The organism is Novosphingobium resinovorum (assembly GCF_036352595.1).
Taxonomy (GTDB): Bacteria; Pseudomonadota; Alphaproteobacteria; order Sphingomonadales; family Sphingomonadaceae; genus Novosphingobium; species Novosphingobium resinovorum_B.
This window is the reverse complement of record NZ_JAZFAX010000019.1, coordinates 57672-109753: the sequence shown is the minus strand read 5'-3', so window position 1 is coordinate 109753 and position 52082 is coordinate 57672. Positions and strand designations below refer to the sequence as shown.

Below are 52082 nucleotides of genomic sequence, written 5' to 3'. Positions count from 1 at the left end.
AGGGCCATTCTGTCCTCGGTCATCGTCTTCTTCTCCAGGTTCGAGTTCGCATCCGAACCCTACCAGAAGATCGACGGTGGCCACCCTCTCAGGGAAACCTTCCTACACCACCCCGCGGGACACGACCCGTTTGCCTTTGAGAATCGCAAGCAAGGCCCGAAAATCATCCGGCCTGACCTGCCCCCCGGCGGTCCCCCGGTCATAACGAGAGTCTTGCGGTTGAATATTCCGGCACGCTCGCCTGCACAAGCGCGTCGGGCGTGATGCTATCGTCCTGCACGAACGTCCGACGCGCTTGTGCAGGCGTTCGATTTCCCAACGATGAGTGGGGCCGAACATGGTTGTAATCGTAGCGCCAGATGGCCAGCTTCCGACGGGCATCAGCCAGGCTGTCGAACAGTTCCTCGTTGAGCAGCTCATCGCGCAATGAGCCGTTGAAGCTCTCGATCAAGCCATTCTGCTGGGGCTTTCCGGGGTCGATGTAATGCCACTCGACCTTGTTCTTGCTGGCCCACTGCAGGATCGCCCGGCTCGTAAATTCAGTGCCATTGTCACTGACAATGCAAGCAGGTTTCCCATGCAGGCGAACCAGCGCATCCAGTTCGCGCGCCACTCGAGCTCCCGAGATGCTGGTGTCCGCTGCCAAGCAAAGGTTCTCCCGGCAGCAATCATCGTTGATCGCCAGAATCCTGAACTTACGCGACGCGCCAAACGTATCGGCGACAAAGTCCATCGACCAGCGGTCACCAGGGCGAAGTGCCCCCGGCACCGGTGTCCGACTACCCCGGGCGCGCTTGCGGCCGCGGCGTCGGCATACAGACAAGCCTTCTTCCCGATATAGCCGGTAGAGCTTCTTGTGGTTCATGCTCATGCCCTTGCGCTTCAGCATGACGCCGATCCGACGATAGCCGAACCGACGGCGCTGCCCTGCGATTTCTCGCATCGCTTCGCGGATGGCTCCGTGGTCCGGCGGGCGTTCGCGCCTGACCGTCTTGGGATCGACGCCAATCAGCACGCAGGCCCGGCGCTGTGAGACTTGGTAGTCCCGCATCACACCGAGCGCCACGTCGCGCCGCTGGCCTGGCGTCGTCAGCCTTTTCCCAGCAGGTCTTTCAGGATCGCGTTGTCCAGCATGCTGTCGGCCAGGAGCCGCTTCAGCTTGCCGTTCTCGTCCTCCAACTGCCGCAACCGATGGGCATCGGAAACCTCCATGCCGCCGTATTTCGCCTTCAGCTTGTAAAAGGTCGCCGTGCTCAGGCCGTGCTTCCGGCAAACCTCGACCGTTGGAAGCCCTGCCTCCTGTTCCTTGATCATCCCGATGATCTGCGCCTCGGTGAAACGGCTCTTCCTCATGCGTCTGCTCCTTCCTCGTGGACAGACTCTACATCAGAATGAGGGACCTTTCGGGGGGCAGGTCAGGCCGTATGACCCGTTCCAGTTGAAAGCCGGATCGGCCTCGATGCGTCCAAATCAAATGGGCTTCGATCAGTCCGATCACCGGCAGTCGGATGAGCACGCGTTCTCCGCGATCGATGGCAACTTCGCCAAGGCACATGAAGCCCTGATCCGAAATGTTGGCGATGTTCAGCGTCATCTCGCCAAGACGGCGATGCTCGGCGACAACGGAATGCGTGACATCGTGGCGCAGACCACGACGTGTCTCGATCATATAGTGTCCACTCCAAAACCGGGGACACAATGCGCCTGCATCCGTCACCTGGTTAACAACAGGAGACAGGGATTCGGTAAATATTTTATTAATTCAGCGTCTGCCGCACACGCTTTGCTCCGACACGTTTATCGTGTCGAATTGGGTCGGCCTGCTGCCCACCGCATGATGAAGCAGCGAATTTGAGGTCAATTACACGATTGAAAAGGATTAGCAAATCGCGCTCGTCCTCGGGCCAACGACTTGAAGGTAAGGATAGCAGTGCTTGTGCAATGTCGTCTTCGCTTATTCCTTCAAGGATTACCATGATTTTCCTGAATCCTTACTTAAGGTGCAGTCCCAACGACTTTACCTCGTTCGGCATGGCGTGGCCAAATTACAAACCTGAAATACCGGGCGATCGATCGCTGCTTGAGTCCGGGGAACTGCCCGCAGGCTTCCACTCATTTTCGGAGATCTCGCATACCAGCGGCATGCTGCACCGTTCACAGATACCTATCCACTGACCGTCTTTGGCATACGTATGCTTCCAGTCAGATTGATGACCAAACAGCTTGCAAAGCCGACTCATGCAAGAGTCTCCTTTTCAGGAACGGATCGCTACAACCAATATCATGATCGAGATCGCTGATATGGTCGCAAAAGGCTGAAACGATCAGGGGTTCCAGATTGGATCTGCGATTGGCCATATTCATGAGACGAACGAAGCACTTGTCAGACAAAGCGTAATCGCCGGAAACTTGCGCAAAACAAATCAGATCTATGCGATCACAGCGCCAATTCACTTTATCCCTTGTCGGCCAGCCAGTCTATACGCCATGACCGGCGAGCCCTTCTACGGATCTGAGCGCCACAATGACGGCAAGTGCCAACATAGTTCAAACCGTCCCAGGTCACGCCCGAACGAACAGGTGTATGTCGGTTGATCCAGCAAAGGGGGAAAGCAAGTCGCATTGAACGGTCCACGCTGTGGTGACAGTCACGCGTCAGCACCATCTCCCACGCAATGTCAGGCTATCCGTTCTGGAATTCATCATAGCACGCAAACAGCCCATTGCACCATGTCACACGAAGAGGGGCCTATTGCGGGGGCGAACCGCCATTAAGCTTGCTGGCAAAAGCCTGAATGCGCTGCTGAAGGGCTGGGTTCGATTGTGAGTCAGTTGCAATTTGGTTGAACTTTTCCGGCGTTAATCCCGCAGCTTTTACGGCAGTTACCATTCTGGCCTGCTTATCGCCGTCGGGCGTCGCGGTATCCTGCTGGATCTCCTGCACGGCGAGCGCGGCTTTTACATATTGTTCAAGCTCCGCGTCACTGAAGCCTCCCGCCTCTCCCGGAACCGGAGGCGTCGCCGGCGCGGCAGGAGGCGGGGCGCCAGGACTGACTGCGTCCTGGGCTCGGGCAGCACCAGTCGTTGCAAGGAGGTACAGCGCGCAGGATGTCGCGACCGGCATGACTGATTTGGTGAGCATTATCTCGTTCTCTCCGCCTAAGCTCGCCATGAGAAGGTCATGCAGGAGGAGCGCTTTTCCAACCCCTTCATGGACCCGCGGTGCCGTGAATGGGGTGAAACGACACTCAAGTTGCAAAAACGACGAGAAGCGGCCGGATCGTTTTAACGCTTGGCTGCGGGCCGGCACCTTCAATCACGAGGCAGAACCTTTGCCCATGACATGGGCGGCCGGATCGATGATCGTGACGGCATCTCGCGAACTGTTGCAAATGGCATCCGCCATGCCAAAAAGCTCCACCTTGCCGCCACCATTGTAGATACGGCCAGCCACTGTCCCGCGCACGATGGCGTGTGCACCTTTTTCCACCTTCAGATCACCGGCGATCGTGCCATGGAGGATGAGCTTAATGCTACTGCATAAAGTAGCGCCGCCCGTCACAGTCCCATAGAGGGCAATATCCTCTTCGATTTCAACGGGACCATCCAGATTTTTGTGAACTGCCTTCACATCCTTATCTCCCTGCGATTCTACGCTGCACCATCCGCCGCAAAACGACGAAATGCCTCCCAAACCCGGCACGCCTTGAAGTTCTGCTATGTGCTCTCCAGACGCCGAGCCCATGGTAAACTGTGGTCAGCCCCTATATCGTAGTTCACGCGGATTTTCCGCCATCGCCTAACTCATCTCGCCGTTGCCCTGACCCGCCATCGCGCATTTCCGCCCTGCCAATCGACCAATCGCTTGCTCCTTGGCTATTTGCCTGCTGGTCGATTTCAAGGTGCCTCTTCTGAAGGCTTGCCCTGCTTCGCCGTGTGCTCCTCATGGAGTTCGCGGGCCATCTGACGCCCAAGAAGGCGTGCCAGACGAAGGATGGCGGCATCTGCCTCCGGAGAGAGCGCAGGCTTTTCGATCGGTGAGCCCGTCTTGTTTTTCATGGCCTCAGGGCAACCTGGCCCAAGACCCTGACAGGTGTCGGGCGGGAGAACCGAAAGAGACGCAGAGGAGCAAGATGGGAGTGGAGGGAAGGAGAAAGAGAACGGCGGAATGACAGAAAACTCATATCGCCGCGCTCGCAATCCGTGCTATTCTTCGCGCCGAAAAGGCTTCGCACATGCAGCAAGTTGATCAATTCGAGCAGATCGATCGGGAAATCCACCAGGAACCATCGCCACGGGCTGCGGATTGGTTCTGGCGCCCATGGTATGCGAAACTCACGTGGGCGCTGACGCTGCTCTACTGGATCGGCCTCGAGGGTTTGCTCACAGTACCTTTCGACCAGTTGAATATCTATTTGGTCAACACAATGGTCCTGCTGATTTTCGTTTTCAATCCAATCACTGTCGTTGCGGTGCTCGGATATGGATTTCTCAAGGCCAAGGTTGCATGCGGGGAATCGGTGATAACGCCGGGACCGCCTTCGCGAAGACCGGCCATTGATCCCTACACAGACCCGTCCGATCCCCGCTCGGGTCTCCGCCACCTTCGGCACATCGGCGTGATTAAGGATTAGCATCATGGATCCCGCCGCTCCTTGAAGCTCGGATCGCCGTCGGCCATTCCGTTGTCACGGTCGAATAGTAGTCGACCATTACCAAGGATCGACGATTGCTCCATTGATATGACTGGACCCGTGACATCAAGCGTACCTCGCCCAGCGTCTGCCTCTCTCAGGTATCGATTTCGCAGCCCGTAGTTGCCAAGCACCTGCTCACTGAGTTCCCGGGCAAAAGTCTGCTCAGGACGACTAGAACGGGCGGCCGTTTTCTCGGCTGAAGCAATTGCCTCCCGAACATCGTAATTCACGGTATCGATTGATGAATGAGCGACAACCGCTGCAACACCTCGATCGGAAATGTCGGCACTCAAGCTACCGCTCAACGAGCCCGTAACGCTGTTGCCTTTGGCGCCTTCTTTTTCGTCGCTGCCCTTGCCGCCAGAGCCAGCGCCGCGCGAGGCTGATGCGGTGAGATCGCCGGAGATGCTCTGGCTATCCGCGGTTGAGTGCTCAGCCGATCGCGCAAGCGACCGCTGCCATCCGGTCTGAACCATGATCGCCGTAACATCGCGCTCCAGCGTATCGGCGACCTGCGGCTTCAGCCGCCAATTGCCGCGCCGATCCATCTCGAATCCGCCACGCAGCCAGCTGGCCATGGCTGCTTCACCTTGCGGCCCGCTCCCCAGGAAATGCTCGATCGTATCAGGCCCCGCCTGCTTACCGGCCTCAAACCGCGTGCTGGTGTCGTTGCGGGCCGACTGACTGAACCCGGTGCTGCTGGACACGAGCAGGTCATTGTGCGCGAAGCTAAGCCGCGCATGCCCGCCGTTGGCGATGGCGCCGAGCTGGCCCTCGTTGATGAGGCCGCCACGCCACATCTGCGCTGCAAGCTCTGGCGTCAGGTTGAGACTGACATCGCCATTCTGGCTCATTGCGATCTGTCGCTTCGACATCTCGACGCCATGCTCGCGCAGAAGCGCCTGCGTGCGGGTGAGACGCTCCTTGTCGACGATCCCTGTCAGCCGCTCGTTGCGGGCGCGATCAGCGATGCCTTCCGCGCCGCCTTCGGCCATATCGACCTGGTTCCCGGCCGTGCCGGCCAGCGCGCGAATAAAGGAATCGAGCCGCGCTGCCTCGCGCACGGAAACGCCCGCGGCCGCTGCCCCTTCAGCAAATCCCGCATTGTCCGCTTGCCGCCGCTGCTCGCCGATCCGGGCGGAACTGCGCGCGCCGTCAGCACCGACCTCCCGCTGCGCATCGAGCTTGCCCGAACGTTCGGCAAAGTCGTAGCCTGCGGCCTCGCGGGTACGTCCATAGACACTCGTACCTTCACGCGCCGCCTCCGCGCTCGCGCCATCGGCCGTGCCAACCTGGACTGCGGCATTGTAGCTTTCCAGCGCGCGCAGCACCTGCGCCTCGTTGCGTCCGGTCGCGCGCGAGAGTTGGCTGATCGCCGTCGATCGCGCCTCGCCCGACAAAGCGTTGATAAACCCGATCCGCCGGCTGGTTTCGGTAACAGACAGGCCGAGCATGGAAGCGGCCTGCCTCTCCCCCTCGTTATGCCCTGTGCGGCGCGCCTGCTCAGTGGCGACATTACCGCGCTCGACCGCGGTGACCCTCTCGCCGGCATAATCACGCCGCCCTTCCATTGCGCCGACCTGCGTTTGTGCCGCGGTCAGATCATTGCGCAACATCTGCTCCTGATCGAAGGCATTGGCCGTCAGCTTGGCGAAGGTCGGATCAGCACTTGCCTGCCCGATCACCGTGGACGCCTTGAGCGCGGCATCCCTGGGATCATAGCCGTTCCGCTCAAAATGGCGCCGGGCGCCCGCTTGCATCATCTCATAGGCACGTTGGTCGCCGAACGCCTTCCACTGCACCATGTTCTGCGCAAAGGCGGCAAAGGCCCGCTCTCCGGACTGGCCTTCCCCGAAATAGCTGGTCCCGAGCTGGCGCAGCGCATCGCTCTGCGCGAAACCATGGATCGCCGACGTCGCGGCGTTGCTGCGTATCGCGCGCGCCGTGGCAGGATCGCTCAGATCCCGTCCGACGAGGGCAGGGGATAGCCCGCCCAGTTCCCGCGCGGCATCGGTCCGCCCCAACCCGAACGCCGCTGTCCCTGCCGGGCCGCCGCCATGCTCGCCCATGACGGTTCCCGCAGCGCCGAAAGCCCGGTCGAGGCCAAAGCTGCTGCGCTCGCCAAAATCGCCGAACCCGGACGATGTCGAGCGGCGAGAGAGCGTGCCGCCGGCCGAAGCCTGCGCTTCCAGCGCCGAGGCATAGCCCTCGCTGGTTCCCACCGTCGCCGCCGCCATGCTCCCCTGTCCCTGCACGCCGAGCATGCCCGACGTGAAAGCAGTGAACATGTTGCCCGAAAAGCGGAACACGGTGAACACAAAGGCGCCGGCAAGACCCGCTGCGGCGGTCCGGAACGAACCGAAAATGGCAAGCGCCTTCATCGCTGCCGATGGCGCGAGAATCCAGCTGTCGGCCGCGACATTGGTGGCACGCAGTTCCGCCAGCACGTCCATCGCCCGGCCAAGCGTAAGCTGATAGATGCCCGCATCGATGACACTCCACAGCGCCACGAACACGAACAGCCCCAGCGCAAAGCTGGCTACCCTGAGATTGATCGGCGTGAGAATGAAGAGCAGCGCGATCGGCATCATCATAAGCATGATCGCGAAGACGGACGCGCGGATCGTCGGCATCCACTCATTGGCGGTAGAAAGCGTCGCCAGGCCGTTGGACTCGATCGCCCGGTTCGCCATCACCCGAGCTGTCGCTGCCGGGGAATCCTCGAACAGGACATCGCCCACCGTCTGTCCGAGCAGGATGTTGGCGAGGAATTTCTGCCGGTTCATCGCTTGCCCCAGCATCATGTCGCCCAGGCCGTCGATCTGCTGGCGGCAGCGATCGCGCTGGGCCGTCTGGGTCACGTCGAAGCCGGTGCGCGCGCAGACCTGGTCGCTGTAGGCATCGAATAGAGTAGAATCCGACAGCCGCTCGGAAATGTGGCTCCACGCCGCCTCGCAGCTCACCGTCGTTCCCGCCTTGTCGCTCGCCGTGAACACGGTCGAGAAGGTTGCCGGTCCCGCCATCGCCGCGAAAGAGGAGGGAAGGTCGGTCGAGGTCCGAAAGAGCTGATCGTCATCGACGCCATAGGCCGGCGAGACACGCGCGACCGGGTAACATTGCCGAACATAGTCCTTCACCGTCGCATCGAGGAAGGTATCGACGATCGGACTGCGCGGGGACACCGCGTTCAGGAAAAGGTCGAACGCATGTCCGCCGGCTCCAAATTCCAGCTTCGCATTGGGATCGGTTGTGTTGTCGTCGATCGTTTCGGCAAGCGCCCGCTCCATGAGATTGGTGACACCCGCGACCAGAACGATCAGATTGGGCACGTCTCCAACCGGCTGGTAGGCATTGCGTACCCGGTCATAGATGTGGACCGTTCCCGTTGTGGCGATCATTCCCACAAACAGCCCGATGCCGACCAACATCTGAAAACCAAACGCGACAAGACCCATTCCGGAACCCCGAATACTGGCCAGCACCGCGCCAAGAGCTATGCCGGCTACCGCGATGATCACGACCAGCGTTTCGTAGCGGGGGTCGCCAAAGATCATTGCAACGAGATGGAACGCATCGACCGTTTCCGCGAAACCGCCCCAGGTGTGATAGCTGGCATCGATCGCCAGCGCGGGCGTCGCGATAAGAGAGCCGGCGAGGGCAATCAGCAGGCGAAGAAAGGAGCGCATGGCGGGCCTCACCGGTTACGATTGGCGTTGGCGCCCGCGGCATCGCGGGCGTCGCGGTCACGCTGGCGCACGACACCGGCATAGCTGGCGGAGAGGTTCGCCTGGTTCATCGCGGCCATGTAGGACTGGCGCATCTGCGCGCGCTGGCGCAGCACCTCGTCACGCAGTTCGCGAAGCTGCTCGATGCCCTTGGTGAGGATGCGCGTCTGGCACACGTTCGTATTCGCCGCGTCCGCCGCGCCCGCCGTAGTGACGCCGCGCTCGGCGTTCTGGAGGGCGAAGTCGATCGAACGGGTCAGGTCGTTGAGCATCTGGTAAGCGAGGGTGAGGGCGACCAGTTCGTCGGTGTCGGCGATCACGCTGTCGGTCAGGCCCTGGCGCACGCCCCATTCGAGCAGGCGATAGACCGGCAGGGTCCGCACGTTGGCGACGAACTGCTTCTCCTCGCTCGTCAGTGCCGAGCGGGTGCGGATCTTGGCCGCGACCGATTCCATCTTCTCGCGCGCCAGTACCAGCGCGCCGCGCCCGGCGCCGTTCACCGAGCAGTCCGAGGCGGTGGCGGGAATGTTGAGCGCACGGGTCGGCACGCGGCCGGTCAGGAAATCGTCGGCGCTTTCGGTGTCCTGGTGCGGGCAGGCGGGGATGGCCGAGAAGATCGGCACCTTGTCATTCGTATCCCAGCGCATGTAGACATCGCCGACCCGCGCCCGCATGACGCCCGCCCAGTCCGAAGCGCCGACCCGGGCGGCGGCATGCGCAAGGAGCGAGCCGGTCTTGAAGATCTCGGTGACCTCGGCGGGGCAATTCTCGAGCGCGTCCTTCAGATCCTCGGTCGGATTGCCCTTGTTCGCCTGGATCTTCTCGCGGCTCTGCTGCCAGCTATTGGCATAACCTTCGCGGATCGACTTGTAACCGGTCATCTCCTCGAGGATCCCCGACATGTTGTCGTCGCCCTTGGCGATCTGGACCATGCGGTTGGCGAGGCGGCAATCGTTCACCTGGATCGAGTTCAGGTAATTGGTCGCCGCCTCCATCTTTGAAATTATATTCCCCATCTTCTCGTCAAGGGTTTCCAGGAGATACTGGAAGGCGACCGCGGGGGCCGCCTGAAGGATCGTCTCCAGCTTCTCGACGAGGTATTCCGGATCGAGGAACGACATTCCGCCCAGGAACATGTCGATGCCGCCGCAGCCCGCCTTCACCTTGGGCAGCGTCAGGCTCATGAGATAGTCGTCATGGACGTCGACCCGGCCCGACATCCCGCCCGCGGTCACGTAGCCGCGGGTCTGGTCCTCGAAGCTTCCGGGCGAAGTGTAGGTGACATTGTCGAACCAGCTCTCCGCCCAGCTCTGCGCATGGGCGGGGACCGCGTGGCCGCACGATGCGACCACCAGGAAGAGCACGAGGGCCGCAGCGCGACGGTTCAGACGGTGTGGATTACATTCCATGGCGGGCATCCCGGTGAAGTGGAAAGGTGACGCGGCCCCGCCATGATCAGCGTCCCTTCGGGTTGGAGGAGGCCGGCGCCCTCACGCCGACGATCCCGGTGAATTTGGACATGGCGCGCACGCCGACGGCGGTTCGCGCCCCGGTCAGCATCCGGGCCGCGAGCCAGGCATTGCGCGCGATGTTCGGTCCGTGGTCCGTACCGATCGCGATCGGGACCATGCGGTTCGGATCCGTGGCCGCGCGAACCCACGCGACCGGGCTGCCGACCCAGGGGAGCCCCAGGCGCCCCGAGCGCAGCATCGCCTCCTCGGCGCCGATGGTGCGCACCTGCCAGCCATAGCGGGCGCGGAATGCGAGTAGCTTCGACCACAGATCGGCGCAGGGCAGGCAGTCGGGCGCGGTGCTCATCTCGATCACATAGAGCGAGGCCTGGCCACGTAGCATGGTCTCGAAGTCGGGGGGAAAGGCGCGCGTCACCGGAACGCGCGATAGCCACAGTCGCATGTCGGGGGCGGTCGATACCGGGTGAATGGCGGCCCGCCTGGCGATGTCCCTGTTCGCCTGCTGCGCGGCAGCTTGGTTCGCCGCGCACAACCCTACGCCAATAAGCAGGGCGTATCCAAGGCGGACACTCCGCAAGCAAGTCATGGCCGCGGTTCCCGTGTATCGACGAGATCGCCGCCGCTCACGCGCGGATCGGTCGAGGAGACCGGGCCATTGGCGAGCGCATCGAAGAAGCCGTCTTCCTCGCCCGCGGCGGTCAGCCACTGCTCGGGCCGGATATCGCCGCTGAGCAGCCGCACGGCCTGGTAGGCCATCTGCGCGATGTTGGGGTAGGTCTCGACCCCGGCGGCGATGACCATGCGCTGGGCGCTGTTCCGGCGGATCACCATGGTGGTGGGCGTCACCTCCACCCCGAAACGTTGCCCGAGCTCAGGCTTGCGGTCGAGATCCATGAGGCTCACCTGCCAGCCCATCTCGTCCTGGAAGCGCTGCAAGATCGGCCATTGCACTCGGCAGTAGCCGCAGGATGCGCGCGCGAACATGACCAGCGCGAATTCGCTCGCTTTCGAGCGCAGATACTGGCGGCGCAGTTGATCCTTGTGCGCGCCGAGCACATCGCGCGCCTCGCCGACCATCGGGTTCGCCGCCCTCGCATTGAGCTCGGGATGCGTGAGCAGGGCGAGTTGGGTGACCCCTGCGAAAGCGCGGGCCTTGCGACGCGCGAAGTCCTGCAGCCGCCAGAAGTCCGATACGGCCTCGACGGTAAGTACGGTGGCGGCATAGTCGCGCTGCTGTTCGATCAGCATGCGGATCTTCGGCGGGGTCCAGGTCGCCAGTTCCGCCATCGGCGGGATCACCGGTTTCACCAGTGCGTCGGGATCGGACTTCTCCTCTTCCACCTTGGCCGGCGCCTGATACCACCAGTAGCCGCGGGTGCCGCTTTGCGGGCCGGTGCGCCCGGACGCTTGCGCCAGCGCTGTCTGGGTAGGCAGCAACAGGGCTGCGGCAAGGGCAAGCCGCCGCCTCACAGCAGCTTCTCCATCCGCGTAAGCCGCTCGATCGCGACCAGCCCGTAATAGCGGCTGTCATATCCATCGGGATGCGTCGAGCCGACGAAGATCATGCCCTCCGGAATGCGCGTGACGCCCGGGCGCCAGTGCGTCAGCGCCTTGCCGTCGCGGCCGACCGGCTTGCTGACGCCCATCAGGCGGCCGTGGCAATAGTACCAGCCATTGCCGGGCTGGCCCAGGCGAACGGCCTTCTCGATCATGACGATCGGCTCGCCCGGCATGCACAGCGCATATTTGGTGACGTTGACGGGCCTCGGACCCGCCACCGAGTCCGACAGCATGAACGATACGAGATCGCCGCGCCCGATCGGGCCGGGAGCGCGATGCACCACCCAGGCGTCGATCGACGGGGTCATCACCAGCGTCGTGTGCGGCATCGCCCACCAGGCAAAGAGACCGATCGGGAGTACGATACCGTAAGCCTTGAACAGCTGCGCGGGGCGCGCCGGCTTGCCAAGGCCCCTGGCGCCGAGCGCCACGGCGGCGCGCAGCGGTAGGTCCTTGCCTTCACGGTAAAGCCGTCTACCGGCGCGCCAGGCGAGTGAGAGCATCCCGCACCTCCTCTCCGCCGCCGAGGCGGCCATATTCCTCGAGCAGCCCGGTAAGCGCCGCGTCGCCGAACACGAGATGCGCAGGCCGCAGGGGCACCTCGTCACGCTCGCAATAGGGCCGGGTGGGATCGCCGGGAACCATCGCCAGTGCCGGTACCCGGGTGACGCCATGCTGGCGGAAGACCAGCGGATCGACGATCAGCTGCACGTTACGCATGGCGCAGGCGGGGCCTTCGCACCCCGGATCAATGCGCAGGATCGCCGCCGACAGCTTCGCCATCGGCGCGACCTGTCGCATTCCGCCGGGCATTCCCCGAAACGCCATGACGCCGCCGGCACGCTCGAGTTGGCCCGCGTAGGTTCGCAGTGTCGCGACCGGCATCGCGGACGACACGAACAGCACCGGCACCCAGCGTTTCTCACCACCAGCGGAGACCACGCCGGCCAGCGCCGCGGCTTCGGGCTGTTTCACTCCCAGCGCCTGCGCGACCCGGCGACTGGCAGCTTCCCGCTCGGCGGCGAGCGCTTCGCGCGCGGCCGCGACGTCTCCTTCCGCGCGTTTGACCATGGCAGGATCCGTCTTGCGGCGGCGCATCCCCTCGAACGCACGGCGCTGGGTGGCGGTGTCCGACTTCGTCGGCAGAACGGGCGAGGGGACCTTTGTGGCCTTCGCCTTGTCGGCGGCGCGCTTGACGCGCTCCATGGCGTCCGCACCCTGGTCCTCGATCCGCGTGCGGGCGCTCTCCGGCTGCGCCTGCCCGAACGCGGGCGGCGGCGCACTTGCGCCTGCCCCCATCGGTGTACAGGCAAGGCAAGCCACGAGCAGGGCGTCCCTAGTTGCTGATCGTCTGCATATAGGCATCGATCTTGTCCTTCATGTCGATCTGGATTTCGCTCTGGGCGCGCGCTTCGATCTCCTCGTAGTACTCCGAGAGATCCATCCTGCTGAAATCGAGCGCCTGGAACTCTTCCGCAGTGAACCCGCGGCAATAGGGCTTCTTCGCCGTGCCCCAGCCCTTCTCGGCGAAGCTCTTGAGCTGCGGGCGCCCCTGTTCCTGGATGATGCGGCCGAGCTTGGTGTTGAAGCAGCAGTGGCCTTTCGCCTTCTGCACGCAGATGCCCAGGATCTTCGACGAGCAATAGCTGCCCACCTCGTGGCACATTCCCGAGCCGCGCAGCATGCCCACTTCCATGTCCTCCTGGTCGCAGCCCTGCAGCAGCACCTCGATCATGAAATTGACGGCAAGGCTGATCGCGATCGAGGTGGGATCGATGCCGACGATGATCGCATTGGCGCCCGCGCTTGCCGCCTGGCTCGCCGTCGCGCCCGCCTTGAAGGCGGTGTAGGCCGCCTTGAGACCCGTGAAGACGCCCTTGGCGACAGCGATCTTGGTCGAGATCGACGAGATCGAACCGCCCATGCCGTCCTTGACGATCTTGCCCTTGTCCTTGCAGCAGTTCTGGAATGTGGTGCTGAGACCTGCGGGACGACAGCGCGCGGCGCGGCCCGAGAATATCTCGATCGTGCCCAGGCAATTGCCATCGGCATCGACGTCGCCGTCGGCCTCGACCCCGGGATCGTCGAGCGCCGCTTCCTCGACGACGGGATTGGCGCTGGTGTCGATGCAGGTGTTGGCCGAGCAGGCGGCCGCGCCGCCGCTCGCGGGAACCTCGCAGGCGTATTGATCGCCGAGCGGGCAGTGCAGCGCGCCTGCCGTGTCCGCCTCGCACGTCGCCTGGCCGATCGGGCACATCCAATCACCCGAAGCGGTCAGATGGCAGGTCGCCGTCTCGCCTTCGTCGGCCGCATCGCCATTGCCGTCGAGATCAACGGCGCAAAGCTGCTGCGCGGCTGCGCCTGCGGGAAACACCAGAACGCCGGAGATGAGCAGCATCGCCGCTGCAAGGTGGGACCGCACGGCACTCATCGCACGCTGCTCGTGCAGACCATGTCCGCCCCGCCGAGGCGTACCGTCTGCATCATCACTGCCGCCTCGGGAAAATCATCGAGACAGCCGCAGCCCTCCACGAGTTCCTCGCCTTCCCCGGCCGGGCAGACGTTGCTGTCCTGGCAGGTGCGGTAGTAATAGTCCCAGCCTGTCGGATCGGTCTGCTTCGAACCGGTCACGCCATCGGGCGCGACGGCCGTGTTCGCCTGGGCCTTGCGGGTCTTGCAGATCGGCTCGCAGGCGCTGACGCTGCCCCGATCGGGCATGGAGAAGCTGCGGGTGGTGAGGCTGTAGCTGCCGTCGGCGTTCGTCACCCGGTCGGCAAGCAGGGTCTCGGCCGAGTGATCGATGATATAGGCGCCGCGCGAGAGATCGGGCTCGGCCGCGGCTCCCAGATCGACGTTGCACCGGTAGGTCCGCTCGCGCAGGAAGAAGTCGCGGGCGATCTGCGCGGTGCAGGCGCCGGTTCCGAATACCCGCGTCTGGGGCAGCGGCGAGAGGCCGGTGTTGACGCCGCTGCGGAAGGTCGTGACCCCGTCGACTACTTCATCCTGCAGCCGGCAGGCATCGTTTGCTTCGTAGCCGGAACAGGTATCGACGAGTTGCTCGCTCGTCTTGCAGCCGGCATCGACGCTGGCATCGATCGCGGCATAGGCTTCGCCGCCCTCGGCGATTGCGACGCGCAGCCAGATGTCATGATCGCCCTGTGTCATCCGCGAAGTCAGATCGAGCGCGGGGTTCAGGTAGAACGCGCCCTTCTTCTCGCACTTGCCCGGCGGCAATCCGGTTCCGGTCCAGGTCTGCGGCCCGGAACCCAATAGTTCACCGTCGACCCGGATCTGGGCCCAGTCATCGGCGCCGAAGCGGGTGAGCAGAACTTGTCGCAGGCGATCCGTGTCCTTGGCCCGCAGCGTCATGTGAAAATCGAAGATCGAGCAGGATCCGCCCGAAAGACTGTTGTCGGACGGCGAGCCCATGGGGAAGGTGACGTTCCCGGTGTCGGTGACGGACGTAGCATAGCCACCCGCGACCCGGTCGATGACCTTCTCGGTTGTGATTTCCTCCTGGGTGATCTGCCGGGTCACGGTGCAGCTGCGGCTGACCTCGGAAGTGCCGGTGCCGGTCGAGGAGGCGGCGAGTGCCTGGAATACGCTGCTCGCCTGGGCGGCGGCGGAGGCGTCGCTCGAGATGGCGCCCGGATTGCTCTTGTACGCGGCGGCGCCGACGTCGGACTGCGCTGTGCACGAGGTCGTCTGGGCGCCGGTGTAGCGGATGACCGGCCCATCGATCGCCGCCTGCGAAATGGCGATGCGCGCGTCCGACGTGGTGAGCGCGCCGACGACGCCGCCCCCGAGGTCTTTCAGCACCGAGGCGATGTTGCCCCACACCAGGTTGTTGCCGCAGCTGTTGTTGACGCAGTAACAGCCGGCAAGCTCGGTTAGCTCGACCTCGCTGAGCTTGAGCGCTCCCGAGGTCGCGGTATCCCAGCGGAAGAACCGGCAGGCGTCCCACGTCCCCGGGTTGCAGGAGATGATCCCGTTCGCGCAGATGCCCGAGGTCACGACGGGCACCGTCAGCCCCTCGTCGAAGCTGCCATCGAGATCCCTGTCCCGCGAAATGCTGAGTGTGCCGATATCGCCGGTGGCATTCGGCTGCGCGAGCAGTTCCAGATAGGTCGCGGTCTTCTGGCAGGAAAGATCAGGCGTGAACGCTCTGGATGAGTCTACCGTGGTGATGCTCCGGCCCGCCATCCCCGGCGTCACGTAGTTATCGAGCAGCGCATCGCTGTCCGCGCTTTTGGCGCGCGCGGCGGCGGCGGCGGCGCGGGCGCGGTCCTCCGGCGTCTGCGCGTACAGCGGCACGGACAGGCCGAGCACCATGGCGAGGGAGAGGGCACGCGTCTTCATGGCCGGATCTCGCCCGGAATCACGCCGCGCGAGCCGCGACACAAACGAAACAGCAGAACGCCGCCATCGCAGTGCGGCCTTTCGGCCCTGAACACGGCCTGCCCCTCGAAGACGGTCAGCGTGGCCACGACGACAGACGGCGAGGAGGGGCGCACCGCCTGTTCATCGTCTGTGTTGAAGGCCACGCCGACCGCCCGGCCGACACCGCAGGGGGGAAACGGCGCCGGTCTGACCGCGATGGAAACGCCCGGGCTGATGGGCTGACGGGCAGGCCACCGGCTGATCCCGGGCGCTTTCACGCGGTTGTCGGAAGGCGAGCTGCTCACGGCGTCGATACTCCGGCGCAGCAGATCGTCTTTTCGAAGAGCATGAACTGGGCGTTGTCCTTGCCGGGCGCATGCTTCGCGCTGGTCCACAGCGCACCGGGCCGGCCGACATTGACGCAGCTGCCGCCCTTGACCGGCTCCATCAGCTGGAACTTGTAGCGGCTCTTGGTCCACACCGGTTGGGGGATGAAGGAGCAGCCGTCGGCCGAACTGACGGTGAGCGCGCCGAGCCGCCCCATCATGAACAGGCCGCGCGCGGCAAGACCCGCCCAGGCCTCGACGCTGTCCCCGAAATGAATGTCGCCCGCCACCGGATAGGTCGCGCCCCACGAGCCCATGCACCAGAACAGGGGATCGACGACCTTGCCCGCTGCCGCGGCGGCGCTGTCGGACATGCAGGCAAGGCCTGCCGCCGGATTGCCGAAGAGGATCGCCTCGGGCTGGATGATCGCGCCGAGCGTCGCCGATTGCCAGGTCGGCAACACCTCGGTGATGAGGGCGACGTCGAAACCGTCGTCCTCGATGCATGGCAGGTCGGTGAACATGTCGAGCATCTTCCAGACCGGCGAGATATAGTAGTGCATCTGCGCGAACATCTTGCGCGTATTGGTGCCGTCGGCGAGGCTGCTCTGGCTCCCCTGCAGCTTGCCGCCGGTCGGCATGATGTCAGCGCCGAGCGCCATCATGCAGCCCGGTTCGGTCACGACATCGACCATGCGATTGGGCGACCAGAAGCTGACCTTCACCCCAAACCAGAAGGTCACGCCCTTGCGGCAGGCGCAAAGCGGCTTGGAGGCCGACTGGGCGTCGAGCGCCTTGCCGAGCGGTTCGCTGGGGCCGACCTTCACCCCGCCGATGGTGATCGGGAATATGCAGTTCCAGCGCACTTTGGTGATCGGGTTGAACACCGTGCCCGCTTCGCATTTGGACGCATGGGCGGGAGCAGCGACCGCCAGTGCGGCAAAGCCGCAACCCAGCGCCAGCAATCTGCCAAGCGACAATAGTTTCATCGCACTGCCCTCCGGTCGGTTTTGCGCCTGTCGACTTCGGTGAGCACGAGCTTCTGGCCGTCCTGCGCGACGATCACCGGCGCGACGGTCAGGCCGAGCCGCGCCTTGACGCGCTCCTCGAGCAGGAACAGAGCGCGGCCGTGCCGTTCGCCAAGCGTGATCGCATCGGCATCACCGGGGCTGCCGGCTGCGAGCAGGATGAAGTCGGCAGGCCTTGCGGTGCGCAGCGCCCAGTCGAGTTCGCGCGGATGCACGACGATCAGCCGCTGGGGCAGTGACACATAGGCGAGCGGGTTGAAGCTGTAGCCCTTGGCATAGAGCAGCTTGCCCTCTGGCAGGCGGATATCCTGGTCGAGCGTATAGAAAGGGACCACCGTGCGGGTCCGATCCGCGCGGGCAACTCCGAGCGCCGCCGCCTTCATCGCCGACCAGCGCTCGCGCGGCCCGAAGGCCTTCGTCATATCGGGAACGCGCGCGGCTCGGCCCTCGATCTCGCTCAGCGCGTCGGGCTCGGCGATCGGCCACGTGCGACCGATGGTGCTGGTCGCTGCTAGGGCAGCCGTCGAAATCGCCACGCCAAGGCCAAGCGCTGTCAGCGCGTACACGACTTGGCTGGGGCAATGCGCAAACCTAGCGACCATGACGACGCCTCCATCCAGGCTGGGCGCCATCGCGATCCTCGCCGATCGCAGCACTGATCAGCGCGGCAGTCGCAATGATTGCGGTGATGACGACGAGAAGGCGGAACCGATCGGGCACGGCGGGGAGCTGCCAGGCGATGCAGGACTGCACCAGCAGCAGCCCCTGGCTGCCCAGCACCAGGCGGATAGGCCCCGGCGCCGGTGTCGAGGAGAAGATACCGTTCACCGCTGCCTCCATCGCCGGCACAGCGCCTTGAGGCGCCCACCCATCTCGTGCCAGGGGACAAGGATCAGACCGGAACTCGCCGCGCCGAGGCCGGCGATCACGCCGATCGCGACGGCGCCCTGGAACGGAGCATCGAGGATCCCTGCGAGGGTAAAGGCCAGAAGCGACGCGTTCGCGATGCTGACACCCAGAAGATTGAAGCAGCTCAGCCGCGCATAGCGCCGTTCCGCCCCGATTACCGTCACGATAGCGTTGGCCACCGCTTCCATGCCTATCACCTGGTTCTCCAGGCTTTGCGCACAGGTGAGAAGGTCGCGAAGATCGCGGGCCGGATCGCCCTTCGCGCTCATCGTGCCCTCCACCGCCGCAGGTGCGACGCCAGCTTGCCGCAGGCGCCGGAAAGTCCGATCAGCAGCATGCCGCTCGAAAAGCAGGCGGCGGCGACGATGATCCCGGCGCGCAGTGCAGGAAGGACCGGCTGGTGAAGCGCGATGCCGGCGATCGTCACCAGCGCGCCCATCATGAAGGTTTCGATAGCGACGAGCCGCAACCGCCAGCGGAAGGCGGCAGCCTCCGCTCGCTGGGCGACGCGCGCTTCGATGGCAGCCTGCACGGCGGGGTCCTGCTCCCAGTTGAGCAGCAGCTGGTCGGGATGCGGGGAGGGTGCGCGCGTCATGTCGAGGCTCCATCCGATTGACCATCCCAATGGTGCTCCCGGCCGCCGGCATCACCCAGGATCTGCACGGGATCGACACCGGCGAGTTCACACACGGCTTCCAGCGGGCTGCGCCCGGCGCGCAGCAGCGCCTCGAAGGCGGCGACCTCTCCCGGCGCCGAGGTGTTGATCCAGTAGCTGAAGGGATCGACCACCAGCCTCGCGATGCCCAGGCCAAGCGGGGAATCTATGAACACCTCGGAATAGTTCGGCTTGGCGTTGCGGACCGATTTGAGGAGGTCGAGGACGAAGCCTGAATAGTCGAGGATCTTGTTGTCGACTGCCTTGTCGTAGGTTGAGCCCTGCAGCAGGAACTTCGTCGCCGCGTTCTCGAGGATCACCTGGCCGGTGCCGCCGAAAAGCGTCAGATCGTTCATGCTCTGAAGGACGATGCCGAAGCTGCCCTGGTATTTGCGCGCCCGGCGATACCCCTGACCGAAGGCCTCGGCGAGCCGCGAGAGATCCTGCCCGTCGCTGCGGGTCATGAACTGCGCGGCCTCGTCGCACAGCACGAAGCGGGGACGACCGCGGTCGGAGAGATAGAGGTCCTGGGTGACGGCGTTGACCACCACCATGACGATGACATTGAAAAGGTCGGGCAGCGCTTTGAGCCGTTCAAGCTCGAGCACGACGAACTCGTCGCTGCGGATATCGAAGGTCGAGGGGCCGTTGAAGAAATGGCCGTAAGCGCCCCCCGACCCGAAATCGCGCAGGTTGAAGGCGAGCTCGCGCGCGACCGGCACGAGATGCTCGACGCGGTCCAGGTCCGAGACGGCGTTCTCGGGATAACGCCCCAGCCATTCGCGCACCGCATCGATGCCGTCCTCGCCGCGCCCACCATCGACGGTCCACTGCACGGCCGACTTGAGAAGATTCCACTGCGAGGTGGTGACCGGCTTGCGGGTGGCGGCATTGGCCATTTCCGCGACGATCGCGACGGCCATGGCGATCGCCGACTGCTTGTCTTCGCCATCGAGCGCGAGCCCCATGTCGAACGGGTTGAGGACAAGGCGTTCCTCGCCGATGTCGATGTAGCGGCCAGAGCACAGGGTGCAGAGCTTGCGATAGCTGCCGCCGATATCGATGATCCGGATCAGCGCGCCTTGCGCGTAATATTGCTGGCACAGGTTGTTGAGCAGGAAGCTCTTGCCTGCACCGGATTCGGCCGAGACGATGAAGTTGTAGTTGTTGATCCTGGGATCGAAGAGGTCGAGCGTGATCAGCTGACCCTTGCGGCCCACGTAAAGCAGCGCCGGGCGCCCGCCCCCGCGAAAATCGGTCTGCACCGGCGCCATCAGCGTCGCGGCTTTCACCGGCATCCGGAAATCACGCTCGAGCAGTTTCATGGTGCGCTTTTCGGGATAGAGCCCGAAGGGCAGGCTGGCGGCGAGCAGCACCGGCAGCAGATAGCTCTCCTCCTGGACCATGAACGGCAGCGGTTCGGATTCCCACAGCCGCTTGGCACGCGCGGCCATGTCGCGCGCCTGGGCGCTGTCGTGGCCCAGCACCCACATCGTCGGGATCACCGAGACGAACCGGCTGTTCGAAGCCTCGTCGAGGATCCAGCCGATCTCCTCGATCTGCTTGCCGACCTCGACCGCGAAGCTGCCGGCAGCCTTCTGCGCGGAGAGGATTTGCGCCCGCTTGTGGATCTCGAACTGCGAATGGTCGAACAATACCGAGAGGCAGGAAAGGAACGGCCCGCCGATCTGGTCGCTGTCTTCGGCGCTCCCGCGCATGCCGCCCATCAGCCGGTTCGCGCGCTCGGCGGTGATGCGACGCGCGGGCGCCTTGGGCGTCAGGCAACGTGCGACCTGGTTGCCGAGGAAGACTTCCGGCCCCTCGAAAAAGAGGTCGGGCCCGGCCTCGATGATCTGCCGCGCGACCGAGGGCGCGGGCATGCCGCCGACGCCGTCCTGCAGGAAAACGCCGGGCGCAGGCGCGAACACGCCGTTGAAGATCCGCCGGTAGAAACTGACAAGCTCCGATGGCGGCAGGCGGCGAATGCCCATCTTCGCCAGTTGCTCCTCGACTTGCCGGCGCAGATCGGCGCCCAGCTTCACCCGCGTTTTCACAGCGAGGAACAGGCGAAAGTCACGCACCGGGATACCGTGCAGGGACTCGAGCCCGCGTGTTCCGGCGCGCAGGTAGTCGGCAGTCCGCCGCGCCGAGGCCTGCACCAGCGGATCGGGCCGGACCTTGAGGTCGAGATAGGCATCGAGCGCAGGGTCTATGAGGGGATCGGCGAAGGTGATGAGCTGCTGCACCGTCCCTTCGGGGAAATGGATGTTGAGCAGCCCGAGCAGCGCCTGCTGGACATGGGCGAACATGTAGGCGGCGGGTACGAGCTCCCAGGCCTGGCCCCAGCCATCGTCGATGCACAGGAACGCCTCTTCCTCCTCGACCCAGGCCAGCATCGGCAGGAAGTCGGAATAGGCATCGCGCGTCACCGCCGCGCGCAGGCGCTGGTAGCTGAGACCGCCCCGTGTATTTCGCGCGCTCATGGCCGGCTCTCCGGTTCGAGGGCGTCGCGGCGTGCACCGGTGGTCGGCTCAGCGGCTCCTGCCGGGTCGTTCTCGCGCGTGGTGCGCAGCACCGGCGGCGCGGGAACCCGGCCGCCCGGTTCGACGAGATAGTCGCCGACGACCCATGCGGGCCTGTCGACGATCGAATAGATGTAGCGCGGCATGTAGAGGCGACCCGGCCGCTGCTTGTCCGCATAGGGCAGGATCAGCGTGCGCACCGTGCGCGAGGGCCGCAACATCGGCGAGGAAGGGCTCTCGACCACCGCGCCGATGTTAATGGACGCGGGTTCGGCAAGAGCAGGGATATTTGCATCGCGGCGCTTGGGCTCAGCTGCCCCTGACGCTTTTCCCGCCCGGAGCATCTTGCGGTCGTTGGTGACGCCTGGATCGGACTTGGAGGGCCTTCCGGCCAGCGCGTCGGCATAGGCCTGGTCGGGATGGATGCACTGGCCGTGGTCGCTGTTCTTGCAGGAGAACTTCTCGCTGTAGGGCGACATCACCGACCCGACCGCCGCGCAGCCCGACAGGGACAGGCCGATGAGGGGGAGAGCCAGCAATGCGGGACGTAGCATGGTCATGTTCCTGTCTCCGGTTGGCGAGGGTCAGAATTTGGCGGCGGCGCCGGGCTTGATCTCGAGGGTCACGCCCTCCTGGATCACCACGACGACGTCCTTGGCGGCGCCGACTTCGACGATGGGCCCCGCTTGCCGGGCGAGATCGAGGTAGAAGTCGGTGAGCTTGTCCGAGGACTTGGAAAGGCCCCCGGCGATGCCGGTCTTGGCGGCGTCCGCGGCATCGAGCGTGCGTACCGAGCCCAGCGCGGAGGTCGACGTGCTGCCGAACGTACTTTCGACCGATTGCGAAATGCCGCTGATGGTGCCGGCGATGAAGGCCCGGGCGAGTGTCGCGCCGGCGCGGGTCACCACTTTGCCCGAGAGCCCCTTCTTGCCGTCGGTGTCGACGAAGAAGCCTTTGACCGGCTGATCGACCACCGAATGCTCGTCGAAATCGACACACGACAGCGAGACGAGCTGGATTTCCACCCGCTCCTTGGCGAGGCTGCCGGTGGCGTTGCCGATGACGAAGCAGCCGGCAAGGTTCGCCTTGACCTCATTGGGAAGGACTGCGGGCGCCTGGACCCTCGCGATGATCGGCTCGGGATTGCTCGTGGCGTCCCGGCTCGCCAGCGCGTCGATCCCGGTCAGGAGCCGCGCCTTCATGAAACCAGGCGGTAAATAGATCGTCCGATTCTTTTTTTTGGACGAGGCCGAGGCATCGGCGGTCCCCTGTGGCCCGCCGGCACCTATGACTGCTCCGGTCGCCGAGCCGATCGCGCCAACCGTCTTCTCGACCGGCGGGGCGGGCGGCGCCACAGATACGGGACCGGTCGGCGGTGCAGGCAATTTGTCGGCGTCTGCCGAGATGTCCCCGGTTTCGGGCGGATAGGGCAGGGCCGGGACGGTGTCCGGCAGGGCGGGCGGCAGATCGCCATCGCTGCCTTGGTTACCCGCAGCCGATTTGCTGTCGGGAACCACCTTGCCTTCCTCGATGGCGCTCACCCGGTCTCCGAGCAGCTGCTGGCCGTCGAGCACCTTCTTGAGATCGCCGCGCAGCTTCACCTCGAGGCTGTCGCCGCGTAGTCCCGCACCCATGTTAAGTGAGGCGGCGGGATCGGCGCTCTTCACTTCTTCCTTATGCCCCGAGGCCATGTAGAGCGCGAAACCGAGCGCACCGACGGTGGTGGCGACCGCGAGCTGGCGCGCGCGCAGCTTCTGCTTTGCGGACAGCCGGTCCCACTGTGTTTTCCAGTCGGGAAGACCAAAGGGTGCGCCAATCCCGGCAGGCGCCAGCCTATCCTCGCCTTCGCGCGCGGCCTGTTCGGCCAGGTGCGCCTGGTAGGCCGAACGCGGCTCAGGGGTGCCCGTGGCCTTGTCGTCCGGCCCGTTCATTGAACCGCTCCCCGGCGTACGACCACGAGGCGGGCGGTTTCTCCGGCCGCCAGGCGCACCCGGTCGAGGGTGATCGCGAAAATTCGCTCACCGAGACCGGCATCGAGCAGCTGGCGTTCGTCGAGCACGATGGGCGCGGCGGCCTGCAGCCGATATTCCGAGGCGGAGAGCCCGGTGCCTTCGATGGCGATCCGGCGCTGCTCGGTCAGCGAAAGGGCGGGCAGAGGCGCAAGCCGTATGGGCACGTCTGATGGCGCGACCTCGCTGAAGGTCGCCGGGACATGATCGTCGAGGAGCGCCATCGTCACCGAAACCGCGCGGTCCTCGTCGGCGAGCGCGGCGAGCAGGTCGCTGTTCGCCTGCGCGCGCTGGCGGGCGCCCGGCACAAGCAGGACGGTCTGCGCCGGGATCTCGGCGGGCTCGGCATAGAGCGGGTACGTCGCGCCGTTGCAGGTGACGAAGAATTCTGCGGGCTGGGTCACATAGGTCCGCGTGACCTGGCCGGCGTCGTCGACCTCGCGCGTCAGGAACTTGATCCAGGCGTCCGCGCCGCCCTTCTCGACGGCGAGCCCCTTCTCGGCCGAGAACTTGACGTCCTCGATCTCGCCGCCCTCGCATACGACATGATTGATGTCGCGGTTGGAGAGGCGGATATGGCTGGTCTGGTCCGGTAGGGCCTGGATACCCTGTGCCGATGCCGGCGCTGCCAGGAGCAGCAGGCAGAGCATCGGGGCGCGGCGCAGCGACGCGTGGGGGTCAGCGTGTTTCAGCATCGAACTGTTCCTCGGAAAGACGGGTCAGCCAGAAGCGGCCATTCTCGATCCGGTAACCGATCCGCAGAATGCCCCGGAATTTGCGGATCACCCCGCCGATGACGCGGACCCTCTCCACCGGCACGAGGATCTCATGCGGCGTCCAGCGCACAGGCTGGTCACCCCGAATGTAAGTGGCGATCGACAGGGTCGGATTATCGGCCAGTTCGTCGAGCACGCCGTTCAGGCTGTCGCGCATCGCGCCGTAGGCGGACGGATGGACAAGCCCGAGCAGTTCCTGGAACTGGCGGTCGGCCGAATAGGCCGACCAGGTTCCCGACAGCGCGACGATGTTGCGCGTCATCGCGACGAGGTAGGCTTCGGACGGCTTGCTGCCCGAGACGTAGAGGTCACCGGACGCGCCAAAGGGAACGACCACGGTGCGCGCGTTCTGGTTGGTCGTGTAAATGACCGCTCCCAGCACGATCGTGACGCCGAACATGCCGGCCACCGCGACCTTGAGCAGCCGGTTCTCCTCGAAGAGGTTGGCCGAACCCTGCAGATAGCGATGGATGCCGAAACTCGCCGGTTTACCCAGCAGCGGATCTTCGGCCGCCCGCTTGCGTGAGAGGATACCCATCGCGCCTACTCGAAGAAGCGGGTCTGCGTCGGACCCGGATAGTGGGGGAAGGAGACCAGGCCCCAGCGCCAGGCCAGATGGGACAGGTAGCCCCTGGGCTTGCTCCGCTTCCACGGGATGAAAAGGAGAAGGGCGGCGATGAGCGCCCAGCCGACAAATCCGCCCACGATCGCGGCCACGAAGACGCTCGAGGTCGCGAGCAGGAACTCGTCCGATCCGAACCACAGGATCTGGACCGGCCGATGCAGATATTGCGGAAGGCGCTCGTCCATGTGCCCTTCTCCTCCTGCTTCATGACACCTTGCGAAGGTGTCGGTTTCCGGGGACCGACCATCGGCCCCCAGCACGGTGCCGGCGCGGGACGGACCTGGCCGGTCGGCCAGTCGCGCCCTGCGCGCAGCGTCTCAGACGACCATCCCGAACGTCTGCAGGATCGAGTCCGCCTTGATCAGGCAGACAGCCGCGACGATGGTAGGGATGCCGATCATGATGTTCGAGAAGAGGCGCGAGACGCCGAACAGGAAGGCGGCGACGCCGCCCACGAAGCCCAGCGGGCCCTTCACGCCCTTGTTCACGACGATATCGTAGATGTCGTAGCCGAGATCGCCCTGGGCCGGCGCCGAGAAGGCATGGGCCGGGCCGGCGATCAGGGCCATCACGCCCAAAGGGAGGCCGATATTCGCAGCCGCGAGAGCCTTTTTACCGAATGTACGCATCATGGCATTGCTCCAAAAAGGAGCCGTCCGGACATTCGCCTGCCGGCATCGACGAGGATCGATGTCGGCCGGGGCGTCGGTGGACGGCTCCATGAGCCCGCCGCCGCCGGCATCCTGGTTCATCCGCCGGGCCGGGGTCGGCCGGACTGGATGCCCTCCGGAAAAGAGATCGTCGCTTCGCGCGGCGGTGCGCGAGAGCTCAGCGCGGCGCATCGGTCGCGGCCTTCGCCAGTGCGGGCTTCGCGTGCCCGTCGAGAAACGCCTCGAGCTCGGCCTGCTGGAAGCCCGAGATGAGCTTTCCGTCCGCGATGAGGGTCGGTGTTCCCGAGACACCTACCCTGGCGACCAGTTCGGCATCGGCGGCGACCTTGTCGCGACCTGCCGCGCACTGCCGCAGAACCGGCGGGGTCTGGCCCGAATAGGCGGCCTTGAAGGCAGCCTCGCGATCGGGCGAGCACAGGATGTGCTCCGCCTTGGCCGCAGCGGTCGGGTGGATGCCGCTCACGAAGAAGATCAGGCGCCGGACAGGCTTGCCTTCGGCTGCCTTGGCGTTCCAGTAGCGGTCGAGCGCCTGGCAGTAGGGGCAGTCAGGGTCGGTGAACTCGATCACCGTCGGCGCGTCGACCGGACCGATCGCCAGGGCCTTGGCCGGATCGATCGCCTTCAGGCGCCGGCTCGTGCCCTGTTCCTGGGCAAGTGCCGTAAGGTTCACGCCATTACGATCGTAGACCGTGGCGAACAGCAGATGCTCGCTCTGCGGCGCGAAATAGATGATCTTGCCGCCTGCGGTGGCCTGATAGAGCGGCCCTTCGACCGGTGCTGGGCCGAAGTCCTCGAAGCGCAGGTTGGTGAAGGTCTGCTGCAACTGTTGCTCGGCTTCAGCCTGAGCGTTGGCCAGCGGCTCACCGTGGTCCTGAGCTTGCACTGCATCTTGGCGCGGGACCGGGACATGTTCCGGTTCACCGGCATGGACGGGGGCAGCCGACATGAGCGCCAGTGCTGCGACACCAGCCACGCTACCAAATAAACCCGGCCGCTTCGGCCATGACGAAGTCGCGGCCGAGTCTTTCCGCCGCGCCGCAGCGGGGCCGGGTCCGGGCACGAGATGTAGCCTGACGGTCATCGCCAATTCACGAGGATTGTGGAACATTGGCACACGCCTCCTTCTTCCGGCGCGTGCGATTCCGCGCGCCGGCTTTCGTCATGCGGTTCTGGCTGGGAGCGTGGTTTGGGCTGCGCTCGCCTTCCCCGTGGTGATCGGATGGATGAAGGATGAAGCGAAGAAATAACCCGCACAATAGGCAGGGTACTGAGATGCCGGTTCGGAAATACAGTGCCGAAATCGGCACGTCAGTTCCGCTTTTCATGCACTGCCACGTGGATTTTACCGTCTTGTCTGTGGGAGCGCCGTCGCACGACGGTTCGCTTCGATTGCGAATCAGCCAGGGAGCCTCGGCATGAGGACTTCGAGAACATACAAGCTGCAGCTCTCAGGGCAGGGCATCGACCAGTTCCTCGCCTGCCATTGTCGGGTCGCACGCCTGGCGAAGGAATTCATCCCCTATGGCATGACCCTCTATGTCGCCATGAGCCTGCTCGACGCCAGCGACCCGGCCGATATCGCTGCCGAACTGGAATCCCCGGTGTGCAATGCGCTCGGTGGTTCCTCGAACCGCTTCGTGGGGACGACGTCACACCTTGCCGATCTCGTCGAGCAGGTTGGCGCGCGCCTTGCCGATAGTGGCCACTGTGGTCGATCCATAGCGACATGGCGCCTTTATAATGCCGGGCTCAGTCTGCTGCTGAGTTCCGAGGACGGGGAGCTACAGGCCGCCTACCGAAGAGCGGCCCAGACCATTCCGGTCCGGCGATCGCGCTGATACCGACTATCTGTAGGGATTATTTGAATAATGCTTTCACCATGAAAGCATTACCGGATTGACGTTTGGCGTAACGAACAACATTTTCTCCGAACTGGGCTGTGCACGGGAGCTTTGAGCCATTGGCAGGGAGATCTTGTCATGCCGCTTCAGGCGATACCCACTGCACGCGATCCCTCGGTGCTTGCGACGATCAAGCTGATGTCGGGGAGACGGATAGAAATGCAACGGCGTACCGAAAAGATTACGCAGGAAGACTTCGCGGCCCGCGTCGGCATCGGCGCGCGCTGGCTGCGCGAGATCGAGGCCGGCAACCCCAAGTCGCGGCTCGACGATCACTTCCGCTGCGCCCATGCCCTGGGGCTTACGACCGGGCATCTTGTTATTCCGCTGCTGTTCATGGAACATCAGCGGGTTTTTCCACGCGGCTTACTCGAAGGAGACCTTTCAAAGCTCGAAACCGTCTGCATAGATGCCATTGCCCGGCACAACCTCGACACGCTCTCGCACCAGCTCTTCGCACGCGATGCCGACCACACGCCCGACGACTGAACGATGATGTCGCCGGGAACGCGCCAGGGTGAGAAAGTCTATGCGGACCTTAAGGAAGCCGTGCTCTCGGGACGCTATGCGTCCGACACGGAGCTATCGATAGCTGCTATAGCCGAGGATATCGGGGCCGGCGGCTCTCCAGTCCGCGACGGTCTTCATCGACTTTACGGCGAGGGGCTCCTGCAGACGGGCCCGCATCGGGGATTTAGAGTGCCCAGCTGGAGTGCCGACGCGCTCAGAGATTGCTACACATGGCATGGTCATCTCATGCGTATGGCCATCAAGGCGATCGGACCAAAAGCGCTTCGGGAACCGGTGGCGCCCGAGGGATGGCTGACCGACTACAGCACTCCCGATCGCATCGTCGCGACTGCAGAGCGTATGTTTCTCACGCTGGCGAACAGGTCCTCTTCCAACGAGCTCGTGGCCGCTGTCGCCAACGCCGGCGAGCGCCTGCGCACTATCCGACTCGTCGAAACGGAACGCTGGTCGGACTGCGGTGACGAGCTTGTCTCTGCCAATGTATTGGCAAGATTTGAGCCCGGAAGCAGGCTTCTGGAGGCCCTCTGGAACTATCACCGTCGCCGAATTCGGGCTGCCAATATGCTTTCTGAATCGCTTAAATCGCGATTACAAAGCTGAAATCACGCCATAAAATGACAATGGCTAGCTGTGAAATATTATTCCATAGGATCGTACGTTTATTAGTTTCACCATGAAAGCAAAAGTAGCTGAATATATTAGGGTTCAGGCATAGCCTTTCTGTCGCCACGAACAGTGTGGCGAATAGAAGGAGGCAAATATGGAACGCGAATATGAAGCGGCCGATGACGGCGTGATCGAACTGGGTGTCGCCAGCGAGATGACGAACGGCTTCGGCGATGGCGACACCGACAATCCCGACCGGCAGTCGCAACTCGGAAGTCTCGAGAACTGATATCAACTGTCTGTCCCGGTCCACTGAGCCGGGGCAGACATTTTCTTTAGGTGCGAGGATGCCCATCATCCGCCCAAGAGCTGAGGTCGGCTATTGTGAGCTTGACAGAAGGCTGATCTTTCTCGACGTGAGGCGCGACCGCTATTTGCAGATTGCCCCTGACTTGGAGATGTCGTTTAGGCGTATTTGCGCTTCGAATGAAAATGTCGACCCAAAGCTTGCTTCGTCACTGCTGCAAACGGGCTTGTTTGAGACTGTTCCAGAAGATTGTCCTGCGCGATGTACGGGCAATTTGATCCGCCCTACGCGAGCAATTATCGCGGACTTACACAAAGCGACAATCTCGAAATCCATAGTTAATTGGATCCGCGCAGTCGCATTGCTCGCCGTGTTCCATGGGTTCGCCAGGCGGAAATCGCTCAAGAGCTTGATCAGCCTGGCAACATCTCTGTCAAAACATCGCATATTGCGCGTCAGGAATGGCGATAGAGATACCCTGCTTGCCGTATTCGGTTGCGCGATGCTTCTGTTCCGAAGGAAGGATCGTTGCCTGCCGGATGCCTTGGCTCTGTTTAGCCTTCTTGCGGCGGCCGGTTGTCGCGTCCAGATCACCTTTGGCGTTCAACGCTTCCCATTCCAGGCGCACTGCTGGGTACAGCAAGATGACATTGTACTCGGACAAGATATTGAAAATGTGCAGGCCTTCTGCCCGATCTTGGCTGTGCCATGAATACGGCGTTCTCGGTCGTCCTGCGTAGAAGCAAGTGCAAGGATTCAAACTCGCAACATGACCCTGCATGTGTGGAGTGGATAATCTCGGCTGGTCCAGATCTATTGGTTCAATGGCTTCATAAAGATCGATGCCTGTTGATAGGCGACTGCTTCCCGTCCCTGGATGAGCCGCCAACGATTGGTGAAGATGCGATCCAGGCAGTACGCTCTATGGCTGGAACACGCTGGGGGCGTTTCATTTTCATTGCGTGGAACCATCTGACGGGTACTATCACCATCTATCGTGATCCGTCCGGAATGGTACCCTGTTATTATAGCTTCAACGGCGAAACCGTGGCCATCGGCACCGATGTTCGATCCCTTGATGCCATCGGGGCCAAACAGCACCGCATCGATTGGGACGAGATTGCAAATTCGCTCATAGTGCCAAATCTGAGGCGCCATCAAACATGTCTGAGCGGTGTCTTCGAAGTTGCTCCCGGCGAGATGGTCGTCATAGATGGTAATAGCGCTTACCGTGACCAGATATGGAATCCGGACTCCTTTATAGGGCAAAACAGGCTATGCTCCTTCGAAGAAGCCGCCGAACTGCTCGAAGCCACCATGGTCCAAACGCTGGATACGTGGTGCAATCGGTATTCCCGCCCGTTGGTGTCCGTGTCGGGCGGCTTCGATTCTTCGGCGATCTCGGCCCTTGCAGGTAGGGCCGGGCCGATTGAGCTTCTCCATTTCTACACGACATCACCGCGCGGCGATGAAAGGCAGTATGCCGCGATGCTTGCTGAACACCTTGGCGGCAAAATGCATGCCGTTCTGTGCGAAGCAGGCGCTATCGCAATCCACAAGAATCTATCGTCTGCACGACCTCGACCATCTGCACGGGTATTCACGCAAGTCTTCGATGAGGTTTCCGCAGGCTACGCGGCCAAGATCGGAGCCGACGCCCATTTCAGCGGAGGTGGTGGGGACAATGTCTTTGGGAAATTGCACTCGGCCTATCCGTTGGTGGACCGATATCGTAGGGAAGGATTGGGAAAAGAGCTGATTACGACAGCTCTTGATATCTGCCATGTCACGGGAGCGTCGATGCCAGCCGTCTTGCGTCAGGCCTTGCGAGGACTGCGAAGTGGTTCAACTCCCAAAGCGTGGAATGTCCACTCGGACTTGCTAACGCCGACGGCCATGAAGACCCTGAAGCCCGAACTGCATCCTTGGCTTGCCCGGTGCATGCATGTCATGCCAGGCGAATGGCAACTGATCCGGAACATCGCTCGCGCCGTAGCGCTGACCGACCATCTCAATATTGAAGACGAGTTGCCAACGATTTATCCGCTATTGTCTCAACCGATTGTCGAGCAATGTCTCTCATTTCCTACATGGTACTGGTTTTCAGACGGAAGGGACCGCGCTCTCGCACGGGCGGGGTTACGCTCATTTCTTCCGGCATCCCTGCTCGATCGCAGAGGCAAGGGTGCATTTAATGGACTGTTGGCCGCCATTCTCTACAATAATTGGGAGAAAATTTATAGTGATCTACAAGAAGGGCTGCTCGCGCAGCAGGGCCTTCTAGATTTTGCTGCGATCCAAAAATCAAAGAATCGGAGCGCCAATGGCAGCACAATCTTCTCAGTGCTCTACCTTCATGAAACAGAGATGTGGTGTAGGAACTGGCAATAGACGCACGGATCACGCCATTTTACGCGCCGAGATGTTTCGCGAGCCAATCAATATTAGATTGATAAATGGACATGCGATGACCCGGCCATATTTTTATGTGACCTTCATCAGGATAGACGTACATCTCGATCGGCCAGCCTTGGTGAAGCAATTCCCGATATGTGCCTAATGCCATACGATATTCTGCGGATGAAGCGTGAATGAGAAGGGGGATAGCTTTGGCATGAGGCGCATCAGCCAACGAACCCACACGCCAAAATTCTTGCCCACCGCGACGGGTGCCGGGGTAGCCGGCCGAGATATACTGATCGTCCAAGGCCATTCCCGCGATCTCTAAACCGAACGGCCCCTCACAACATGTGCTCAGGATGGCAGCCGAAAACAGCGACGAATTTGCCAAGGCAAAAGTGGCGGTAACCGCGCCATCGCTCATTCCGGTGATCGCTACACGTGTGGGGTCAATCGTCCCGGCAGCGGCAAGGTTATGGATGATCGTTTCGATGGAGGAAAGGTTACTTCTACGGTCGGCGAAGTCCTGGTTGTTGAGTTGATCGAACTCCGCGCTGTTGTGAGGTGTCCGGGTAAGTGCGAACCAGGGCGGCCGATTGAAGCTGAGAACAGCAAATCCGCGCGCAGCTAGCGCATGAATCGGATATTCGTCGCCGGTTCCACCACGCAGGAAGCCTTTTGATTCATATTGGATGATTACCAGAGGGAGCCGGTGATCATGTCGAAAACCTGGCGGCAGCACGAGATCACCAAAGGTGCTAATCCCAAAGGCATTCGCCCACTCCAACCGCTGAACTTTTCCTAATAGGCGTGTGGAAAACTCCGGATTGGGATCGAATATTCCATGTTGTGTGCCATCCTTTATCGAGATGGCGACCAGTGACCGAGGTTTTGTTGCCGTTTCCTTCGCGCAGAAAAGACTGTTGCTCGCGAGCTCGCAGCCGAAAATCGCATCCTCTGTACTGAGCAATGCGCGTGGAGGCGCGTGACCGGGTTTCCACGTATAGAATTCGGTACGACTATCAGCCACGCCCGCGCGGCGCTCGAAAATCAATGTCCGCCCATCGCCCGACCACCAAATGCCCTGGACATTCGTACATACGACATTCTCGCAACCAATCGCTCGTCCGTTCATACGGACATTCAGCACCGGTTTGCTGCGGTAAACATTTCCCGTTGGTGCCGCCCACGCAAAGTTGTTGTGGGAAGATGCATAAGCTACAGTCTTTTCGGGCCATGTGGTTATGGGAGTGAGCCGTTGTGCTTCACCTAGTGGAAATGGAATCGCCTTGCCATTAATCGCGTTTATGGCTCGCTCAATAAGCGGAACGTCAGCAGATATAAGTGGACGGTCACTGTATAACGGTCGAAATCGCTCGTCGTATCGGTACCCGGTTCGTCCCTCCGTCATGATATTTTTCAACGCTTCGATCCGTCCGGGGCGACTGGAATAAAGAAGTGCCGAGCCGTCAGATGACCATGCAAGAGCCTCAATATCGACCGGGATTGTTATGAGCCGGCTGATGGAACGGCCCTGCAGGTCGAATCTCCATAGTTCCGAATGACCGGGGAACGACTTCGTATAGGCCAGTGATCGACCATCAGGCGACCATCGAAGCAGTGAACTTTTCGGGGCACCCTTAGGAACCTCGGCAGCCCCGTACGCAGTGCTATAGGTGGCAACAACCTCCCCCCCGTCATCGATTACGACCGGCCTTTTCCGTCGATCCGTGGGAACAAGAACAACTCCTGTACAATAGCTGTTCGAAGCCGGATCAGCTTGGCGCATTTGCAATGCTATCAAGGCCCCGTCGGGTGCAAGTTCGAATGGCTGAGATGCGATGGCAACACCCAGCTCTCCAAAGTCCCTGAGCCGCAGAAGATCTTCAGGTACGACGCGTTTCGAACGTGCCTTGCCCACAATGGGGCTCATCGGCAATTTGCAGACGAGCTCTTGTGATTGAGCATGGGCGGCGCGCGAGTTGGATAGCGCAAACAGCCCGTAACTCGCAAAGGCCGCGAGACGGAGAAATTTCATATGAGGAAACTCGCAAAGGGAGGCAGCAAAGGCCGCCACAGGCTCACCAATCTTTTGAAACCGTCAGGCTAATGAAGCGGCCAATGGGCGAGAAATTGGTGGAATCGTAGTTCACGTAGTCGAGACCACCGCTCGTCGGTGCCGCATATGGCGGCCGCTGATTGAATATGTTCTGTACATTGAGGATCAGGCTCAACTGTGCGAAAGGACCGGACTTGTTGGGCAATTTATAGCGGACCGAGCCATCGAATGTCGTTTGCGAGGCGACTTTCGCTGCCGGCGTCGAGCGGGTATCCTTCAAGCTGCTTATGTGATTGCCGTAAAGCACCGAAGTGAAGTGCCCACTGGTCCAGCCGATGCTGGCGCGCGCTTTGAAGCGTGGTGGATTGAAGATGATGCCGGCCATGTTCACATATGCGCTGGATGACGACAGTCTCTGCTTCGACCACAACCAGGCGCCGGTGACGTTTAGAAGGATGGAAGAGCGATCACCGATCGCAATTTTGTAGTCAACCGTCAAATCCATGCCGTCAATTTTCTGTTTGGCGGCATTCATGTAGCTGTTGTTTAGAATGGCGACGACGTTATTGAGCCCATCGGCTCCTGCATAATTATAGTACAAGTCCGCATCTGCTACCGTTTGATCGATAAGCGACTGGCTGGGGCTGTACGTTACGTACTGGGCATAAGCAGCGTTCGACAGTGCCTGATAAACCGTTGTGCCGGCCAGTGGTTGGACAATCCTATCTTTATATTTGACGTTGAAATAGGTCGCTTGGATATTCAGCTTGCTCATGAATTGCGGATGGAGCGCCATCGATGCTGACCACGACGTTGCCTTTTCAGGCTTCAAGTCCGGATTGCCTCCAGATGCGATCAGAAGGGTTGATCCTGTTGGGAAACGCTGCCCACCGTAGTCCGCCGCCGAATACAGCTGGGCGTAGGTGGATGCGCCCGACTGATTTAGCGTCGGTGCCTTGAAGGACTTCCCCCAGGTCGCCTTTATGTCGAGTGCTGGCGAAATGCCGTAAAGGAGACCGAATTTGGGAACGGCGACTGCGGCAATCCCTGGATAGCGTTCATATCTGACAGCAGCATTGGCCGCTAGGCGATAGATGAATTTGCCGCCTTGACCAGGCTCAACAAAGGGCAAGGATAGCTCCGAAAAGCCGTAATAGCTTTCAGATGTGCCGTTGGAATCGGTTCTCGTTGCTGAATATCGAACCGAGGTCAGGTGATTATATCGGTATCCCCCTCCGAAAGCGATTCCGATGGGATTGGACATCAGTCCAAAAATTTTTCCGGAACCGAATGCCTCCAAATTGACCAACTCATTGCAGTAGCATCCTGAGGAATGGCTGGTCTGTGAGCCGTTATAAAGCCCGATTTGATCAAAATGTGTGTCGCTTTTCGCGTATGTACCCATGAAGTTGAGGCGCCATTTCGGTGCCATGGCGATATTGACTGACGGAGAGATGGAATATGAGGTCGTTTTCGGGCGGTTCTCGTAGATATAACTGGAAACTAGTTCCTGTGTTCGAAACGACGTCATTCGACTGTAAGTCGCATCTAAGGAGGCATCAATCGAATGTCCGAGAGATTGGTGCCCATAGAGAACAGCACTTGTCTGGATGATCTTCGGATAGAGCGTGTTCTCGGTTGGCATGTATTGGGTATAAGCGCGGTCGCCGCTATAAATTGCCGAATTGTAGTCATGGCTGACCGCCGCCAGTATGCTGCCGTCCTGCCAGGTTTTTCCCGCAACGAGGCTGTACTGTTGCTGAAAATCACCGCCCGACGTGGCGCTACCCAATCTTCCTGTGAGCGATGCCCCATCATAATCGTGCTTGAGGACGACGTTGATGACCCCGCCAACCGCATCGGATCCGTAAATCGCAGATGCCCCATCGGGTACAATGTCAATGCGATCCACCGCCGCCAGGGGAATGGAACTGATGTCCACTGCTTGCACGGTGGATCCATAGGAGAGACGGTGGCCGTTCATTAGCGTAAGTGTCGCATCGGCACCCAGGCCTCGCAGATTTGGAGACGACCCTGAGGTTAGATTGACGCCGCCACTGCTTGCCACGCCTCTCACGACGCCAGGGTTTTGGCCGCTGGCAAAATTCTGTGGCAGTGAGCGCATGGCTTCACCAAGTCCCATCTGACCAGCCAATTCAATGGAATCAGCGGTAATCCTGATCGTTGGCGAGGGTGATTCTACTGATGGGATGCGCGATCCTGTCACAATGATATCATCGCCGTTTCCCGATGCGCTCGCAGCCGTCGATGTGTCCGCTGCCCGAATGATCAATGCACCGTCAATGACCTCGGGGGTAAGTTTGGTGCCCTGAAGAAGGCGATTTGCAGCTTGTGCCGGCAGGAAATGACCCTTCAGGGGTTTTGAGGTTTTGCCGCGCAACGGGTCCGCCGGGGCTGAGAATTCCAACCCACTTTGACGGGCAATCGTCCGTAATGCTTCGGTGAGGGACTGCGCCGGTAAATCAAATGTCAGTACCTGATCGGCTTGCGCCATTGCAGATGTAGCGCTGATCAACGCGCAGGCACAAACGCCGACGAAAAAGCCGTTACGAACCACTCGCATTTCACCCCCAATTGCCTGGATGGCGCGTTGCGTGACGCGCATACAAAGCTTGACGGGAGAAATTCGGCGGCGAGCATTCCGCCAATTATTTTGTCAGTACGAGCCTGTCCGACCCTTGATTTTCAACGGTAAGCCCAAGCGCGCGAGCAAGATGTTTCGCCACACTTTCGGGATTGCGGATATGCAACTCCGCACTCACCCGCATCGCGGCAATTTCTGGAGAAGCTGCCACCAGCTTGACGTCGGAATAGAGGTTCACCTCGGCGAGGATCACATTAACGGCCTCATCGTCATAGCTCTTCACGCCGATTGTCCATTGCTCGTCGTTGGCCGGCGCCGGTTCGGTGACAGCATTACCGGTTACCGTGGGTGTGCCAGAGTAGCGTATCCGTTCGCCTGGTTGAAGGTAGCTCTTCGCTGCCGACGCCGATGACTTGCGTGTCTCGCATGGCGGAGTGACTGCGATACGCCCTTCATACAATACCACATTCATCTGGCAATGCGCGCGCCGTTCCACACCGAACCGCGTGCCGAGCGCTGTGGTAGTGCCGCCATCCGCGGTGACGGTGAAAGGGCGCGAAACATCATGAGCAACGGCGAAGATGGCGCGGCCATGATCGAGCGTGACGTCCCGGCGGTCCCTATGCATCCGGACGAGCAAGCGGCTATCGGTATCGAGCGTCACGACCGAGCCATCCGCAAGCGTGATATTTCTGACCTCACCTTTCCGGGTCGTGAAGATAAGCGGCGCGTCGTCATACTTCCCGTCGGAGGATGCAATCGGCGTAGGTGCGGAGGGCGAACGCAAATTCTGGCCGAGCACAAAATGCGCTCCCAGCAGAAGGAGGGCGGCGAGCGATGCGGCGATCGCCAACTTTGCCCAGGGACTTCGGGGACGGCTGTCGCTCTTGTGACTGTTTTGACGTTCGCGAAATCTCACAGATGCGGGATCAACGATGTTCGAGATCGCGGCGTCGGCGACGTCGAATGCGGCCTGGTGCTCGGGCGACCGCGCGCACCAATTCCTAGCAGCAGGCTTTCGTGCCGGGTTCTCGCGGACCGCCATCACCCAGCGCCGTGCCTGCTGGCTGAGGGTGAGCAAGCCCGGTTCTTCGTCCGTCATTGGCCTTCCATCCCGTCCAACAGATGGTCCAACACCTTGAATATCTTTCTCTTCACCGCCCACTCATTCAGCCCCTTGCGCCGCCCGATCTCGCGAAAACTATATCCTTCCACTCGGTTGAGAAGAAACAGTTCGCGATCGAAGGGGTCAAGTTCCTCCAGCAGCCTCTCACAAAGAGCGATGTCCTGGCGAGCAGTCAAAATTCGAAGCGGATCGAATGGGGCGGGGATGTCGTCAGCATCCGACAAAGGACTTTTTCTATTATCCACGCGGGTTGCAGAAAGATCTGCGCGGTCGCGCAGCAGATTGATAGCAATACGGCGTAGATAGGCTTGGGGCGTCGTGAGAATTTTAACTGCGCCACTTCGAATAAACCGAACGAACGTCTCTTGGGTAAGCTCATCGGCTTCCGCTGCGGATATTGAATTGCGATAGAAGTACCGCGTTAGCCACCGACTTTCTTCACAGTAGAGTTGGACGATTACATCGTGGTTCGCGCTATCAATCGTACCATCTGTTTCGTCTGCACCGCTGAGAGATTGACCGTCATCCACTTCCACCGCCTCACGCTGGGAAGCTCCTGAGTTACAAGCGACTGGACCCGCTTTTGGCGCTCAAATGCCTCCTTATCGTTACATGATAACCACCTAGAGCCCCATGACGCAATCACAAATGGCACGATTAAGGGACAGACATGGATTGGCGAGTATCGCCATCTCCATTTCATGGAGTTGGTTCGTATCCTCGCCCGAAATGTGAAGCATCATCGCAAGCTGCAGGGAATGACCCAGGAGCAGCTTGCCTTATCGATCGAAATGAAGCGGAGCTATGTCAGCGGGATTGAATGCGCAAATCGTAACCCGTCAGTGAAAGCGCTGGAGCGGCTAGCGAGCGCCTTAAATATCAACCCAAGTGAGCTCTTTGTCCCTCTGGATGAATATCCTGATGATCAATACCCGCCTATCCCAAGGGGCCGACGGGTTTGATATTCGTCGCTTGCGTGCCAGTCAGTTTTTCAAAATATCTCCCAACTCATCCATAATGTGATCCATCCGGCACCGGGTCCCGTCCGATAGCGAAACAAGGCTTCGCCTCCGGTCCTCTGGATCGGCCTTACGGTCCAACATGCCCGCATCGATCATCTCCACTGTGCGGCGGAAGGCCGTCGCGGTTGAGAGCCCGGATGTCGCGGCGAGTGCCTTGAATCCCTCTCTCATCCCCTGCTCCCTCGCGCGATAGAGATCGATTACCATGAGCCATTCGGGCCATTGCCGCCTTTCGAGGCCGAGCTTGAGCTCAGCCAGGCGGTGCTGCTGCTTGAGCGCTTCGCAGATGCGCTGTCGCTGATCCATGGCGCTTACCCAGCCCTGGTCCGAAGCGGGGCGGGGGCGACCGGCAGGAGCCCCGACCGATAGTCGGCGATCAGCGCTTCCTGATCAGGGCGAAGCATGTCGATTGCGCCGACCGGGCCGTTCTGCGCTTCATCCAGCAGCAGCGAGGGACAGCGGCCCTCGTAAGTGCCGAGGTTGGGCCGATGGGCGCGGTAGCCGGCAAGGCCCATCACATCGCGTGGCAGTGTGCGAGCGACATGTGGCGGATAGGCAAGCCACGGCAGTTCGTAAGGCTTGAGCCATCCGAGGCTGTAACTGATGATCATCCCGCGCCGCGGCGTCGCGGTCACGTTCGCCCCGCCTGCATGAAGTGTGGATCCGAGGAACAACAGGGCATCACCCGGCTCCATTTCGGCAGGGAATGCCTCCTCCATGCCGATGAAGATTTCGTCCTGGCGCCGATGACTGCCAGGCCATACTAGCGTTGCGCCATTCTCGGCTGTGTAAGCAGAAAAAGGCCACATGACGTTGAGCAGATACTCGACGCCGGGCGCATGTATGGGCCACATGTCCTGGTCCCGGTGTGGCGGCTGGGCAAGACCGCCCGGTTCGATCTCGATCGCTTGGGTGAGGTTGAGCTGGATCATATCGCACCAGGGCCGGAGAATTCGCTCGGCAAGTCCGTGGATCAGGGGATCGAGAGCGAAACCGGCAGTGCGCGGCGAACGGTGCAGAAGCCCATGAAACCGCCGCGTCGTGTCGCCGTAGAAGGGGCCCTGCGAGAGCGGTGTGGTTTCGAAACCGGCACGCAGATCATCGCCCAGCTTTTCCACCAGAAGCCGCGGCGCTGCACCGCGGACGATGCAGTAGCCGTCCCGGTCGATTTGATTCCAATAGTGCTCGATGTCCTGCTGCAGGCTGTCGATAGCAATGAGGGTCATGACCATCTCCCTTCAGGCGGCTTCGCGATCGATCGCGGCGGTGGGAAGGATGCGCATCGGAACGTGGGTTCCGGCCGCCCGCAACTTGGCAGGCGTGTCTGCATCGATTTCGATGAGGAGGGCGCCGGTCGGCAGGCCCGCGATCATCTGCGGTATGCCCAGTGGCCGAACCGTCCAACCCAGCGAGAGAATCTGGCTGAGCCACGTTGAATCGGCAACGCAGCTATAGCTGGCGATCCCGCGCTGAAGGGCAAACTGCACCACCGCTGTCGCGAGCGCATTGCGGACTTCCAGCCTCCTTGCGGCACGCAGTCCCCGCGAAAGGCATAGCCGGCTCAGTTCGAAGATTTGCGGATTAACGGGCACGCTTGCGTCGCATAGCGAAGGGAAGATCGTCCCCAGCACATGCGGACGGTTGGTGGGCAACAAGCGGATGGATCCCTCATGGGCGTCGCTGTCGTCGCTGGCGACGATGTAAATCGCGTGGTCATCATCGAACTGGTCGATTTCGAACGCTTCGGCGACCACCGGGACGTCCCAGCCTAGCAGGTCCACGAACACCCGCTTGCGCGCATGATGCATGGCGTCGAGAACCGGGTTGGCGCCCGGCGGTTCGTGTCCTTCGAAAATCCGGATCATGGTGATGCTCCCTGTCTGGCCGGAATCGGCAGGGAGCATCATCGGTGTGAGGGACACCGCGAGTCTGTACCCGGAACTGGGACTTGATCAGTGCATCGAGAGCAACTCGGGATAGGTGACGATGCCGTCGAACAGGGCGCGCGCGATGAGGTTGTTGCGCTGGATATTCCCATAGGCCCGCATGATGCGCTTGGCATATTCATGCGTCGTATGTTCCGAGAGGTGCAGGATGTCGGCGATCTCGCCATAGGTCTTGCCGCGCCCGAGCAGGATCAACACTTCTCGCTCTCGAGGTTTGAGCTTGGGCGGCGCGGGGAGTTCAAGACCTGCCCGGAGCCTTACGACGCGCCGCATCGCTTCAAAGGCAAAGGACACCGCGAAGAAGGCGGCAGGCATCGACTCGGATGGCACTGTCTCGAGCCGCGATGTGGCGAAAGTGCAGCTTCCAGCATATTCGCCGGGAAGGTGCATCGGTACCGTGTAACCGCCGCACAGGTTCCGCTTCGCACCCTGTTCGAAGATGTAGCGCTGACGCGGCGTGAGCGTTTCCAGCATCCGGGGGTTGGGCCAGAGGAAGCCGGTGTTTCGCCCGTCGCACGAGATCTGGACCGGGTCATCGAGGAAATACTGCCCGCTTATGATCTCATTCAGCCAGTCGCTGTCGTAATTGGTGAGACCATAAGCGCCGACCGGCGGGTGCAGCAGATCGACATGATGGCTGATCGCGAACCGATCGAATCCCAAAACGAATGTCAGGCGTTCAAGGGCCTCATAGACCCGGTTATCGTCTGACGTCTCCCCCAGAATACTGACTATCTGCTTGTAGTCGTCCCTGTCGAACATCGTATGCCTCCTTAATTCATGTTCGGAAATTTCCTTTCAGGCATCCATTGGTCGCGCCATGTTCGGCGTTATGTTTGAGGGCGAATGTAATATTTTCGGCGTCTCGCGAAGTGGAGCGGGAGGAGGAAGACAGATGATCTGTAGTTTTCCTCATCTTCAGCGTGGAGCCCGCCATGCCCACACAAAAAGTCCTGACCGCGTTTCGCGAACTTCTTCTTCGTGCGCGTGGTGCGCATGCCCGTTGGCAACGCAAGCGGCGGCTTGCGCGCCATACCCGCAAGCTTGAAGCGATACTGCGCGAAGAGCCGCCCTATGTAGCCGAGGCCGTCGACCTGTTTTTCCGCCAGAAACAGCCTGTTCCGGTCATTGCGGAGACACTCGGCATCGATGCCGAAGAGGTCCGGGACGCGCTTCTTCGTATCGTCGAACACTTCGAGGCTGACGTGCATTGATATGTCCATCTGCTTACCGGGTTCTGGAGCAAGGCTCAGGCAATCCGCCGAACCAGCGTATCGCGCGGAATGGATTGGAAAGATGAGCTTCATTTCAGCCACCCCGCCTCCCGAAAGCTCACGATCCCGCGGCGCGCGACGACGAGATGATCGTGCACGACGATACCGAAGAATCGGGCTGCGTTCGCGATCTTCTCTGTAAGATCCCGATCCGCCCGCGACGGTGCGGGCGACCCTGACGGATGATTATGCGCGAGAAGAATAGCCGTCGCATTCAGGTCGAGGCACCGCTTGAGGATTTCACGTGGCCAGACCTGAACACCGGAAACAGACCCGGTCCCCATGACCTCGTCGGCGATCAGTTCGTTACCTGCGTTCAAAAACAACACGCGAAAATGCTCGACCCGCTCATAGGCCATGTTGCCGCGCAGATAGTCGTGAAGGGTCTGATCGCTCGACAATATCGGTCGCCGGATCAGGGCGGACCACAGCATCTGCTTCAGCACGCGCTGGAAGCAGCGGAATGTTCGCTCGACATCCATGGCGTGGTCGAGCAGCTCGATCCGCTCGGCCGGACACGCCGCCAGCGCGCCACCCAGTGACCCGAACCTGGTGAAGAGGCGATCAGCCAGTTCGCGGGCCCGGTCCGGGCCGGTGAGCCCGATCAGCTCTTCCAGGGCGCGTCGGCACCCCGGCGCTTCAGTCGGTCCTGATGACGCCATGTCGCGGCGATCAGGACGATCTGCGCCAGCCAGCTTCATACCGCTATCGCATGCATGTAAGCGCGCGGCACGACATTCGGCACAGTTTGCAGCATGACATGGACGATGACCTCGTCCGCCAGCATCGCTGCAACCCACATCGGCCAGAAGCGATTGCTCCGAAGGGATAGCCATAGGAATATTCCCAGGATAGCCAGGTCGGTCAGAAGAATACCTGTCTCGACGTTCTCGAAGCGGTGAATGGCGGGCGATGCAGCCAGAACGCTGAGAGCCGCGCCTCCAAGCAGGGTTGCCGCCCCGATCTGCTCGGGACGGCCCCCTTTCACGAACGCATAGCCGCTGCTGACGACCAGCAGTGCGGAGAACAGGATTTGTCTCGTCATGACCCATGGCAACATGATTTGTGAAAGCTCGTCAATCACGAGACGCGGGCAATCATACCGCCCGCAGGTACTGGCTGGCGGGCTCCGAGATAGCGCCCCTGACCTTGAGCAGGTCACCATAGCTCACCGCGGTCAGGCCCATGTCGTCGCTGGCCTGCTTGAGATTGGCATGGGTCGCGACGATCCGCTCGCGCGTTTCGGCCACGAGCACCATGGCCGAGGCGGAACTGGCAAAGGCGTCCTGGCCGATGGCCGCCGATAGAAGGGCGTCCAGGCGAGCCAGGGGAAGCGCCGCATTCAGTTCGGCAATCCGGGCGGCAGCGATATCGAGGGCCGCTTCAGCGGCGAAGAGACGTTCAGCGACGTTTCGGGCGATGGTTTGGCGTTGAGCGTGCATGTTTGCTCCTTCCCATCCTCACGGACAGGTTCAAGAATATGGGTTTTGGGATAGAAGCTGCCCTACTGGCTCACGAGAGTGTTGAGCGCAGAGAGCAGCGACACTGCGGAACCTATGATGACGAGCAGAAGCCGCGCAGGTGATGCTGCTCCAGGATGCCGACTGCCCGCTCCTGCAGGGAGCTCCATGGCAGATATTCGCGGCGCTGCGGGCGTTCGAGCACGCGCTCCCCACCCAGACCTATCGTTCGGAGCGACAGATTGAATTCCAGCAGTTCAGCACGCCGCTGAGCCTCGCCTGGCTCGCAGGCCTTGCCGGGCAGATCCGGCAGGATGACCTCGTGCTCGAGCCGTCCGCGGGCACAGGGATGCTCGCGGTCCATGCATGGCGAGCGCGCGCGGGCCTGCAGCTCAATGAATTGGATCCGAAACGGGCCGACCTGCTCGGCCGGATCTTCGATCGAACCGTTACTCGCCATGACGGCGAACATATCGACGATCTGCTCGCGGGCGCTCCAAGCCCGACGCTGGTGCTGATCAATCCACCCTTCAGTCGCAGTGCCGGGCGCGGTGTCGACCGCCACGCCGGCGCCCGCCATTTGCGCGCCGCGCTGGCCCGCCTCGCTCCGGGCGGCCGCTGCGTGGCGATCATGCCGCCGAACTTCGCGGCGGATGGCACCGCCTCGCTCGGCTACACTGCCGTTGCCGAGATGGCGCCGCCGCGCGCCGAGATCACCATCCGCGGTAACCCCTACGCCAAGCATGGCACCGGTATCGATGTACGCCTCCTCATTACGACAAGGGATGGACGGGAGAACCCCAGCGCCATGTCGCGGACACGATTGAGGCTGCTCTCGATATCGTGCTGGCTCTTCCCTCCCGGCTTGATCCTTTCGATCCACCCCCGGCGCCCGCACCATTGGCCAGGCCCTGTCCCGCACCCGAACCCAAGCCACCGCCGACTGCTGCCCTGATAACGCGGCCTTCACGGAAAATAGCACCGCCAGTCCGCATTCCCCCGAGCGAACCACCCGAACCGGTATCGTACAGGGTGCGCGAGACACCGCTCGCACCGGGACAGGCGATCGGTATCTATTCCCTGTGGCAACCCGCTCGGCTTGTGATCGACGACGCCTGCGCGCATCCGGACGAACTCGTCGAATCCATCGCGATGGCGTCCGTCTCGCTTCCGGCGCCTCGCTACCACCCCCGTCTCCAGAAGCGTGCCTTCAAGGCGCTCTCCGACGCGCAGCTCGAGACCATCATCCATGCAGGCGAAGCGCACGAACGCGATCTTCCCGGGCGCTTCTCGGCCAATCTGGCTGGTGATCGCCTGCTCGAGGACGAGGAGGGCTGCACCTACCGGACCGGCTTCTTCGTTGCCGATGGAACTGGCGTGGGGAAAGGGCGCGAGGCAGCAGGCATCATTCTCGATCAATGGAACCGCGGCAATCGCCGCGCGATCTGGATTTCACTGGCCGATCTCATCGAGGACGCGCGCCGTGACTGGACAGCGCTTGGCGGCCTTGCCATCGATATCCAGCCGGTCGCGAACTTTGCGCTGGGCACGCCGATCACGATGGAAAGCGGCATCGTCTTCCTGACCTACGCTGCGCTGCGCTCGAGCCGTCATGATACGGCATCGCGCCTGCAGCAGCTGCTGGACTGGACCGGCAAGGATTTCTCCGGGGTGATCGTCTTCGACGAATCTCACGCCATGGCCCATGCCGCCGGGACCGAGACGGATTTCGGGAAGGCGCAAGGCTCGGAACAGGGGCTCGCCGGCGTCCGCCTGCAAAATGCGCTGCCGCGTGCCCGCATCCTCTACATGTCGGCGACCGGCGCGGCCCGGCCCGAAAACCTCGCCTATGCCGTTCGTCTCGGGCTATGGGGAGTCGGTACGGCCTTCGCCACGCGCGACATGTTTATGAAGGCCATGGAAGAGGGCGGCATCGCGGCGCTCGAAGTCGTGTGCCGCGATCTCAAGGCGATGGGTCTCTACACCGCGCGCGCCTTGAGCTTCGCCGGCGTCGAGTATGAACCGCTGGAACATGCGCTCACGCCGGACCAGATTTCGGTTTATAATGCCTACGCGGACAGTTGGGGGATCATCCATCGAGGCCTGCGAGACGTGCTCGCCGAGATCGGCGTAGTCGACCGCATTTCCGGCAAGACCCAGAACGGCCAGGCGCGCGGGTCAGCGCTCAGTTCCTTCGAGAGCGCCAGGTTGCGATTCTTCTCAAGCCTTCTGGTGAGCATGAAGATTCCCACGCTGATCGCGGCCATCGAGCAGGAACTGGCGGCAGATAATGCCGTGCTGGTGCAGTTGGCGAGCACGGGCGAAGCCATCATGGACCGGCGATTGTCCGAACTCTCACCGGAGGAACGGGCGATGATGGATGTCCAGGTCTCTCCCAAGGAGACCCTCGTCGATTATCTGAAAAATGCCTTCCCGGTGCGCCAGATGCGGGTCTTTCGCGCCCATGACGGCACGGTTCGCTCGGAACCGATGAGTGACGCTCAAGGTAATCCCGTACTATGCAGGCAGGCGATTGCCGCCCGCGACGAACTGATCGAGGACTTGTGCGCTCTGCCTGCCATTCCGACCGCGCTCGACGCACTGATCGCACATTTTGGTACAGAGCGTGTCGCTGAGATCACCGGCCGTTCCCGGCGCATCGTCACCGACAGTACGGGCCGTCAGAAAATCGAGAGGCGCGGCGCCCGCGCCAATGTCCTCGAGGTCCAGGCGTTTCAGAACGGCATCAAATCCATCGCCGCTTTTTCTCTCGCGGGCGGTACCGGCCGGTCCATGCATTCGGACCGGAACTGCCCGACCGCGCATTGCCGCCGGACACATTTTCTCCTCGAACTGGGATTTCGCATCCTTTCGGCAGTACAGGGCTTCGGTCGCAGCCACCGCACCAACCAGGTGACGCCTCCGGTCTATCGCCCGCTCACGACCGATTGCCGCGGCGAGCGCCGGTTTCTCAGCACGATCATCCGGGGCCTCGAAGCGCTCGGCGCGCTGACCCGGGGCCAGCGTCAGGCCGGATCGCAGAATCTTTTCGATCCATCCGACAGTCTGGAATCCGAGTTCGCGCGCGATGCGCTCGTCCGGTGGTTCCATCTTCTATATGAGGGCAAGCTGCGCAGTGTGACGCTCGCCGATTTCCAGGAAATCACCGGACTGGAACTGTGCGACGAGGGCGGGGAACTGAAGGAGCGCCTGCCGCCGATCCACCGCTGGCTCAATCGCATCCTCGCCCTGCGCATCGCCACGCAGAACCGCATCTTCGAAGAATTCCTGGGACTGGTCGAGGATCGCGTCGAAGCGGCGCGGGCCGCCGGAACGCTTGATCTGGGGATCGAGACGATCCGCGCCGAACGTGTGCATGTTCTGTCCGACCAACTCCTGCGCGCCGACCCAGTGACCGGCGCGGAAACGAGGCTGTTACGGCTCGAACTTCATCGAAGACCGCCGGTCACCAGTTGGGCCGCGTTGCAGTACGAGTTGCACGGTTCGGGCGAGGTGCGGTGGCTGCACAATACGCGCTCGGGTCGGGTGGCGCTCTATGTGCCGACATGGCCGGGGCAGGACGAGGACGGCCACTGGATCGAACGCTGTTATCTCATACGCCCTGGTGGCCGGGCGCGAATGGACGTCGCGGCGTTTGCCGGCAGCCACTGGGAGGAGATCGGGCGTGACAGCTTCCAGGCGCTCTGGGACGCGGAAGCCCGCGATGCTGGGGAAAAGCTTGTGGTCGAAACGATCACGCTGGCGACGGGCCTGCTCCTGCCTGTGTGGAACAGGCTTCCCGCCGATGACGTACGCGCGTGGCGGATCGACGATGGCACCGGCATGTCCATTCTCGGGCGTATCATCCATCCCGGCGCCATCGGACGGCTTGAACAGGCATTCGGGCTTGCCGGCGGCGTAATTCTCGGGCCTGACGAGATCATGGCCGGCGCACGCATGGCTGGCGGCGTAGCGATCCCGGGCCTGGTCCCAGCCAGGCTGGTTCGGGTCCAGGTCAACGATAGTCCTCGCTTCGAGATTCGCGATTACCGGCCGGAAGATCGCACCTGGCTCAAGTCGTGCGGGGCATTCTCGGAGGTCTTGAGCTTCAGGACCAGGTTGTTCCTGCCACCCGATCGCGCATGCGCCATATTGACGAGGATCATTGAGGATCGGAGTTGATCCACCGCTGCCAAACCAGGCTATGCCGCTCCATTCCCTCTACATTGCAGAAGGAAGGGGGTGAAGCGCGACGGAATCGCACTTCACCCCTTCTAATCATTCCGCGGATGCCGGTGTATCAACCTGCGCTGCATCTTTCTTCACGGCATTCGTACGCTTGCTGGGAGTCTTGGCTTCCGGCGATGCGGCGGACTTAGCGCCAGTGACGATCCCGAGCTTCTTCTTCCTGGGGACAGGCGCGGACGATTCCGTTTTCGCCGCCTCAGGAGTCAGGGTTTCCGGAGTGGTCGACGGGGTGGCAGCTTCCTTGGCAGCGGCGGGCTTCTTCGCACCGATGGACGTTTTCGGGGATGCCTTCTTCGCCGCCGGTTTCTTTGCGACAGACTTTGTGGCTGCACCCTTCCCCTTTCGGGGCGCAGGTGCGGCCGCAGCCGAGACAGCCGGTGAAGCCAATGCCATGGGTGTGGCCTCCGACGTCTCGACGGCGATCACGGGAGCCTCGCTGGCGGGTTTGGGGTTAGCCGCCGTTGCACGCGTACGCTTGGGCTTTTCCGGCGCCGGAGCCGATGTGGATTCCGGCGTTTGCTCCAAGGCAATCGCGGCAACCTCATCGGCGGGCGTCACTGTATTGGCTTTTCTGCTCGTGCGTTGCGGCTTCCGCTCCTTCACCGGGGCGGGCGTCGGAGTGGCTTCCTGTACGGCCTGTTCGGTGACGGGCGCTTCCGTCTGTGCCGTTTCGCTCGCCTTTCTTCCGAGGCCCAGCTTAGCAGCGACGGCACGGCGGTGCTCGGAATAGGCGGGAGCCACCATGGGATAGTCCCGCGGGAGCTTGTAGCGCTCGCGATACTCGGCCGGGGTCAGCCCGTTGGTCGCCAGATGCCGCTTGAGCGTCTTGTACGGCTTGCCGTCGAGCATGCTGATGATGTGCTCGCGAGAACCCAGGCTCTTGCGCACCGATACGGCAGGAACATGCTCCACCGGCGCGGGCGTTTCTGCTTCGCCCTTTCCTTCGAGCGCGCCGCGTGTCGCTTCGATGATCCCGGCGATGTCACCGGCCGGCACCTGGTTGTTCGAGAAATAGGCGCTCAGTAACTGCACCGTCATTGCAGTGAGATCGGGCTGCTCGGTATCGGCCACGCAAAAACTCCAGGCTAAGGGAAGGCAATAGGGAAGTTGTCTCTTGCCGAAAAAGAATTGCCGAAGAGCTAAGCCTGTTCCCGCGTCTCATGCAAGTCGTCAGTGAAACAAGCCCGTCAGCCCGCAGAAAGGGAAGGGGGAGGAGTAGAGCAGAAGACCAGCTCGAGGTCTCGCTATTCCATGAGGTGCAACATGGCGAACTGCGTATCCGCGCACATCCTGATCGGCGGCAGACTCGCCCGATCCCGATATCCCGAACTGATCGAGGCGATCAAAGCCGATAATCCGGCTGTCGATTGGGACGGCACGCCGTTCGATCCCGACGATATCCCGGTCGGTAAGCCGCTCGCGCTCATGGATCATGATGTCGCCAACGGCTGTTTCGAAGAGATCGAGGGAATCTGTCACCGGCACGGTCTCCATTATGTTCGCTGGTCTGGCGCTTCTCCCGGAAGCTTCCCGTCGGTTCGCATCGTTTACACGGGTAACGGCGAGCCACAGCCGGTCCTGACCACCGAGGAAGACGAGCAGGTCTTCTCCATCGAGCGCATCCGGAAACTGGGAAGCATCGAAACAATCGAAGCGGACTACCAGCGCGCACGCAGGAATCCGCCTCCCCTGGTTATCGTGGACGACCAGCCCGCCGATGTCGTCATCTTGGAGATCACCCATGGCTGATCACTATGCTCAGGGCTCGGTCGCCTTCACCTGTACGGCGCAGGAAGCCGCACTGATCGAAGAGGCGTGGCAGCATGCCGCTGACCTCGACAACGACCTGGCGCCGGGCGACCCGAGCGCCGAGTTCCTCGCGGCTTTCCCGCCGGTCGAACTGGGCAACCTTTTTAATGGCCTGCTCGCGATCTTCGATGATCCGCGGTTTCCCCGGTTCGGTGCCGAGCTTCAGGTCACTGGAGCCGATCAGTGTCGATCTATGGCGACAGCGATTTTCAACCCGACGCCATCGCCGCGTTGATCCAGCGCTGCTGTCGGCAGACGCTGAGCGAAGCGCCGATCGGCTTTACGTGGAGCTATGGCTCCTCGCGTCCCCGGCCCGAGGATACGGGCGGCGGATGGTGCGCCATCTTTGCCGACCGGATCGAATTCGGCGAGACTGCCGAGGGACTGTCGAAGGCGCTGCAGCCCGCTGCCGACCCCTGGAGCGATCACCCGGTCCATCCCGTGTCCGACTGGAAAACCGAAGTTGCCAATGACGAGATCCGTCTCGGCTATCTCGACTGGATCGCCATACGGCAAAGCTCGGCCGGTGCGGCACCTTAAACTCGATCGCCTCGTCAGTCGCATGACCTGAAGCGACCGGCAGCGAGGACGCCGCCGCGTCCCGTCGCGCCATTTTTCAGCAAAACAAGGATAGACCAATGACCGACGTCACCGCGCCGGACGTGCCCGCGCGCCTATATAGCCAGACCGACTACGATGAACGTGGCAATTTCCAGTACCAGGGCGATCTGTACCGCTCGGGCGAGGATCTCCCTTCCCTTGCGTCACGAATCGGTCGGCATCTCGCCGAACAGTTCACCCTCACGCGCATCGCGATCAGCACGAGCAAATTTGCGGGCGGACGCAAGGTCACCGCCGAAATCCTCGATACGGCTTCCGACCTTACCGAACGCGATAGGCAGAACGCGTTCATCATCGAAGTGCGCGACCAGATGGAGCGGTTCGGTTTCACGTGCGCCAATGCGCTGCAGGGATTTCACAGTTGCTCTTTCTTCTGCGAAGCGCGGATCGGGCGGGCCTATTGGGCGGCGCTCGCGAAGAGGCGCGGTCCCAGGAATCCGGTCGAAGCACTGGTGTCACTCGCCGCGTTCAAGAAGCGGGTGAAGCCGGGCGACACGCTGAAACTCATCGATGCGCCGGCGGGCCACCGATCGCTGGGAACGACCCGCATGATCACCAAGGTACGATCGGGTGACCTGATCCTGGAAGGCAGGAGCCATCTCGATTTCCCGCGCGCCGCTGCCTTCGCCTGCGACGGCAAGCTGGTGCGCATTTCCATCGGCTCTGATCACGACCCGGATGCCCATCTGCTGTATGAATGGCGAGCAGCGGCCTGAACGATGGTCGCCTCATCGTTTGCTGCGGACGAGTCCGCAGCCCATGCCCCGCATCTCAAGGCCATGCGGAAGCTCCTCGAGCGCTGCCAGCCGCGCCACGATATCTACACCGTGTTCGGGCACTGCATGGAGGCGATGGCGATCGCGATCGCCAACAGCGTCGACCTGTGCGAGCGTGCGCGGCGCGAAGCCCGTTACCTCGACATTATCGGGCGCTACGGCACCGACGGCGTCGAAAGTTTCCCACGGGTCATGGCCGAACTCGCCCTCGCGCTGGAAGCGGGGATGGGCGATGTGCTCGGCGCGCTGTTCCATGATCTCGAACTGCACAACAAGGCGAAGGGCCAGTTCTTCACGCCCTATTCGCTCAGCAGAGCGATGGCGGACATGCTGATCGGCGATACCGCTACCCTTCGGGAAACCATAGAAAGTCGCGGGCATCTTACCGCCATGGAGCCGGCATGCGGTTCCGGCAGCATGGTCATCGCGCTTGCCGACGCCCTGCGGGCCCAGGGCATCAATTACCAGCGCCACCTCCATGTGACCGCGATCGACATCGATCCCCGCGCCGTCCATATGGCCTATGCGCAATTGTCGCTGCTGCACGTTCCCGCGCGTCTGATCGTCGGCAATGCCCGGTGAAATCCGCGAACAGTGGTTCACACCGGCCCACATCCTTGGCGGCTGGACGGCCCGGCTGGCGTCAACGCCCCAGGACAAGACCGCGATCGAAACGATCCCTCCTGTTGTGGCTGCCAAATCGTCCTGCTCGTATAAGGAGACCGCCACGGCCGACTACAACAGGCCTCCGACGCTACCGCGTCAGCTCACTTCTGATCCGCCTGTTGATCATCGGGGCATATTGCGGAGCGTTCATCCCACCACAATTTCCGGTACGTTCGGTGATAATCGATAAGATCCCGATGCGTGCCGCAGCCTGCCAGGCGTCCGCCCTCCATGAACAGGACCTGGTCTGCGGCCTGCGCCGTCGCCAACCGATGCGTGATCATGATGAGCGTGGTCGCCCCGCCGGCTCTGCTCCGCAATTTCGCGATCGCGTTCGCTTCACTGCGCGGATCGAGAGCGGAGGTGCTTTCATCGAGGATGAGAACCGGCACGTTCACGCCTGCCAGCCGCGCGAGTTCGAGCTTCTGGATCTGTCCTCCCGACAGCCGCTCGCCCTGTTCTCCCAGTTCCATCTCGAAGTCGATCGACCTGCCGGGTTCGTGAAACCGCCAAAGGTGCAGCAATTCCTCGACATCGCCGATCGCCTGGTTCGCCGGGGGATAAAGGATGTTCTCGCGCAGCGACCGGTTGAACAGACCGATGAACTGCGGCGCATAGAGGATATGGCGATGCCGATCCGCCCAGGGGATCGTCGCGATATCTATCCCGCCCACCGCGATCCTGCCGGAAGAGGGGGTAAGCACGCCTGCGAGAAGCTGGGCGAGCGTGGACTTGCCCGAACCGTTGGGACCGACGATCGCGACGAAAGAACCAGCCGGCACATGCACAGATATCCCGGCTACGCCGGGCATGCTCGCGCCATAGCGGAAGCTCACATTCTCGGCGACAAGATCTGACGACGCTGTAAGACCAGGGGACAGGGCGCTGTTCTCTGCATCGATGGTCGCAAAGTTCAGGACGTCGCGAATATTGGCGATCGCCACTCCAGCCTGCGCGAGGATGTAGCCTAGCGAACTGAGCGGCACGGTCAGCCGGAAGGCGTATGTCTGGAGCAGGACGAAATCGCCCGCACTCATGCGCCCCTGGCCGACATCGAGAGCGGCGAGCAGCAGCAGCGCCACGAGACCGAGCCCGACCACGCAGAATTGCAGCGCGGCCATGAGCGTGAGCGAACGATACATGCCGGCGGCCGCGTGCCGTTTCGAACTGAGCGCATCGCCGGCATGCCGCAGTTCACGCTCGAGCGCGCCGTTCAGCACCACGCGGCGGGCGTTGCGCACGATATCGCCGATGGTGCGCGAGACATGCGATGCCGCCGCATTCGTCGCCTCGGCGTGAACGCGGTGACGCCTGGCGCCGAGCCAGGTCGCGCCGAGGAAACCCAGCAGCGTAAGCGCCAGGATCAGGAC

The 52082-nt window shown here is 62.1% G+C and carries 56 protein-coding genes and 2 pseudogenes (1 of these 58 only partly in view); 16 read left to right on the top strand and 42 right to left on the bottom strand.

Features of this window, described 5'->3' with window-relative positions; translation table 11 throughout:
• Positions 1 to 199: 199 nt before the first annotated feature.
• The 6 genes from V2S85_RS17610 to V2S85_RS17590 all read right to left on the bottom strand — a co-directional run bounded on the left by V2S85_RS17610 (position 200) and on the right by V2S85_RS17590 (position 4059).
• Positions 200 to 1353 (bottom strand): IS3 family transposase gene (locus V2S85_RS17610; RefSeq protein ID WP_330704146.1). Its coding sequence is split into 2 segments (ribosomal slippage): positions 200 to 1095 and positions 1095 to 1353, totalling 1155 coding nucleotides; the frame shifts between segments, so codons are not numbered across the junction.
• A gap of 28 nt (positions 1354 to 1381) precedes the next feature.
• Positions 1382 to 1669, bottom strand: coding sequence for a PilZ domain-containing protein (locus V2S85_RS17605; RefSeq protein ID WP_330704145.1), 288 nt, complete (start codon positions 1667 to 1669; stop codon positions 1382 to 1384).
• Positions 1670 to 2045: 376 nt separating this feature from the next.
• Positions 2046 to 2240 (bottom strand): DUF1660 family phage protein, encoded by a 195-nt coding sequence (locus tag V2S85_RS27270; protein ID WP_419198212.1) that lies wholly within the window; start codon positions 2238 to 2240, stop codon positions 2046 to 2048.
• A gap of 509 nt (positions 2241 to 2749) precedes the next feature.
• Positions 2750 to 3310: a DUF4168 domain-containing protein gene (locus V2S85_RS17600; RefSeq protein ID WP_330704148.1), complete on the bottom strand. Its 561-nt coding sequence runs from the start codon at positions 3308 to 3310 to the stop codon at positions 2750 to 2752.
• Between the two features lie 6 nt (positions 3311 to 3316).
• A complete protein-coding gene (locus tag V2S85_RS17595) occupies positions 3317 to 3631 on the bottom strand; it encodes a hypothetical protein (RefSeq protein ID WP_330704144.1) in 315 nt (104 codons plus the stop codon).
• A 266-nt stretch (positions 3632 to 3897) separates the two neighbouring features.
• Positions 3898 to 4059: a hypothetical protein gene (locus tag V2S85_RS17590; protein ID WP_330704143.1), complete on the bottom strand. Its 162-nt coding sequence runs from the start codon at positions 4057 to 4059 to the stop codon at positions 3898 to 3900.
• Between the two features lie 176 nt (positions 4060 to 4235).
• On the opposite strand from V2S85_RS17590, the gene V2S85_RS17585 reads away from it, so the two are divergent.
• The gene (locus V2S85_RS17585) at positions 4236 to 4634 is read left to right on the top strand and encodes a hypothetical protein (protein WP_330704142.1); all 399 of its coding nucleotides are present in this window, start codon (positions 4236 to 4238) and stop codon (positions 4632 to 4634) included.
• Positions 4635 to 4636: 2 nt separating this feature from the next.
• Here V2S85_RS17585 and V2S85_RS17580 read toward each other — a convergent pair whose 3' ends face one another.
• The 22 genes from V2S85_RS17580 to V2S85_RS17475 all read right to left on the bottom strand — a co-directional run bounded on the left by V2S85_RS17580 (position 4637) and on the right by V2S85_RS17475 (position 26301).
• Complete coding sequence (locus tag V2S85_RS17580) at positions 4637 to 8383, bottom strand: conjugal transfer protein TraG N-terminal domain-containing protein (RefSeq protein ID WP_330704141.1); 3747 nt, start codon at positions 8381 to 8383, stop codon at positions 4637 to 4639.
• 8 nt (positions 8384 to 8391) lie between these two features.
• Positions 8392 to 9831: a conjugal transfer protein TraH gene (locus tag V2S85_RS17575; RefSeq protein ID WP_330704140.1), complete on the bottom strand. Its 1440-nt coding sequence runs from the start codon at positions 9829 to 9831 to the stop codon at positions 8392 to 8394.
• 46 nt (positions 9832 to 9877) lie between these two features.
• On the bottom strand, positions 9878 to 10480 hold the full coding sequence (locus V2S85_RS17570; protein WP_330704139.1) for a hypothetical protein: 603 nt from the start codon (positions 10478 to 10480) through the stop codon (positions 9878 to 9880).
• The gene (locus V2S85_RS17565; RefSeq protein ID WP_330704138.1) at positions 10477 to 11364 is read right to left on the bottom strand and encodes a conjugal transfer protein TraF; all 888 of its coding nucleotides are present in this window, start codon (positions 11362 to 11364) and stop codon (positions 10477 to 10479) included. The genes V2S85_RS17570 and V2S85_RS17565 overlap by 4 nt, the downstream gene beginning before the upstream one ends.
• Positions 11361 to 11957 carry a S26 family signal peptidase gene (locus tag V2S85_RS17560; protein ID WP_330704137.1) on the bottom strand — a complete coding sequence of 199 codons (597 nt, stop codon included), beginning with the start codon at positions 11955 to 11957 and terminating at the stop codon, positions 11361 to 11363. Before V2S85_RS17560 ends, V2S85_RS17565 begins: the two co-directional genes overlap by 4 nt.
• Positions 11929 to 12753 (bottom strand): type-F conjugative transfer system pilin assembly protein TrbC, encoded by an 825-nt coding sequence (locus tag V2S85_RS17555; protein WP_419198214.1) that lies wholly within the window; start codon positions 12751 to 12753, stop codon positions 11929 to 11931. Before V2S85_RS17555 ends, V2S85_RS17560 begins: the two co-directional genes overlap by 29 nt.
• Before the next feature lie 37 nt (positions 12754 to 12790).
• Entirely contained in the window at positions 12791 to 13885 is a 1095-nt protein-coding gene (gene traN / locus V2S85_RS17550) for a conjugal transfer protein TraN (RefSeq protein ID WP_330704135.1), read from the bottom strand.
• Positions 13882 to 15813 carry a hypothetical protein gene (locus V2S85_RS17545; protein WP_330704134.1) on the bottom strand — a complete coding sequence of 644 codons (1932 nt, stop codon included), beginning with the start codon at positions 15811 to 15813 and terminating at the stop codon, positions 13882 to 13884. Before V2S85_RS17545 ends, traN begins: the two co-directional genes overlap by 4 nt.
• On the bottom strand, positions 15810 to 16139 hold the full coding sequence (locus tag V2S85_RS17540) for a hypothetical protein (protein WP_330704133.1): 330 nt from the start codon (positions 16137 to 16139) through the stop codon (positions 15810 to 15812). The genes V2S85_RS17545 and V2S85_RS17540 overlap by 4 nt, the downstream gene beginning before the upstream one ends.
• Positions 16136 to 17149 (bottom strand): TraU family protein, encoded by a 1014-nt coding sequence (locus V2S85_RS17535; RefSeq protein ID WP_330704132.1) that lies wholly within the window; start codon positions 17147 to 17149, stop codon positions 16136 to 16138. The genes V2S85_RS17540 and V2S85_RS17535 overlap by 4 nt, the downstream gene beginning before the upstream one ends.
• Complete coding sequence (locus V2S85_RS17530; RefSeq protein ID WP_419198213.1) at positions 17146 to 17790, bottom strand: conjugal transfer protein TraW; 645 nt, start codon at positions 17788 to 17790, stop codon at positions 17146 to 17148. Before V2S85_RS17530 ends, V2S85_RS17535 begins: the two co-directional genes overlap by 4 nt.
• Positions 17780 to 18016 carry a hypothetical protein gene (locus V2S85_RS17525; RefSeq protein WP_330704130.1) on the bottom strand — a complete coding sequence of 79 codons (237 nt, stop codon included), beginning with the start codon at positions 18014 to 18016 and terminating at the stop codon, positions 17780 to 17782. Before V2S85_RS17525 ends, V2S85_RS17530 begins: the two co-directional genes overlap by 11 nt.
• Positions 18013 to 18366 (bottom strand): hypothetical protein, encoded by a 354-nt coding sequence (locus V2S85_RS17520; protein WP_330704129.1) that lies wholly within the window; start codon positions 18364 to 18366, stop codon positions 18013 to 18015. The genes V2S85_RS17525 and V2S85_RS17520 overlap by 4 nt, the downstream gene beginning before the upstream one ends.
• Positions 18363 to 18692 (bottom strand): hypothetical protein, encoded by a 330-nt coding sequence (locus V2S85_RS17515; RefSeq protein WP_330704128.1) that lies wholly within the window; start codon positions 18690 to 18692, stop codon positions 18363 to 18365. Before V2S85_RS17515 ends, V2S85_RS17520 begins: the two co-directional genes overlap by 4 nt.
• On the bottom strand, positions 18689 to 21235 hold the full coding sequence (locus V2S85_RS17510) for a TraC family protein (RefSeq protein WP_330704127.1): 2547 nt from the start codon (positions 21233 to 21235) through the stop codon (positions 18689 to 18691). The genes V2S85_RS17515 and V2S85_RS17510 overlap by 4 nt, the downstream gene beginning before the upstream one ends.
• On the bottom strand, positions 21232 to 21834 hold the full coding sequence (gene traV, locus V2S85_RS17505) for a type IV conjugative transfer system lipoprotein TraV (protein WP_330704126.1): 603 nt from the start codon (positions 21832 to 21834) through the stop codon (positions 21232 to 21234). Before traV ends, V2S85_RS17510 begins: the two co-directional genes overlap by 4 nt.
• Before the next feature lie 24 nt (positions 21835 to 21858).
• The gene (locus tag V2S85_RS17500; protein WP_330704125.1) at positions 21859 to 23205 is read right to left on the bottom strand and encodes a TraB/VirB10 family protein; all 1347 of its coding nucleotides are present in this window, start codon (positions 23203 to 23205) and stop codon (positions 21859 to 21861) included.
• On the bottom strand, positions 23202 to 23978 hold the full coding sequence (locus tag V2S85_RS17495) for a type-F conjugative transfer system secretin TraK (protein ID WP_330704124.1): 777 nt from the start codon (positions 23976 to 23978) through the stop codon (positions 23202 to 23204). Before V2S85_RS17495 ends, V2S85_RS17500 begins: the two co-directional genes overlap by 4 nt.
• Positions 23962 to 24597, bottom strand: coding sequence for a TraE/TraK family type IV conjugative transfer system protein (locus V2S85_RS17490; RefSeq protein WP_330704123.1), 636 nt, complete (start codon positions 24595 to 24597; stop codon positions 23962 to 23964). Before V2S85_RS17490 ends, V2S85_RS17495 begins: the two co-directional genes overlap by 17 nt.
• A gap of 5 nt (positions 24598 to 24602) precedes the next feature.
• Positions 24603 to 24869 carry a type IV conjugative transfer system protein TraL gene (locus V2S85_RS17485; RefSeq protein ID WP_008827576.1) on the bottom strand — a complete coding sequence of 89 codons (267 nt, stop codon included), beginning with the start codon at positions 24867 to 24869 and terminating at the stop codon, positions 24603 to 24605.
• Positions 24870 to 25001: 132 nt separating this feature from the next.
• Complete coding sequence (locus V2S85_RS17480; protein ID WP_207081237.1) at positions 25002 to 25316, bottom strand: hypothetical protein; 315 nt, start codon at positions 25314 to 25316, stop codon at positions 25002 to 25004.
• A 196-nt stretch (positions 25317 to 25512) separates the two neighbouring features.
• Entirely contained in the window at positions 25513 to 26301 is a 789-nt protein-coding gene (locus V2S85_RS17475) for a DsbC family protein (RefSeq protein WP_419198211.1), read from the bottom strand.
• Between V2S85_RS17475 and V2S85_RS17470 the strand changes: the two genes are divergently transcribed.
• From V2S85_RS17470 to V2S85_RS17435, 8 genes and pseudogenes are all read left to right on the top strand, one after another.
• Positions 26300 to 26602, top strand: a complete 303-nt coding sequence (locus V2S85_RS17470) for a hypothetical protein (protein WP_330704121.1) — start codon at positions 26300 to 26302, stop codon at positions 26600 to 26602. The two genes, V2S85_RS17475 and V2S85_RS17470, sit on opposite strands and share 2 nt — an antisense overlap.
• 168 nt (positions 26603 to 26770) lie before the next feature.
• Positions 26771 to 27193, top strand: coding sequence for a hypothetical protein (locus tag V2S85_RS17465; RefSeq protein ID WP_330704120.1), 423 nt, complete (start codon positions 26771 to 26773; stop codon positions 27191 to 27193).
• Between the two features lie 141 nt (positions 27194 to 27334).
• Positions 27335 to 27745, top strand: a complete 411-nt coding sequence (locus V2S85_RS17460; RefSeq protein WP_330704119.1) for a transcriptional regulator — start codon at positions 27335 to 27337, stop codon at positions 27743 to 27745.
• Between the two features lie 3 nt (positions 27746 to 27748).
• A pseudogene (locus V2S85_RS17455) lies at positions 27749 to 27946 on the top strand (GntR family transcriptional regulator); the annotation flags it as partial.
• A 66-nt stretch (positions 27947 to 28012) separates the two neighbouring features.
• Entirely contained in the window at positions 28013 to 28387 is a 375-nt protein-coding gene (locus V2S85_RS17450; protein WP_330704149.1) for a hypothetical protein, read from the top strand.
• 160 nt (positions 28388 to 28547) lie between these two features.
• The gene (locus tag V2S85_RS17445; protein ID WP_330704118.1) at positions 28548 to 28682 is read left to right on the top strand and encodes a benenodin family lasso peptide; all 135 of its coding nucleotides are present in this window, start codon (positions 28548 to 28550) and stop codon (positions 28680 to 28682) included.
• 58 nt (positions 28683 to 28740) lie between these two features.
• On the top strand, positions 28741 to 29412 hold the full coding sequence (locus tag V2S85_RS17440) for a lasso peptide biosynthesis B2 protein (protein ID WP_330704117.1): 672 nt from the start codon (positions 28741 to 28743) through the stop codon (positions 29410 to 29412).
• A gap of 137 nt (positions 29413 to 29549) precedes the next feature.
• Positions 29550 to 31091 carry an asparagine synthase-related protein gene (locus V2S85_RS17435; protein WP_330704116.1) on the top strand — a complete coding sequence of 514 codons (1542 nt, stop codon included), beginning with the start codon at positions 29550 to 29552 and terminating at the stop codon, positions 31089 to 31091.
• Between the two features lie 19 nt (positions 31092 to 31110).
• On the opposite strand, the gene V2S85_RS17430 is transcribed toward V2S85_RS17435, so the two are convergent.
• The 4 genes from V2S85_RS17430 to V2S85_RS17415 are packed head-to-tail and all read right to left on the bottom strand — an operon-like array spanning position 31111 to position 37420.
• Positions 31111 to 33138 (bottom strand): Atxe2 family lasso peptide isopeptidase, encoded by a 2028-nt coding sequence (locus tag V2S85_RS17430; RefSeq protein WP_330704115.1) that lies wholly within the window; start codon positions 33136 to 33138, stop codon positions 31111 to 31113.
• A gap of 43 nt (positions 33139 to 33181) precedes the next feature.
• The gene (locus V2S85_RS17425) at positions 33182 to 35785 is read right to left on the bottom strand and encodes a TonB-dependent receptor plug domain-containing protein (RefSeq protein WP_330704114.1); all 2604 of its coding nucleotides are present in this window, start codon (positions 35783 to 35785) and stop codon (positions 33182 to 33184) included.
• A 43-nt stretch (positions 35786 to 35828) separates the two neighbouring features.
• The gene (locus V2S85_RS17420; protein ID WP_330704113.1) at positions 35829 to 36866 is read right to left on the bottom strand and encodes a FecR family protein; all 1038 of its coding nucleotides are present in this window, start codon (positions 36864 to 36866) and stop codon (positions 35829 to 35831) included.
• Positions 36863 to 37420, bottom strand: coding sequence for an RNA polymerase sigma factor (locus V2S85_RS17415; protein ID WP_330704112.1), 558 nt, complete (start codon positions 37418 to 37420; stop codon positions 36863 to 36865). The genes V2S85_RS17420 and V2S85_RS17415 overlap by 4 nt, the downstream gene beginning before the upstream one ends.
• 171 nt (positions 37421 to 37591) lie before the next feature.
• On the opposite strand from V2S85_RS17415, the gene V2S85_RS17410 reads away from it, so the two are divergent.
• Positions 37592 to 37852, top strand: a complete 261-nt coding sequence (locus tag V2S85_RS17410; protein WP_279728016.1) for a helix-turn-helix domain-containing protein — start codon at positions 37592 to 37594, stop codon at positions 37850 to 37852.
• 21 nt (positions 37853 to 37873) lie between these two features.
• Here V2S85_RS17410 and V2S85_RS17405 read toward each other — a convergent pair whose 3' ends face one another.
• The 8 genes from V2S85_RS17405 to V2S85_RS17370 all read right to left on the bottom strand — a co-directional run bounded on the left by V2S85_RS17405 (position 37874) and on the right by V2S85_RS17370 (position 42574).
• Positions 37874 to 38218 carry a MarR family transcriptional regulator gene (locus tag V2S85_RS17405; RefSeq protein ID WP_330704111.1) on the bottom strand — a complete coding sequence of 115 codons (345 nt, stop codon included), beginning with the start codon at positions 38216 to 38218 and terminating at the stop codon, positions 37874 to 37876.
• A 5-nt stretch (positions 38219 to 38223) separates the two neighbouring features.
• Positions 38224 to 39138, bottom strand: a complete 915-nt coding sequence (locus tag V2S85_RS17400; RefSeq protein WP_330704110.1) for a phytanoyl-CoA dioxygenase family protein — start codon at positions 39136 to 39138, stop codon at positions 38224 to 38226.
• 12 nt (positions 39139 to 39150) lie between these two features.
• Positions 39151 to 39777 (bottom strand): acyl-homoserine-lactone synthase, encoded by a 627-nt coding sequence (locus V2S85_RS17395; protein ID WP_330704109.1) that lies wholly within the window; start codon positions 39775 to 39777, stop codon positions 39151 to 39153.
• An 87-nt stretch (positions 39778 to 39864) separates the two neighbouring features.
• On the bottom strand, positions 39865 to 40620 hold the full coding sequence (locus tag V2S85_RS17390; protein ID WP_330704108.1) for a LuxR family transcriptional regulator: 756 nt from the start codon (positions 40618 to 40620) through the stop codon (positions 39865 to 39867).
• Positions 40621 to 40688: 68 nt separating this feature from the next.
• Entirely contained in the window at positions 40689 to 41174 is a 486-nt protein-coding gene (locus V2S85_RS17385) for a hypothetical protein (RefSeq protein ID WP_330704107.1), read from the bottom strand.
• Entirely contained in the window at positions 41162 to 41833 is a 672-nt protein-coding gene (locus V2S85_RS17380; RefSeq protein WP_330704106.1) for a JAB domain-containing protein, read from the bottom strand. The genes V2S85_RS17385 and V2S85_RS17380 overlap by 13 nt, the downstream gene beginning before the upstream one ends.
• Entirely contained in the window at positions 41830 to 42216 is a 387-nt protein-coding gene (locus V2S85_RS17375; protein WP_330704105.1) for a hypothetical protein, read from the bottom strand. Before V2S85_RS17375 ends, V2S85_RS17380 begins: the two co-directional genes overlap by 4 nt.
• Before the next feature lie 13 nt (positions 42217 to 42229).
• Complete coding sequence (locus V2S85_RS17370; protein ID WP_330704104.1) at positions 42230 to 42574, bottom strand: hypothetical protein; 345 nt, start codon at positions 42572 to 42574, stop codon at positions 42230 to 42232.
• 127 nt (positions 42575 to 42701) lie between these two features.
• Between V2S85_RS17370 and V2S85_RS17360 the strand changes: the two are divergent.
• Positions 42702 to 46774, top strand: a pseudogene (locus tag V2S85_RS17360) (strawberry notch-like NTP hydrolase domain-containing protein); the annotation flags it as partial.
• A gap of 96 nt (positions 46775 to 46870) precedes the next feature.
• Here the strand turns inward: V2S85_RS17360 and V2S85_RS17355 are convergent.
• Positions 46871 to 47911 carry a MucR family transcriptional regulator gene (locus V2S85_RS17355; protein ID WP_330704101.1) on the bottom strand — a complete coding sequence of 347 codons (1041 nt, stop codon included), beginning with the start codon at positions 47909 to 47911 and terminating at the stop codon, positions 46871 to 46873.
• A 192-nt stretch (positions 47912 to 48103) separates the two neighbouring features.
• Between V2S85_RS17355 and V2S85_RS17350 the strand changes: the two genes are divergently transcribed.
• The 5 genes from V2S85_RS17350 (at position 48104) to V2S85_RS17330 (ending at position 50628) form a co-directional block, all read left to right on the top strand.
• Positions 48104 to 48589, top strand: coding sequence for a hypothetical protein (locus tag V2S85_RS17350; protein ID WP_330704100.1), 486 nt, complete (start codon positions 48104 to 48106; stop codon positions 48587 to 48589).
• Positions 48582 to 48884 carry a hypothetical protein gene (locus tag V2S85_RS17345; RefSeq protein ID WP_330704099.1) on the top strand — a complete coding sequence of 101 codons (303 nt, stop codon included), beginning with the start codon at positions 48582 to 48584 and terminating at the stop codon, positions 48882 to 48884. The genes V2S85_RS17350 and V2S85_RS17345 overlap by 8 nt, the downstream gene beginning before the upstream one ends.
• Positions 48833 to 49189 carry a hypothetical protein gene (locus tag V2S85_RS17340; protein WP_330704098.1) on the top strand — a complete coding sequence of 119 codons (357 nt, stop codon included), beginning with the start codon at positions 48833 to 48835 and terminating at the stop codon, positions 49187 to 49189. Before V2S85_RS17345 ends, V2S85_RS17340 begins: the two co-directional genes overlap by 52 nt.
• 98 nt (positions 49190 to 49287) lie before the next feature.
• Complete coding sequence (locus tag V2S85_RS17335) at positions 49288 to 49986, top strand: hypothetical protein (protein WP_330704097.1); 699 nt, start codon at positions 49288 to 49290, stop codon at positions 49984 to 49986.
• A 63-nt stretch (positions 49987 to 50049) separates the two neighbouring features.
• Complete coding sequence (locus V2S85_RS17330) at positions 50050 to 50628, top strand: N-6 DNA methylase (RefSeq protein ID WP_330704096.1); 579 nt, start codon at positions 50050 to 50052, stop codon at positions 50626 to 50628.
• A 185-nt stretch (positions 50629 to 50813) separates the two neighbouring features.
• On the opposite strand, the gene V2S85_RS17325 is transcribed toward V2S85_RS17330, so the two are convergent.
• Positions 50814 to 52082, bottom strand: the 3' portion of a protein-coding gene (locus tag V2S85_RS17325) for an ABC transporter ATP-binding protein (protein WP_330704095.1). It continues 459 nt past the right edge of the window; 1269 of the gene's 1728 nt are visible here — the last part of the coding sequence; its start codon lies off the right edge, out of view; its stop codon occupies positions 50814 to 50816.

Coding starts and splice junctions, on each gene's coding strand:
- V2S85_RS17460 (WP_330704119.1), top strand. CDS start 27,335: ATGCCGCTTCAGGCGATACCCACTGCACGCGATCCCTCGGTGCTTGCG.
- V2S85_RS17330 (WP_330704096.1), top strand. CDS start 50,050: ATGCGGAAGCTCCTCGAGCGCTGCCAGCCGCGCCACGATATCTACACC.
- V2S85_RS17380 (WP_330704106.1), bottom strand. CDS start 41,833: ATGAAGCTGGCTGGCGCAGATCGTCCTGATCGCCGCGACATGGCGTCA.
- V2S85_RS17405 (WP_330704111.1), bottom strand. CDS start 38,218: ATGGATCAGCGACAGCGCATCTGCGAAGCGCTCAAGCAGCAGCACCGC.
- V2S85_RS17575 (WP_330704140.1), bottom strand. CDS start 9,831: ATGGAATGTAATCCACACCGTCTGAACCGTCGCGCTGCGGCCCTCGTG.
- V2S85_RS17450 (WP_330704149.1), top strand. CDS start 28,013: ATGCGTATGGCCATCAAGGCGATCGGACCAAAAGCGCTTCGGGAACCG.
- V2S85_RS17410 (WP_279728016.1), top strand. CDS start 37,592: ATGGAGTTGGTTCGTATCCTCGCCCGAAATGTGAAGCATCATCGCAAG.
- V2S85_RS17520 (WP_330704129.1), bottom strand. CDS start 18,366: ATGAGCGCGAAGGGCGATCCGGCCCGCGATCTTCGCGACCTTCTCACC.
- V2S85_RS17350 (WP_330704100.1), top strand. CDS start 48,104: ATGGCGAACTGCGTATCCGCGCACATCCTGATCGGCGGCAGACTCGCC.
- V2S85_RS17445 (WP_330704118.1), top strand. CDS start 28,548: ATGGAACGCGAATATGAAGCGGCCGATGACGGCGTGATCGAACTGGGT.
- V2S85_RS17370 (WP_330704104.1), bottom strand. CDS start 42,574: ATGCACGCTCAACGCCAAACCATCGCCCGAAACGTCGCTGAACGTCTC.
- V2S85_RS17535 (WP_330704132.1), bottom strand. CDS start 17,149: ATGAAACTATTGTCGCTTGGCAGATTGCTGGCGCTGGGTTGCGGCTTT.
- V2S85_RS17500 (WP_330704125.1), bottom strand. CDS start 23,205: ATGAACGGGCCGGACGACAAGGCCACGGGCACCCCTGAGCCGCGTTCG.
- V2S85_RS17515 (WP_330704128.1), bottom strand. CDS start 18,692: ATGACGCGCGCACCCTCCCCGCATCCCGACCAGCTGCTGCTCAACTGG.
- V2S85_RS17580 (WP_330704141.1), bottom strand. CDS start 8,383: ATGCGCTCCTTTCTTCGCCTGCTGATTGCCCTCGCCGGCTCTCTTATC.
- V2S85_RS17390 (WP_330704108.1), bottom strand. CDS start 40,620: ATGTTCGACAGGGACGACTACAAGCAGATAGTCAGTATTCTGGGGGAG.
- V2S85_RS17395 (WP_330704109.1), bottom strand. CDS start 39,777: ATGATCCGGATTTTCGAAGGACACGAACCGCCGGGCGCCAACCCGGTT.
- V2S85_RS17510 (WP_330704127.1), bottom strand. CDS start 21,235: ATGAGCGCGCGAAATACACGGGGCGGTCTCAGCTACCAGCGCCTGCGC.
- V2S85_RS17465 (WP_330704120.1), top strand. CDS start 26,771: ATGAGGACTTCGAGAACATACAAGCTGCAGCTCTCAGGGCAGGGCATC.
- V2S85_RS17480 (WP_207081237.1), bottom strand. CDS start 25,316: ATGATGCGTACATTCGGTAAAAAGGCTCTCGCGGCTGCGAATATCGGC.
- V2S85_RS17485 (WP_008827576.1), bottom strand. CDS start 24,869: ATGGACGAGCGCCTTCCGCAATATCTGCATCGGCCGGTCCAGATCCTG.
- V2S85_RS17495 (WP_330704124.1), bottom strand. CDS start 23,978: ATGCTGAAACACGCTGACCCCCACGCGTCGCTGCGCCGCGCCCCGATG.
- V2S85_RS27270 (WP_419198212.1), bottom strand. CDS start 2,240: ATGAGTCGGCTTTGCAAGCTGTTTGGTCATCAATCTGACTGGAAGCAT.
- V2S85_RS17440 (WP_330704117.1), top strand. CDS start 28,741: ATGCCCATCATCCGCCCAAGAGCTGAGGTCGGCTATTGTGAGCTTGAC.
- V2S85_RS17530 (WP_419198213.1), bottom strand. CDS start 17,790: ATGGTCGCTAGGTTTGCGCATTGCCCCAGCCAAGTCGTGTACGCGCTG.
- V2S85_RS17545 (WP_330704134.1), bottom strand. CDS start 15,813: ATGAAGACGCGTGCCCTCTCCCTCGCCATGGTGCTCGGCCTGTCCGTG.
- V2S85_RS17425 (WP_330704114.1), bottom strand. CDS start 35,785: ATGCGCGTCACGCAACGCGCCATCCAGGCAATTGGGGGTGAAATGCGA.
- V2S85_RS17555 (WP_419198214.1), bottom strand. CDS start 12,753: ATGGGGGCAGGCGCAAGTGCGCCGCCGCCCGCGTTCGGGCAGGCGCAG.
- V2S85_RS17560 (WP_330704137.1), bottom strand. CDS start 11,957: ATGCTCTCACTCGCCTGGCGCGCCGGTAGACGGCTTTACCGTGAAGGC.
- V2S85_RS17570 (WP_330704139.1), bottom strand. CDS start 10,480: ATGACTTGCTTGCGGAGTGTCCGCCTTGGATACGCCCTGCTTATTGGC.
- V2S85_RS17335 (WP_330704097.1), top strand. CDS start 49,288: ATGACCGACGTCACCGCGCCGGACGTGCCCGCGCGCCTATATAGCCAG.
- V2S85_RS17585 (WP_330704142.1), top strand. CDS start 4,236: ATGCAGCAAGTTGATCAATTCGAGCAGATCGATCGGGAAATCCACCAG.
- V2S85_RS17420 (WP_330704113.1), bottom strand. CDS start 36,866: ATGACGGACGAAGAACCGGGCTTGCTCACCCTCAGCCAGCAGGCACGG.
- V2S85_RS17430 (WP_330704115.1), bottom strand. CDS start 33,138: ATGAAATTTCTCCGTCTCGCGGCCTTTGCGAGTTACGGGCTGTTTGCG.
- traN (WP_330704135.1), bottom strand. CDS start 13,885: ATGAGTGCCGTGCGGTCCCACCTTGCAGCGGCGATGCTGCTCATCTCC.
- V2S85_RS17475 (WP_419198211.1), bottom strand. CDS start 26,301: ATGTCGGCTGCCCCCGTCCATGCCGGTGAACCGGAACATGTCCCGGTC.
- V2S85_RS17400 (WP_330704110.1), bottom strand. CDS start 39,138: ATGACCCTCATTGCTATCGACAGCCTGCAGCAGGACATCGAGCACTAT.
- traV (WP_330704126.1), bottom strand. CDS start 21,834: ATGACCATGCTACGTCCCGCATTGCTGGCTCTCCCCCTCATCGGCCTG.
- V2S85_RS17470 (WP_330704121.1), top strand. CDS start 26,300: ATGAGCGCCAGTGCTGCGACACCAGCCACGCTACCAAATAAACCCGGC.
- V2S85_RS17490 (WP_330704123.1), bottom strand. CDS start 24,597: ATGGGTATCCTCTCACGCAAGCGGGCGGCCGAAGATCCGCTGCTGGGT.
- V2S85_RS17345 (WP_330704099.1), top strand. CDS start 48,582: ATGGCTGATCACTATGCTCAGGGCTCGGTCGCCTTCACCTGTACGGCG.
- V2S85_RS17590 (WP_330704143.1), bottom strand. CDS start 4,059: ATGAAAAACAAGACGGGCTCACCGATCGAAAAGCCTGCGCTCTCTCCG.
- V2S85_RS17605 (WP_330704145.1), bottom strand. CDS start 1,669: ATGATCGAGACACGTCGTGGTCTGCGCCACGATGTCACGCATTCCGTT.